The following is a 57671-nucleotide window of genomic DNA, read 5'->3' as shown; positions in this document are numbered from 1 at the left end:
ATCGTTCTTTTCGAAAATCGATTTCGATTTTCGGGCCGATGCTGTGAGCATTTCGGCAACGGTCTTAACCATAATATTCATCTTGCGTTCATAGAAACCCCGGTTCGGATTGACACTTACCCCTTATCTCTCTTAACACTTTATTAAGACTTCAAGGGACGGGTTTGATGATGAATGCATCGCAGGCACGGGCGCTGCTCATGGCAGTGGCGGCCGCACTATTTTCTGCTGCCTCCGTGCAGGCCGAGAACAAGGGCAGCCCGGCCATGGTGACGGGCGGCATTACATCGCAGCCGATCGGCCATTACGAATTTTGCCAGCGATACGCATCCGAGTGCGATATTCGCAGCAAGCTGACACCCGCTCCTCGCGTGACGGATTACGGCTGGACTGTCATCCGCGACATCAACACCGAAGTGAACACGACCATCGTCGCCATGACGGATCAGGAAGTATATGGCAAGGACGAGTATTGGGAATATCCCAAGACCGCAGGCGATTGCGAAGACTTCGTGCTTTTGAAGCGCAAGAAGCTGATCGAGAAGGGTTTTGCCGTCTCGGATCTTCTTATCACTGTCGTGCGCAAGCCCGATGGCGAAGGCCATGCGGTGTTGACCGTGCGGACCAATGACGGCGACTTCATCCTCGACAATTTGTCGAACGAGGTGAAGCTGTGGACCGACACCAACTACACCTATCTGAAGCGTCAGGCGTCCTTCAACACAGGTCGCTGGGTCTCCATCGAAGATGGCCGCGATGTTCTGGTTGGCGCGTTGCGCTAAGCATGTCGCATCCGGCGTGAGCCACTTCAGTGTCCAGTTATCAAAGCGCGGACCGCGGCGTCTTTTGTGACGCGTCGCGCTTTAATTTCAGCCGTGGAACGACAGACCAACCCAATGTCGAGCCTGCTGCGGCCATGAGAATGGCGATGACGCCGATGATCTGCAATGGCTGCAGGTGATGGCCGAAGGCAATACGGTCGATGATGATCGCAGCTACCGGATAGATGAAGGACAGGGAGCCGGTGAGGTTCGTCGGTAATTTCTGGATTGCTCCGTAGAGCAGAATATACATCAGCCCGGTGTGAACGACGCCGAGCGTCACCAGAATCATCCATGCTTGCGCCTCGATGCGAGGACCGTCTGCCGAAAACGGCAGGAGCAGAAAAACGCCGGTTACCACCTGAATGAGCGCGATCAGTTGCGGTGGAACGCCTTTCAGTTTTTTGGCGATGATGGCGGCTACCGCATAGAAGAAGGCCGCGGCGAGAGCGAGCGCAATTCCCGCCAGATAGTTTTCACCGGAATATCCGGCACCGGGCTTCGCATAGATAATGGCCAGCGTGCCGAGAAATGAAATGGCGAGCCACAGGATCTTATTGAGCGTCAGCCGCTCCGACAAAAAAAGCGCGCCCATGGCGACCAACATAAAGGGTTGGGTATTGTAGACCGCAGTTGCGATCGAAATCGAAGCGCGTGGATAGGCGGCGAATAAGAGCAGCCAGTTCGTGACGATCGCCATGCCGCCGAGAACTGCGAAACCGAACTGTTTGCGCGAAATAATACCAAGCCGGAAAAATCCCATCGCGGCACAAATCGGCAGCAGGATCGCCGCACCGAAAACGCAGCGCCAGAACACAACACTCGTCACGGGCTGACCGGACAAGACAACAAACATACCGATGGTGCCGGAAATCACCATCGCGCTTGCCATTTCGATTACGCCGCGCATCTTTTCAGTCATCGTTAGGCTCCCCTTCATCGTGAGGAAATCTTAACGGATCACGGTGCCGATTAACTTGATCATTCAAAGGCTGTAAGGTAGTTTTGCTTACGTAATGAAGGCTGAAAACGGCGTATACTTAACAGGAGGCGCCCATGCTCGATGATATCGATAAACGCATCCTACAGCTTCTGTCCAATGACGGCAGAATGTCTGTGAAGGACCTTGCACAGCAGGTGGGTCTGTCGGCGCCGAGCACGTCCGAGCGGATCAAGCGGCTGGAAGAGCGAGGTGTCATCCGCGGATTTACCGTGGAAATCGACCCGGCGAGTATCGGATTCACTCTCCAGGCCATCATTCGTGTTCGTCCATTGCCCGGCAAGCTGCATGTCGTTCAACAGCTTATCGAGGCAATCCCTGAGATTTCAGAATGCGATAAGGTCACGGGAGACGATTGCTTCATCGCCCGTCTGCATGTCCGCTCGATCGAGGAGCTGGACACAATCCTCGACAAGATCGCCGACAAGGCGGAGACCAACACGTCCATCGTGAAGTTGCAGCCGATCAAACGCCGGCTGCTTCCTCTGTCCTGATACTCATCCGTGACCGATGATGATACCGGCCGCCAGAACCAGCGAGCCGCCAAGAACCACCTGAAACACGGCGCGCAAGAACGGCGTTTCCATGAACCTGTTCTGGATGAAGGCAATCGCCCACAACTCGATGAACACCACGACGGCTGCAATCACGGTCGCCGTCCAGAAGTGCGGAATGAGGTAGGGAAGCGCGTGACCAAGACCGCCGACAGCGGTCATGATACCCGACGCCAGGCCGCGCTTCAGCGGCGATCCACGTCCTGAAAGCTTGCCGTCATCGTGAGCGGCTTCGGTAAAGCCCATGGAAATGCCCGCGCCGACAGAGGCGGAAAGACCGATCAGAAAGGTCTGCCACGTATCCTGGGTGGCGAAGGCTGCGGCGAAGATCGGTGCAAGCGTGGAAACCGAGCCGTCCATCAGGCCTGCAAGACCCGGCTGCACATAGGTCAGCAGGAACTGTCGCTTGGAGGTCTCATCCTCTTCCGAGCGTGCATCTTCGGGAAGGTGCTTGTCGCTGAGCATGCCGGCAATGTCTTCATGCCCCCGTTCCGCTTCGGCCAGATCCCCGAGGAGCTTCCGCGTTTCCGCATCGGTCACGTGGCGAATTGCCTCGTCATAGAAGCGGATCGCCTGCTGCTCCATCTCCTCTGCCTGCTCGCGTATATGCTCCAACGATAGGGTATGGATCAGCCAATCCGGCTTGCGCTCGTAAAAGCCACGCACATGCTCGCGCCGAATGAGTGGAATGACATCGCCAAAGCGACGCTTGTGCATGTCGATCAGGACATTGCGATGGGCGTGCTCTACTTCTGCCATGTCATCGAAAATCTTAGCGGATTGCGGGTATTGCGCGCGCAAATGATCTGCATAGGACCGGTAGATCCGTGAATCGTCCTCTTCCGACGATATGGCCAGGGCAAGGATTTCCTGCTCCTTGAGCGAGGAAAAGGGACGTTTGGATGAGGAGAAGAGACTGCGGAACATAGGACCACCTTTTTAGAATGATTCTAATTAACTCACCAAAGCACGCTTCGCAAGATATTTAGAATGGTTCTAAGAAGGTTTTTTCTCTAGAAAGCCAAGGACGTTTCCGGACAACACGCCATGCTGCGATGTAAGGTCAAAGCCTACAGGCGAGCAAAACGGGCACAACCAACAACGTGAATATCGGTTGAGCTCGACCGCCGTCGACGCCTCCGTCCTTCCCGTTTTTTGCGCAGACTGTGAGACTGACGGCTGGTTACGACAAGCCCGGGATGGACCACGACATACCTGATCCGGAACATTGCTGACGGTCCTGCATTTCTCATTTGCAATGCCGCATCCGGCTGTGTTGCTCCCCCAATCCAGCGAGTTTCGAGAGCACAATGCCATCTCCAGAAAAGAAAATCCGTTACGCCGTCGTCGCCGGAGGCCAGATCTCACAGCAGGCCTTCATGCCCGGCATCAAGCAAACCAACAACTCCGAACTGACCGCACTTGTGACCGGTGATCCGGTGAAAGCAGACAAGCTTGCAAAACTTTACGAGATAAAGGCTTGGTCATACGAGCAATATGATGAGCTGCTGAAATCCGGCGAAATCGACGCCGTTTATGTTGCCACTCCAAACTTCCGTCACGCCCCATTTGCCGTTGCCGCTCTCGAAGCTGGCATTCACGTGCTTCTGGAAAAGCCGATGGCGTCAAGTGTCGATGAGGCTGAACAGATCCTGGCAGCACAGAAGAAAAGCGGCGCCAAGCTGATGATCGCATACCGTCTTCATCATGAGCCCGGCAATGTCGAGCTTTTTACGCGCGCCCGTAATGGCGACTTTGGTGATCTCCGCAGCTTCTCCTCAACGTTTGCCCAGAATGTCGCAGAAGAAAACTCTCGTGGTCATAACGGCTATTGGGGTGGGCCGGTACCCGACATGGGTGCCTATCCGCTCAATGCTGTGCGCAATCTCTTTGGCAGCGAACCCATCGCGGTCCACGCGGTAGGAACCAAGACCAGGGATCGCGGCTTCAACTTTCACGACACGGTCGCAGTCACTTTGCTATTTCCAGAAGAGCGGACGGCTCAGTTTACCGTGAGTTACGCGACAGCATCGGCCGAAAACTTTACGCTGGTCGGAACGAAATCAACCATCGAAGCATCGCCCTGCTACATGTTCGGACCTTCTGTCGGGATCGCTTACCGCGAAATTACCGATGACAGGGAGAAGGAGCACGTCTTCGAGCCGGTCGACCAATTCGGCAACGAAACGCAGTATTTCTCCGACTGCATTCTAAACGACCGTGATCCTGAAGCCGATGGCGAAGAGGGTCTGATGGACATGCGCGTCCTCGCCGCGGTTGAGCGGTCGCTTGAGACCGGGGAGGCCGTGACGTTACCCGCTGCTTCACGATCTCGCAGGGTCGAAGCCGACCAGGCGCTTCACTTGGATCCCGCCGACCAGCCATCAGAAGACGAGATGATCAGCATCATTCCCCAGTCGAAGTAAATCAGTCCACGCGCCTCCATGCATCACAAGCAGTCCGCGACACGGGAACAAGCCTCTCGTGTCGCGGTTACGAGATGATGTTCATTTTGGAGGAGAAGACAGTGGCTTTGAAAGCGATCGCGCTCAACGCAACCCTGAAGGCATCTGGCGGCGAGCCATCATCGACCGACCGCATGCTGGCACTCATCGCGTCAGCCCTGTCGAAAGATGGCGTAGAGACCGAAACCATCCGCCTTGCCGACTTCAATATAAAGCCGGGCGTCACCTCTGATGAGGGAGAAGGAGACGAATGGCCCGCGATCCGTCAAAAGATTCTCGACTCAGATATCCTCATCCTCGGCACACCGATATGGCTTGGACAGCCCAGCAGCGCTTCGAAGCGGGCGCTGGAACGAATGGACGCATTTCTTGAAGAAACCGATGATGCTGGCAGAATGGTATCTTACGGGCGGGTGGCTGCCGTAGCCGTTGTCGGCAATGAAGACGGTGCCCATCACGTGTCCGCCGAACTCTATCAGGCCCTGAACGATGTCGGCTTTACGATCGCCCCGAACGCGGTGGCGTATTGGGTGGGCGAAGCGATGGGCAGCACAAACTTTTCCGATCTGGAGCGCATTCCCGAAACAGTGACGAAGGCCGTCGACATGCTGGCTCGCAACACCGCGCACTTGGCAAAGCTGACGAGAGGCAATCCTTATCCAGACCAAGCATGATAACGGGTTTCCACATCTTCGTTGAAGAGATCGAACGGCACTTGCGATATCAGTCGAAACCATTAATTAGTCGGCTAATAAAATTGCAATGGCGGGTCATTTAAAAGCTTGGTGGCGTGCAGGCACTGATGACTTCGCAGGGCACCGGGCCAACGCAGCGAAAAATATGGGGACGCCTGCTTTCGAAATAGTACGCGTCACCCGGCCCGAGAATGCGGCGCTCATCATCGACAGTCACCTCCAGACGCCCGGAGAGTACGATGCCGCCCTCTTCCCCATCATGCACCAGTGGCACTCGACCGGTGCTGGCACCGGGTTGATAGCACTCTTTGAGAATCTGCAAACTCCTGCCGAACAGATTGTCTCCGATTTGCCGGTAGGAAATCGGCCCCTTGCCGATCTCCACCAGCTCCTCCGCTGCATAAAAAGCTTTGCGCGGTTTCTCGGGCTCGAAGGCGAAGAATTCCGCAAGGCCGATCGGAATGCCGTCCAGAATCCGTTTCAATGCACCAACAGACGGATTGGCCGAATTGGATTCGATCAGCGAAATCGTCGAGTTTGTCACCCCTGCCCTGCGGGCCAACTCGCGTTGCGACAACTTGTGCATCGACCGAAGATGACGCAATCTGTTGCCAATATCGACGCTCATTGAAATCTCCGCGTTTCACATGTTCGGTATAGCGCAAACATACACCCTTCTACTCAGTTAAAACAATAAGTTAGTACTGAAGAGAAAAGGACTTGTTTAGAGCGATAAAGTCGCGGATGGATGCATCATCCAAGTCAAGGGGACCCTCATGGACCATCAAAGCAAACCCAACATGCCAAACCTCGCCAATTTCTGGATGCCATTCACGGCAAACCGCCAGTTCAAGGCATCACCTCGTCTGCTGGCCAGCGCCGAGGGCATGTACTACACCGATATCGACGGCAACCGGATCCTCGACGGCACGGCAGGCTTGTGGTGCGTAAATGCGGGCCACGGCCGCAAACGGATCTCGACCGCTGTCGAGCGTCAGCTCTCCACCATGGATTTCGCGCCGACATTCCAGATGGGCCATCCCATCGCTTTCGAATTTGCCGAGAAGCTAGCCGCGCACGCACCGGGCGGTGCCGCTGCCGAGCTTGATCGCGTCTTCTTCACCGGTTCCGGCTCTGAGTCTGTCGACACCGCGCTCAAGATCGCCATCGCCTATCAGCGCGCCATCGGTCAGGGTACACGCACCCGTATCATCGGTCGCGAAAAGGGTTATCACGGCGTTGGCTTCGGCGGCATCTCGGTTGGCGGCCTCGTCAACAACCGCCGTGTCTTCCCGCAAATCCCCGCCGACCATATGCGCCACACACTCGATGTTGAGCGCAACGCCTTTAGCAAAGGCCTCCCACAACATGGGCTGGAGCTAGCAGAAGATCTGGAACGTCTTGTTGCCCTTCACGGCGCGGAAACGATTGCTGCGGTGATCGTTGAACCCATGTCCGGCTCAGCCGGTGTGGTTCTGCCGCCAAAAGGATATCTGGAAAGGCTGCGCGCCATCGCCGACAAGCACGGCATCCTCGTGATCTTCGACGAGGTTATCACCGGATTCGGTCGCCTCGGTCAGCCATTCGCGACCGATTATTTCGGCGTTGTTCCGGATCTGGTTACGACCGCCAAGGGTATCACCAACGGATCGATCCCGATGGGTGCCGTATTCGCGAAGAGGTACATTTACGACGCGCTGATGCACGGCCCGGAGAACCAGATCGAACTTTTCCACGGCTATACCTATTCCGGTCATCCCGTCGCCTGCGCTGCCGGCATCGCCACGCTGGAGATTTATGAGGAAGAAAGTCTTCTGACACGTGCGGCATCTCTTGCACAGAAATGGGAAGATGCTCTGCATGGATTGAAGGGTGCACCTCATGTTGTGGACATCCGCAATCTCGGCCTCGTCGGCGCCATCGAGCTCGCCCCGCGCGACGGTGCACCGGGAGCACGGGCTTACGACGTCTTTGTCGATTGCTTTAAGACAGGGCTTCTCGTCCGCGTTACGGGAGACATCATTGCGCTGTCGCCGCCGTTGATCATTGAAGAAGATCAGATCGATACGATCGTCTCCATGATCGGTGACGCTTTGCAGCGGGCCGCTTGATAGCCAAAACGAGGAAAAACGTCCGGGGTGAAGACCCTTCCCGGACGCACATTTGATGGAATTGAGTTAAAATTTAAGAACTTTTATCTCATTGTAATATAATGAGAAAAATCCTCATATCAAAGCAAAGTCAGACTTTGCTTTCTGCACTTCGTATGCACATTTCTGATGGATTTTGATCACTTGGCGATGACTCGTCTCGAATAAGATGCTGGATCTTTTCGGCGACCTTGCGAGTCTGCACGCGGATATCAGGTACAGCAGTAATTTCCCAAAACTGCCCCGCTGTCAAGGCACCTACCGCAAAGAGGTGCGGGTGAGCATGCCCATCAACCGTCAGGACTTGTGACTGCGCGTCGACCTTGATACCCAACCCGAGCGGATCCGTATCGATCATCTTATCCGTGACCATCTGCTGCAGAAGCGGTGAATGCGCGATGCCGGCCCGCTCCATTCCGGTGCAGTTCACCAGCCAGTCGAAAGGTAGAACGACCTCGTCCGTTCCGCCCCGCCTACGGTAGGTCAGCAAAGGCCCCTGCTTCTCTCTCGCGATACTCAGAACAAAACCAGCGTGGACTTCGACCACGCCCTCATTCAGTAAACCCTCGAAAACGTCATGGACCTGCGGCGCGACACGGTGCCGATGAATGTTCCACCAGGCCAAAGCATGTCGCAGGAACCGCGCGCGCTTCGGTTGGTCGAGCGACTGCCAGAGTTTTTGAGTATGGGGACGTAGACCATCCATAACGGCGCGCCACTCTGCTCCCGCCTTCACACGACGCCTGAGAGCAGCAAGGAGTTGACTGATTTCGCTTCGATCCAGGTCAAGCGTCGGGTCTACAGGTGTAACGGGCGATGTACTGTGGCCATGAGGGACAAGACCGCGGCGGGAAACAACGTGGATCTTGCCGTGATGCCCCATATTCCGTAGCGACAGGACTTGATCGATCATCGTCAGGCCGGAGCCTAGGATACAGATGGTGTCATCGGACTGAACCTTGGAGAGCCAGTTGAGACGCCAAGGGTTTCTGACGACGCGGCGCAAAAGAGCAATGTCTGCTTCCCGAGTTAGCCGCGGTAAACTCGCCGTCCCAACGCCGAGACACAGGATGGCCCTTGCAGACTTCAGCGACGTTCCGTCGTTGAGACGGAAGGCGACGCAACCATTTTCAGAGGCAGCACAGGACATCGCTTTGGCCTTGACGAAATCAACCCGAATTCTCTGCCTTTGATCTCTGAGAAGGGCTGCCAGCGTATCGCGCAAATAAAGTCCGTAATCATTGCGGCTCGCGAAACCGGAGCCATCCACATCTCGCTCTCGGCTTTTCAGCCAGTTAAGAAAGTCATCGGGACGATCAGCAAAGGCGCTCATACGCGCCGCTGGAACGTTTAATCGATGAAGATGCAATTCCGTCCTATATGCGGTTCCTCTTCCGAAACCGGCATCGTCACCGACGATAGCAATCGATGTACCCGCCGGAAGCAATTGTAAAAGGTTGGTCACCAGACTGATCGCTGAAAATCCGGATCCCACCACCGCGACGTCATAGATCATATTGGCCTCCTTGGTATTGCCTCAACAACAAAGCTCACGCCGCCTCAAAAAGCAAATGAAAGCATCGACACAAAGCAGGCGCGCAGCAGCAGGGAAGTCAGAACAGACGTGTTAGCCGCGGCTAACACAGAGTACATGCGAGAGCGGGATCTTCGTGACGTCTTTGTCGCGCGCCCGGAAACTCTGTTTCTGATTCAAAATGCGCTCGTATGACGCTGAAAAGATTCATGTTTGGGCCGAGAAATGCCTATTGCGTCGAAAAGAGAATCGGCGCTTATATCCCAGTTGCGGAAAAATCCGATTTCGACGGAAAAAACCGCAATTGATCTAACGAGCGGAAAAGAGAGAAATGACACCTGGTGCCGACCCAAACAATGCTGAAAGAGCGCCCGATCTCACGAGCCTCATCTTACAGCATTCGGCAGCTTTGTCTGCACAGCTTCAGGCGCACAATGCTCACACATTTGCGCCGTTGTCCGAAAAGATCATGCGCACCTTCTCTCCGTCCGAGACGGCTAAGCTGATCGGTATCGGCGAGGCCTATCTGCGCCAGATCGCTGCCGAGATGCCGGACCTCAGCGCGTCCCAAAGTGGCGGCCGCCGCAGCTACTCAGTCGATGACATCCATGCCATCCGCAAGCATCTCGATCAGGGCGCCCGAGGCACCCGGCGCTATCTGCCACATCGCCGTGACGGTGAAGCGCTTCAGGTCGTCGCTGTGATGAATTTCAAGGGCGGTTCGGGCAAAACGACAACCTCAGCGCATCTCGCCCAATATTTGGCCTTGCGCGGCTATCGTGTTCTCGCCATCGACCTTGACCCCCAGGCCAGTCTCTCCGCCCTCTTCGGCCACCAGCCCGAACTGGATGTCGGTCCCAACGAAACACTATACGGTGCTATCCGATACGACGACGAACAGCGTCCTGTTGCTGAAATCGTCAGAGGCACCTACATCCCTGACCTTCACATCATTCCCGGCAATCTGGAATTGATGGAGTTCGAGCACGATACACCGCGTGCGTTGATGCGTCGCGCGCCTGGCGATACGTTGTTCTTCGCGCGCATCGGACAGGCGATCGCGCAGGTGCAGAACTTCTACGATGTCGTGGTCATCGATTGCCCTCCTCAGCTCGGCTATCTGACACTCTCAGCGCTGACTGCTGCGACCTCGGTTCTCGTCACGGTTCACCCTCAAATGCTGGACGTCATGTCCATGAACCAGTTCTTGGCGATGACGGGCGATCTTCTCTCTGAAATCGGCCGTGCCGGTGCGCGCTCCGATTATCATTGGATGCGATATCTCGTGACCCGTTTCGAACCCAGCGACGGACCGCAGAACCAGATGGTCGCATTTCTTCGTTCCATCTTCGGCGAAAACGTTCTGAATCACCCAATGCTCAAGAGCACAGCCATCTCTGATGCTGGTTTGACCAATCAAACCCTCTTCGAAGTCGAGCGGACCCTGTTTACCCGATCGACATACGACCGTGCATTGGAAGCAATGACCAATGTGAATGCCGAAATTGAAGGCCTGATAAAAAAAGCGTGGGGTAGAACCGCATGAGCAGAAAGCAAATCTTCGCCAATCTCGGCGGCAACAATGCCGATAACAACGAAGCCGCTGCGGAACGTCCGCGTCCACGTATTCGTCCTATTCTCGGCTCGCCGGATCTGGTGACCGACACGGTCAACTCGCCCGTTGGAATGATCGGTCAGTCTCTCAACGAGGTTTCTGAACGCAGCAAGCGTGCCGAAGAAATCGAGAAGAAGCTGGCTGAAGGCTTGGCGATCGTCGCTCTTGATCCGGCCGATATCGATCCGTCCTTTATTCCTGACCGCATGCCAGCGTCGCGCGAAGCGGATGTAGGGTTGGTCGAAGCCATTCGTGAACAAGGCCAGCAGGTCCCGATCCTCGTTCGCCCACATCCCGACAGACCCGGTCGCTATCAGGTCGCTTTCGGACATCGTCGTCTACGTGCTGTTGCCGAGATTGGTATTCCTGTCCGCGCTGTCGTCCGTGATCTGACAGATGAGCAGCTTGTCGTCGCACAAGGCCAGGAAAACAACGAACGCCGCGATCTCAGCTATATTGAGAAAGCGCGCTTCGCACAGAAGCTACAGCTCAGATTTTCGCGCGATACCATCATGGCCGCGATGTCTCTCTATAAGAGCGATCTTTCGAACATGCTTTCGGTCGTCGGGCGTATTCCCGATGACATCGTTGATAAGATTGGTCCTGCCCCTGGCGTCGGCCGTCGAAACTGGATGGATCTCGCAGACCAGTTGACGTCATCCAAGGTGAATGATGTTGCACGGTCTTTTCTTGACGATGATCGCATCGAAAGACTTGCGTCGGAAGAGCGTTTCAAGGCTCTGCTGGAATATCTCAAGCCTAAGGTCGAGCCCAAGCGCAGCGGCGTTCTGGCGTTGAAGAGCGGTCAGAAGCTCGCGAAGATCGTCGAGACGGAGCGCAAGGTTGATATCTCCATTGATCGCAAGGAAGCACCTGAGTTTGCTTCTTTCGTTCTGGAGCATCTGCAAACTTTATTCGAGGAGTATCGCTCGAAACAGTAGGACCCGTCTGTCGCTCAAGGTCAGTTGAGGCTTTGAGCTACAAGGAATTCGAAACACGACATTGAAGCGCAAGACAGATTTCCCAGGATTTCGACGTGCTTTAACGAAACCCATAACTGAAACAGAAACAGGAGCATCTGGCCCAAAAGAAAAAAGCCCCCGAACGTTGCCGCGCGGAAGCCTTTCTTTGATTTAAGCACCCGAAGAATCTCATTTCCGCGAATCATAGTCAAGAGTCTTGGCATCGAAATCTTTTCGGTGAGCGATTTTCTTTTGCCTCGTTGAAGGTGAAAGACATGAATAGCGATATTGTAACGACGCCCTTTGGGCGGCGAGGGGTTAGTTATGCCCAACTCGCACACCAATTTGCGTCCCAAAACATCAGTGCGGAACAGTCCATCGACAAATGGAAACTCTTCCGCCGCATCTGCGAGGCAAGAAACGTTCTCGGCGTTTCTGATCGGTCTCTTGCCGTTCTCAATGCCCTTCTTAGCTTCTATCCGAAAACGGAACTATCCGACGAACATGGTTTGGTGGTCTTCCCATCCAACGAACAGTTGTCGCTACGGGCCCATGGAATGTCGGAGCAGACACTACGCCGGCATCTCGCAGCGCTTGTCGATGCGGGCCTCATTCTGCGCAAGGACAGTCCAAACGGCAAACGATATGCCAGAAAAAACCGCGCCGGCAGTATCAGCGATGCTTTCGGATTTTCGCTGTCCCCCCTCATCGCACGTTCTGACGAGATCGAAGCAATTGCGGAAATGCTCTCCGAGGAACGTCTTCAACTCCAGCGTCTGCGTGAAAAAATCAGCCTATGCCGACGTGACATTGTCAAACTCATCGAGCTTCTCGCCGATTGCACCGATCATGAGCGACTGGATGTCTTTCGCGCACGTCAAATCGTGATCACTGCAAAGCTGGATCGCAAAACGAAGGCACCACAGCTAAGCCTCATTCTGGAAGAATTGAGCGAAGTTCGTGAGGATATTGCTAAGCTTTTGGAAAAACAGCTAGAAATCGAAAAAACAAGCGCCAATGCCTATCAAAATGAGCGGCTTATACAGAGTTCAGAATCCGAATCCTATTTTGAAGATGCCGACCTTGTGGAAAACGCAGACGACCCCCAAGCCGATATCTCCACGACGTCTAGACCAGCAATCAGCACAAATCCCTCCAGCCTAGCAGAGGCAACCGTCAACGAAGAGAAATATGATCTTCAGACAGTGCTACGAGCATGCCCTGAAATCTCGCTTTACGGTCCTGGTGGCGTTATCAGAAGCTGGACAGACCTCAAAAGTGCAGCAAATGTGGTAAAATCCATGCTTTCAATCAGTCAATCTGCTTATGACGAGGCGGAGAGACAGGTAGGTCCTCAGGCCACATGCACAATCATAGCGTGTATCTTGGAAAGATCCGAACAGATCAATTCCGCAGGTGGCTATTTGAGAAGCCTCATCAAAAAGAAGCACAACGACAGCTTCACTGTAAAACCCATGCTGATGGCCCTTCTTCGATCTAAGATGGCGAACAATGCGCGCCCCTCTCAACTTCTCTGCTGAACACCTGGACCCTGTGAGACATCCAAAGCCCGGATCATGAGAAAGGATGAAGATTAACAAGACCGCCATAACGAGCTTACCACCGTCGCAATCTGCTTCAGGCTTCCCATATCAGAAGCAAGGAGAGCAAATGACAGGGAGCAGTCCATTGAACGACCAGAGCGTATCACTGAGGCCCATGGGGCCTGTAACGGAAGCTTCAACGGCGAAAGCACTATTGGCGCTTATCCGCAACCCACTCGACGCCCTGCCGCCGGCAGTCTTTACCGAACCACTGGTGTTTTCGAAGACAGCCGGAAGGGTCAGTATCTACATCTCTGATCCTGCGCTAATCCAAGAGGCACTGGTCAAGAATGCAGATGTACTGGGGAAGGGCGATCAGGTTCGCCGCGCGCTGGGGCCAGCACTTGGGTCTGGGTTGTTGACGGCCGACGGAGCACACTGGAAATGGCAACGTCAGTCGGTTGCCAGCGCATTTCGACCATCTTCCCTGACAGAGCTTCAGCCAGCCATGCTCGCCGCTGCGCGACAGACGAGCGACCGATTATTGAAGCAGCAAGGTGAAACAGTTGATATCGGCCATGAGATGATGAAGACGACCTTCGATATCATTGTCGAAACGATGATGTCGGGTGGTCATGGCATTGATGTGAATCGTGTTGAACGTAGCATCACGGATTATCTTCGACCAAGCGGCTGGACATTCGCGCTTGGGGTCGTGGGCGCACCGGACTGGACGCCGTATCCAGGAAGGCGACGGGCGACGAAGGCGGTAGAGTTTCTGCGCTCTAGCCTGTCGAGCGTTCTGGAGGAGTGTCGGCGTAGCCCATCGGATCGTCACGATCTCGTCTCCATGCTGATTGCGGCAACCGACCCGGAAACGGAGCGTAAGATGACTGACGAGGAGATCATCGACAATCTGATGACGTTCATCACCGCTGGCCATGAGACGACAGCCCTTGGTCTCGCCTGGACTTTCGATCTTCTGGCGCGGCACCCCGAATACGAGGCGCGTGTAGCGGCGGAAATTGATGAGGTCACTCAGGGCGGCGAGGTAAGACCGGAGCATATCGCGGAGCTGCACTATACGAGGCAGGTGTTTTCCGAAGCTATGCGGCTTTACCCACCAGCCCCGATCATCACTCGGACAGCACTCAAAGACTTCAAGCTTGGAGATTACCTCGTGCCGGAGGGCACCGTGATGTTCGTTCCGATCTATGCCGTCCATCACCACGCTGCAATCTGGAGCGCGCCGGAAACGTTCGATCCTGACAGATTTCGACCAGACGCAACCAAGGCCCGGCACCGTTATGCCTACATGCCTTTCGGTGCAGGCCCCCGAATATGCATCGGAAACGCTTTTGCTGTGATGGAGGCCGTTGCCGTTCTGGCCGTCATTTTACAGAAGCTTCGCTTGAGAACGGCTGGCAACACACCCGAACCGCTGATGAAGGTAACGCTGAGGCCAAGAACCAGTCTGAAGATGACGGTTGTAGCGGCGTAAAGTAGGGCAGGACCATGTGCAGGTCAGAGAGAAGAATGGCCAGCGCATCATCGCTGGCCGTCGTTGTTTTACATCTCGACCTTGGCGTTTTCGCCCATATCGGGGCGAGTGTTGCTCACGGCTGCGGCCGCCATCTTGATATAGCTGATGACGGTGCCGGGGCTGTCCCAGTATTCTGCGGATGATGGGGTGACCTTCAGGACACGAATGGAAGGGTCTTCCGCACTGTCCCACCACGCCTTCGCTGGCGTCGAAAACAGGTCGCGGATCCGCTCGCGGTCGTTCTGAACCTCCGCGGTGCCGGAGATCGAGACGTATTTTTGGCCCTTGGAATCCGCGAAAGCCAGGCAGACATTTGGATGTCGTGCGATCTCCTCGTCCTTATGACTTGCGACATCGGTCAGAAAATAGAAGGAATTTTCCAACTGCTCGGCGTGAGCAGCCATTGGCCGTGCGCGAAGATCTGAGCCTGTTTGCGTCGTCAGCATGCAAAAGCGGATCTTTTCAGCCAGATCCCAGACCTTTGCGTTGTCATCTTCGATATGTGCCATCTGGCCCTCCTGTAATCGATGCTCCTTGAACGACCTTCGCCGTGACATCGTTCCTCCTGAGGGAACTTCCAAAGCGTACGGCCAGTTTGTCCGCAGGATATAATCGGCAGAAAGAGACAGCACATGCAAAGCAAAGAACTGGGTAGAAGCGATCCCTGGAGCGAGCGAAACTTCATTCTGGTCCTGGACGATGGAGAGGAAGCTTTTGCCGCCATTACCAAGTTTTGTGAAGAGCAAAACATCACCGGAGCCTCATTGACCGCAATCGGTGCCTTCAAACAGGCTAAGCTCGGCTTTTTCGACTTCGCACAGAAAAGCTACATCGACATTCCGGTCGATACCCAGTCTGAAGTTCTAAGCGCCATTGGCGATGTCGCAGTCGATGACGCCGGAAAAGCCAGTCTGCATTTGCATGCTGTTCTCGGTTTTGCCGATGGCTCGACGAAGGGCGGGCATTTCATCAGCGGTATTGTACACCCCACATTGGAGATCATAATCCGAGAAAGTGCTGTTGCTTTGCGTCGACGCAAGAAGCCGGAACTCGGTATTGCGCTGATCGATATCTGAGGGAGCGGCAATGGGCTCATGACGCTTCGTCGAAGTGAATGCTGAGGGAACGTTATCTAGAGGCGGGGATATTAGACTTTAGAGTAAAGCTTAATTAGAGAGACCAAATTTTTTCTTCACTAAATTATTAACTTCGACATGAGAGGATGGCCCAAACCGCTCTTCAGGAACATTGCCCATGGCGCTTCTCTACAATTCCGATGCCGCAAAAATCTTGAACGCACTGGATCTGTCCTTTGCTGTCATCGAGTTTGACGTGGATGGCAACATCCTTAAAGCCAATAAAAACTTCTGTGACCTGATGGGATACTCGTCATCGGAGCTCCGTGGAAAACACCACAGTATTTTCCTGGACGACGATTATGCGCGGTCAGCCGATTACAAGACCTTCTGGAACAAGCTTCGCAGCGGAGACTTCGTCTGCAGCGAGTTTACCCGGCTTGCCAAGGATGGGACGGAAATCTTCATTCGCGGCAACTACAATCCGATCAAGAACAGCGCTGGCAAAGTGCTCAAAATCATCAAATTCGCCAACGACATCACGCAGACCAAGATGCATGGCATCGATACGGGCGCAAAGATCGAGGCGATCTCAAGAGCTCAAGCGGTGGTCGAGTTCAAAACGGATGGCACAATCCTCTGTGCAAATCAGAACTTCCTACAGGCGCTTGGCTACACGGCTTCTGAAGTCGTTGGCAAACACCATAGAATGTTCGTTGATCCCGCTTTTGCGGCGAGCCCGGACTACGCGGAGATGTGGCGGAAACTCAACGCTGGAGAGTTTGTCGCCGGCGAGTTCATGCGGGTGGGCAAAGGCGGGCGCCCCGTCCATATTCAAGCGTCCTACAACCCGGTCTTCGATTTCAAAGGGCGGGTCTTCAAGGTCGTCAAGTTCGCGACGGACGTGACAGATCGCGTCGAAAACGTCGAGAGACTGGCCAATTCTCTTACAAGCCTTGCGCATGGCGACCTGTCGCAAACGATCGATACACCGTTTATTGCAGCACTCGACCGGCTGCGCCGTGACTTCAATGCCGCATCCGCCAAGCTGCGAGATGCTATGTCGACCGTGCGCAGCAATGCTGAGACGATTTCTGCCGGTGCGCATCAAGTCCGCATCTCCGCTGACGATCTCGCAAAGCGGACGGAGCAACAGGCAGCATCGGTGGAAGAGACTGCAGCAGCGCTTGAGGAGATTACCACGACGGTGAAGGATTCAAGCCAACGGGCGGAAGACTCCGGCCAACTGGTGGGACGCGCGAAAGCTCATGCAGACCGCTCTGGCGCGATCGTGAACGAGGCCATGCTGGCGATGGACAGGATCAACCAGTCGTCGAACGAGATCTCCAATATCATTGGTGTGATCGACCAGATTGCTTTCCAGACCAATCTGCTTGCATTGAATGCGGGCGTGGAAGCCGCGCGTGCCGGAGAGGCCGGTAAAGGCTTTGCCGTCGTCGCCCAGGAGGTCAGAGAATTGGCGCAACGGTCAGCCTCCGCGGCAAAGGAGATCAAGGCGCTGATCACTGCTTCCGGCGCTCAGGTCGCCAATGGCGTCACGCTGGTTGGCAAAGCTGGCGAAGCGCTGCAGGAGATCGCCGGCAATGTTCAGGACATCAACAAGGATATCGGCGCAATCATCGAGTCAGCGCGCGAGCAGTCCACCGCTCTCAACGATATCAATCGCGCTATCAATCTCGTAGACCAGGGCACGCAGCAGAATGCGGCCATGGTCGAAGAGCAGACGGCAGCCAGCCATGGCCTTGCAGCAGAAGCAAAGGCGCTCTTTGCCTTGCTGGAGCAGTTCCGCTTCGATGACCGTGCGGCGGTCACGTCGGCACCGTCCAAACCCGTTCAGGCCAAACCGCCAGTCCAGCGCTCAGGCCCGAAATTCGTCTCGCATGGGAGCGCGGCGGTCAAGGCTGAATGGACGGAATTCTAACATCGTCGTCCTCTGCCTTTTGCGCTGGTAGGGCTGCCCGGCCCGCATTTACAGCGGATCGTGGAAACCAAGCCGTGGCTTCTCGAGCGATGCTGCTCTTGAAGCCACGGCTTGACTCTGCGCGAGATAGTCCCACCAATCGTCAACAGAGTTTCGATACGGCGGCTCTCCGTTTCACGGCCTGGATGAACGGCGCATTTAAATTTGACTTTAAAAGGAAAGATTTTTATGTGCAAATGCGCTGACCAAAGCGCAAGTCGATAAACAGGACGACCACAGAATATGAACAGCGTGAGCCCCATCGTAGAGGAAACCCAGATCGAGCCCAGCCGCACGAAGCGCCTGAAAGCGGGGACACGTGACGCTCACAGTGCGCTCGACAGCTTCATCATGGCCGCCAAGCCATTCGAAAATCGGGAAAACTTCGGCAAATTCGTGAAAACGCAGTACCTGTTCCACAAAGATCTCGATGCGCTTTTCTTCAATGCGACCCTAGACGGCCTTCTGCCGGATCTGAAAGGACGCCGCCGCATTGAACTCATTGAACAGGACCTGCAGGATCTGTCTCTCGATGTTCCGGAAAAGCAGAGCGATCGTTTCCAGCGGGGCGATGAAAATTTCGATCTGCCGGAAGCAATGGGTTGGCTCTATGTGGTGGAAGGGTCCAATCTCGGCGCCGCATTCCTGCTGAAGGACGCTGCCAAGCTCGGACTGGGAGAAGCGTTCGGCGCACGCCATCTGGCTGGAGCTCCGGAAGGCAGAGGCTTGCACTGGCGCACATTCACCGCAGCTCTCGATGAGATTGAGTTGACTGACGATGAGGAGCGCCGTGTCGTTTCCGGTGCACAAGACGCCTTTGTCGCAGTTCATAATTACGCTCGTCAGATGATGGCTTGAACGGCTTTATCTCTATAAGACTATCTCCGCACTGCTGAAGATGCGAGCAGGTCTGTGTGAATAAAACTCACAGATCCGGCTTGCCGCGCTAGTTGCCTTTGAAGGTGCTCTATCCTACATCAGACGGGCTTTTGAAAAGGAATTGCGCATGGCGAAGATCAAGAACGTTGCGATCCAGATGGATCATGTCTCGGGCATCAACATTGCCGGAGATTCAACATTCGCCATCAGCCTCGAAGCCCAGGCAAGGGGATATCGCCTTTTCCACTACACGCCGGACCGCCTGTCTATGCGGGATGGGAAGATCTATGCCACCGTCGAGCAGATGGAACTGCGTGACATCAATGGCGACCATTACTCGCTGTCCGAGCCAGAGCGGGTCGATTTATCGACGATGGATGTGATCCATCTGCGCCAGGATCCTCCCTTCGATATGGCGTATATCACCTCGACGCACCTTTTGGAGCGCATTCACCCCAAGACGCTTGTCGTCAACGACCCCGCCTGGGTGAGAAACTCACCTGAAAAGATTTTCGTCACCGAGTTTGCGGATCTGATGCCCGCGACTTTGATCACCAAGGACGTTGCCGAGATTGCCCGCTTCCGTCAGGAAATGGGCGATATCATCCTCAAGCCTCTCTACGGAAACGGTGGGGCAGGGGTGTTCCACTCCACTCGCGACGACCGCAATTTCTCCTCGCTCCTGGAAATGTTCGGCCAGATGTTCCGCGAGCCCTATATCGCCCAGCAATATCTGCCGGACGTGCGAAAAGGCGATAAACGCATTCTTCTGGTGGATGGTGAGCCGGTTGGCGCGATTAACCGTGTGCCGGCTGAGAACGATGCACGTTCCAACATGCATGCTGGTGGACGTCCCGAGCCGACTGAATTGACGGCGCGCGAAAAAGAAATCTGCGAGCGCATCGGTCCAGCCTTGCGTGAACGCGGCTTCCTCTTTGTCGGCATCGACGTTATCGGCACCTATATGACGGAAATCAACGTCACCTCTCCCACCGGCATTCGCGAAGTCAAGAAATTCGGCGGCGCCGATGTCGCCAGCCTTCTTTGGGATGCGATCGAGCGCAAGCGTGACGCTCAGGATTGACACTCCAGTTGTAAACGCCTTCTCCCTCAGACCGTCTCATTCGGTCTGAGGATCTGGTTTCGTTTTAGCGCTTCAGTCCCAGAAAGATCAGCAGAAATGCGGCCGCAAGAGGCAGCCAGAAGTGCATGAGGCCGATCGTGCTCAAGACTGGAAACTCTTCCTTGCAACCTGTCGGGTTCATGCCGCAGCCGAGCGGAACAAAAAAGAAGAACCACACGAACGTCAGGCAGACGAGCAGCGTCCCCGCGATCAGCAAGATTATCTTCACCTCACTCTCCTCCCTGCCTGCCTCGTCCGGCACACTGTCAAGTCCCACGCCTGATGTGCTAAAGCCTTGATAGGCATCATGCAATCACACCAATTTGCCATCGATTGATCGCACCGGTTACGGCAGGCACAACCAATGCAGGCACTGCTCAAAACGTCGTTGCGCCTACATCCGGAGCTTCCGGATGCAGGCGCAAGTATTGGTGTTTCTTAAGGCGACGGCTTTGAGGCTGGAGTGCCCCTCGAAAGTCAACGACGGCTCAAGTGTTTGCCGATCAGACGACTTGTCGGAACTCGTCGTCTGCACCGTCCGGTCCACCCATCGACATGTCGAGTGCGAAGCCATTGGCGCGGGCCTGCTGGGCGTGGACGGAGTGGGTCGGGGCTGCGCGGCGAACGGGAGCAGCAGGCTTTGCAGCAGGACGGTGGGAGACCGACGGAGCTGCGGGGCGAGCCTGTGCCGTGCGACCATTCGTGGTGGCACGCTCGACCTTGAAGAAGGCGATGCTGGCCTGAAGCTCTTCGGCCTGTGCGGCGAGTTCTTCGGAGGTCGCAGACATTTCTTCGGAAGCACCGGAGTTCTGCTGCGTCACCTTGTCGAGTTGCTGGATCGCTTCGTTGATCTGGCTGGCACCGATATCCTGCTCGCGGCATGCGGCAGAGATTTCCGATACGAGTTCTGCCGTCTTGCGGATGTCTGGAACCAGACGGTTCAACATATCGCCCGCTTCGGTCGCGACCTGAACCGTCTCGCCGGAGAGCGAGGAGATTTCGGCTGCTGCTGCCTGGCTGCGCTCTGCAAGCTTGCGGACTTCCGAGGCAACCACCGCAAAGCCCTTGCCATGCTCACCGGCACGTGCGGCTTCGACGGCGGCATTGAGTGCGAGAAGGTCGGTCTGACGCGCGATCTCCTGAACGATAGAGATTTTTTGGGCGATGGTGCGCATGGCGACGACGGCACGGCCAACAGCTTCACCACTGGCTTCGGCGTCCTTGGACGACTGGCGAGCGATCTTCTCGGTCTGGGCAGCATTGTCTGCATTCTGCTTGATGTTGGCAGCCATCTCTTCCATGGAAGCGGATGTTTCTTCTGCAGAGGAGGCCTGTTCTGTGGCACCCTGCGACAGCTGTTCGGAAGAGGAAGATAGCTCCTGGCTGCCGGAGGAGACGTTGTCAGCGGCAGCCAATGCGTCGGCCACCACCCCACGCAAACGCTCCACCATCGATTGAAGCGCAATGCCGAGCGTATCGCGCTCCGACAGAGGTTGTGGCGTGACGGTCAGATCGCCGTTTGAAATCTTGTCTGCGACACTTGCAGTTTCGCGCAGATTGGTCACCATGTCCATCATGGCGTTGCCCAGCGTGTCCTCGTCCGACAGAGGCTTAACGTCCTTGGAGAGATCACCAGCTGCAATCGTGCTGGCTACATTCGCCGTCGCACGTAGATTAGTCGTCATGATGTTGATCTGATTGACAAGATCTTTGATCTCGTCATTCGTCTTGACCTCGACGTTTGCGTTGAGGTCGCCTCTCGCGACTGCTTCAGCCGCGATGATAACCTTGCGCAGTCCGCCATTGATACCCATCGCAATCCAGGTGGCAACGATCACGCTGAACAGGATAGCGACGCCAACGGCAATGATCATGATCAAGCGCACTTGTTCGTACATCACCTGGCTTTCCGTTAGCATCGTGTCGACACGCTCAAGCTGGACCCTGACCAGTTCTTTGGTGTTGGCTCCGATTGTCTTTGACAGATTGCGCATGTGTCCGTTGGAGTAATCCACAGCACCCCTTGCGTTGCCCGACGCGAGCATGTCTAGGAGCTTGGCCGATTCCGTCCTAAAGGTTGAGAATGTCTCGGACACCCCAACCCAATATGGCTTACCCTGTGGAGACGCCTGTGCGAGACCCATTTCAACGAGCTTTGCAGTCTCAGCTGCGAGATCGTCCGACGTCTTCATGTAGCTCGTCGCCTCATCGACACTTGACGCCAACAGCGCGTTTTTCTGCTGCCTGATCACTTCGGAGAGATTGCGGTCGATCTGTAATGCATATTGGAGGCGCTTCTCAGGACCGTTTGCGAGGTCCCCGATCGCCTGATTGACGGTACCTAGGCTAGTGACGGCGTAGGCCGAAATCCCAGCTAAGACGGCAAGGATAAAGGCGAATGCCAAGATCAGTTTCAGTTTAATCGTAAACCGCATGTCAAATGTCCTTTAAGCGCTTTATGACGAAATGTTGCAGATGTGCACCGTGGGGGACGGTGCACCCAGCAGGCGTTTTTCAAAGGGATAGTTTTGATAGACGTCACCACGTTGGACCGGGAGCGGTACTGCTGGATGATATGGCTATCGAGGCATCATCGAACGAGCTTCAATTTTGAACGCAATGCTTTTGATGAAATTGGCGGCATTTGTAACCCTCAGGCATCGGAGCGTATCACTGGCTCTAGACCACCGCGGACAGAGTTGTATCATCATAGACAACGTACTACTCTCTTTAGGAGGGCTCAGGAGCTTGCTAATACAAAACATTTCCGAGGTAGGACGCTTTGAGGATCAAACAAAATTTTTAGTGAAACTCGCGCGCATCATGCGATCGAGATAAGCAGACACAGCCAAGGGGTTGTGCGGCAGCAGCGTGTATAATAAAAAAACTAGCTCTATATAGTTAAGGAGCCGTTACGAATAAGCATTCGAAACGGTTATTGTGGTAAATCATTTTAAAAAGGAATCGGTCGCGTATGATCCTGAAAGACTAACGTAGCGTTAGTTCGGTTGGAAAACTGCTCTAATTTCTAAAGCCCGACCTCAACGCTGGCATTTGTTATGTTTAGACAGAGAGTGCATCTGCGCAACATTCCCCTAGCTTCAACGAAACCTTGCTGCAGATTACAGCCAGCCCCAGCAATCTATGTTAGTCTCGTGATGAGGACCTCACGCGTGGACGACATTCAACACTCTCGCGCTTACCGCCCTGGTAAGTTAGCACCGATTATGGAGCGATCATGTGCATGATCGCCTCGCAGTCATCGTCACGGCGTCTGCGCGCCGGTGGTAGCAAGATAGACCGAGTAGAGCGATTTGGTCGCGGTGATGAACAGGCGGTTTTTCTTCGGGCCGCCAAAGGTGAGGTTGGCCACCGTCTGCGGCACCTTGATCTTCCCGAGAAGCGTGCCTTCCGGTGAAAAGCAATGAACGCCATCGCCCGCGCTGGTCCAAAGGTTTCCTGCCGTGTCAAGGCGGAAGCCGTCGGGCAGGCCACTATCCAGGTTGCAGAACTCTCGGCCATTCGTCAGCGTCTTTCCATCCACCACGTCAAAGACCCTGATGTGGCGCGGGCGTGAGACATCGTGGCTGTAGGAGCTGTCGGCAACATAGAGGTTCGTTTCGTCGGGGGAAAACGCCAGCCCGTTTGGCTGAACAAAGTCGTCGACGGCGATCTCGACCTGGCCTGAGACAGGATCGATCCTATAGACGTTGCGGGTCTTCTGTTCCGGCTCGGATTTATAGCCTTCATAGTCGGAGAGAATGCCGTAGGTCGGGTCGGTGAACCAGATACTGCCATCGGATTTGACGACGACATCGTTGGGCGAGTTCAACCGCTTGCCATTATAGCTGTCCGCCAGCACCGTGATCGAGCCGTCGATTTCGGTTCGCGTCACGCGACGACCGCCATGCTCGCAAGAGATCAAGCGGCCCTGACGGTCGCGCGTGTTGCCATTGGCGAAGTTGGACGGCTGGCGGAAAACGGAAACGCCGCCATCCGGCACCCAGCGAAGAATGCGCTGGTTGGGAATGTCGCTGAAAAGCAGGCAGTTGAGATCCGCAAACCAGACAGGGCCTTCACTCCACCGGCAGCCGGAATAGAGTTCTTCCAGTTCGGCATTGCCGACGATCAGGTGACGGAAGCGGTCGTCGCGAATATCATAAACGGAGCTTTGATCTTTGGTCATGAGCATCAATCGGCTTGAAAGTGTTGCGTTGGTTCAGCGGGTGGCCTTGGGGCCGCTCGCCAGAAAAATCACGGAAATGATAATGAGACCAGTGAGGATAAGGCGCGCACCGGCGCCGAAGCCGTAGGTGTTCAGCATCGAAACCACAAGGAACATGAAGAGCGATGCGCCCCAGATGCCAGGCACGTTGGAATCGCCACCAGCGACCGCTGTGCCGCCGATCACCACGACGGCAATCGACATCAGGAGATATTCCGACCCCATGTTGAGCGCTGCACCACCTGAAAAGCTTGCCAGAAGATATCCGGCGATGGCTGCCAGAACGGAGCAGACAACGTAGGTTATGAAGCGCGCACCATCGACGGGAATGCCGGTCATGCGGGCCGCAAAGGTGCTCTGGCCTATGGCCGAAATCCAGCGCCCGTAGAAGGACCGGTCAAGCAGCACCCAGGCGATGACGGAGAGAAAAAGTGCAACGAGCGCGACATTCGGTATGTTGAACGTGCTGGAGATGGCGAAGTTGGCCAGTGTTTCAGGTGGCCTGATACGCAGCCCGCGATTGGACCAGATCGCAATCGACTGGACGATGAAGCTCATCGACAGTGTCGCGATGATTGGCGGGATGCGCAGCAGCTTGATCAGCGTGTAATTGCCGATGCCGATCGCAATTCCGATCAGGATGGCGACGAGAAGGCCCGGCAGGATGAGATGGTCCGAGACGTCCATGAACTTCAGCGCCAGCGTGCCGGACAGCGTCATGGTGGCAGGGACGCAGAGATCGATATTGCCTGGCCCAAGCGTGATAACGAACATCTGGCCGATGCCGACGATGACCGAGAAGGCCGCGAATGTCAGCGCCGCGTGGGAAAGCCCGAACGAGCTTGCGCCTCCGGTGAACATCACGGTGATGACCCAGACCGCAACCGTCGCGGCAAAGGACCAGATCCACGGTTTTCTAGTGAAAGCAGCGATGCGGCTCATTGGTTTTTCTCCCGCTTTTCAAGACGGTTGAGCAGAATGCGCAAGGCAAGCACGATGATGAGGATCGCGCCCTGCGCGCCGATTTGCCAGTCCGGCGAAATGCGCATGAAGGACAGGAAAGAGCCCGCGAGCGTCAGCGTTAAAGCGCCGATCACCGCGCCGATCGGGGAAACACGCCCGCCGACGAATTCACCGCCGCCAAGGATGACGCCGGCTATCGATAGAAGCGTGTAGCGCAAGGCGATATTGGCATCGGCTGACGTTGTCAGTCCCACGAGTGCGATCCCGGAGAGCACGGCGAAGAAACCTGCCAGTGCAAAGGTTGCGGCGCGAATGCCGACCACCGACCAGCCGGACCGCTCGACCGAGCGCAGATTGCCGCCGACGCCGCGCATCAGAACGCCGAAAGAAGAGCGCATGACGATGTAGTGAGCGACAACCGCAATCACGACACTGGCGATGATGGCAATCGGGACGAATGGCGGCTTTGCCGTCATCAAGGCACGCACGAAGGCAGGCGCCTGTCCGCCCGGTGAGGGCAGGATCAGCACGGCGAGACCACCCCAGACGAAGCTCATGCCGAGCGTCACGACGATGGAGGGCAGGGCACGCAGGTGAATGACGGCGCCGAGTACCGCATAGACGGCGATGGCGGCGGCAAAAATACCGATGCCGAGAACTGGGGAATTCTGCAGAAACGTTGCGGTCACGCAGGCGCAGAAACTGACGAAGGTGCCCATCGACAGGTCAAGGTCGTTGACGGACATGATCAGCATCTGGGCGATGGTCGCAAGCGCGATCGGCACTGCCAGATTGAACAGCAGGTTCATGCCCGTGTAGCTCATGGCTCTCGGCTGCATGTAGAACACCGCAATCAGCAGGAAGGCGAGCGAGGCGGCGGGAATGACAAGGCGAAGTGTGTTGGCAGAGATCTTCACGCGTGGGCCTCCCCAGAGAAGGATGCAGCCAGCACATTCTGCTCGGTGATGTTTTCGCCGATGAGTTCTGCCTGGATGGTGCCGTCGCGGAAAACATAGACGCGGTCACACAAGCGAATTTCGTCCATTTCCGTCGAGTACCAGATGAAGGTCCGGCCGTGCGCGGCTTCCGTTCTCAAGATGTCGTAGACCTCCTGTTTCGTGCCGATATCGACGCCGCGCATCGGGTCGTCCATCAGCACGGTGCTGGCGGTTGTCGCCAGCGCGCGGGCAAAGAGTACCTTCTGCTGGTTGCCGCCAGACAGCGAGAGAATCTTGTTGCCCATATCGGGTGTGCGAATCTCGATCCGTTTCTTCCACTCCGCGCCAAGGTCGCCCTCGCGCGATTTGTTCACAAGCCCACCGGACGAGATATCTCGAAGCGATGCGATCGACAGATTTTTGAGAATACTCCAGAGCGAGAAGGTGCCATTCAGGCTTCTGTCTCCGGCGACGAAGGCCAGGTCTGCCTTGCGGCTTGGTAGCCAACTGCTGTTCTTCGCGAGATAAAGATCGAGCAACGCTTCCGTCTGGCCGTGGCCACCGAGTCCGGCAAGGCCAATGATTTCGCCACGATAGGCTTCAAAGGCAATCTCGGAGCCGTGACGCGGCGCCATGGAAAGAACTTTCTCGCTGGAGCGAAGACGGGCGATCTTCTGCCTGTCCTGATCCTTAACCACGCTGCCCATGGCTTCGACCAGCGTGCGTGTCGTGAATTCGCTGGCGACCCGGTTGGCCACGACGCGGCCGTCCTTCATCACGACAATGCGGGTTGCGGTCGACAGGATTTCCCCGAGAATATGCGAGATTAACAGGACCGAGCCGCCTTCGCGCACGAAACGGCGCACATAGGCCATGAGTTGCTCTGCAAGACCTGCATCGAGCGAAGAGGTCGGTTCGTCGAGGATAACGAGCCTTGGTGCGTCCGGCGTGCGGCAAAAGTTGATCGCGATTTCCACCATCTGGCGTTCGGCGATCGATAGATCGGAAATCGTCGCTTCGCAATCGATGCCGTGGCCGGGAAAAATCTCGTCGATGGTGCGGCGTATCGCGGAAAGTGCGCGGCCGCGCCAGTTCCGACCGCTCATGCCGGGATGCATGATCCGGACATTCTCGCTGATCGTCAGGTTCGGGCAGAGAGACAATTCCTGGAACACGCAGCGCACACCGCCAGTGCGTGCTGCCGAAATGCCCTGTCTCCCAGGTGCTCCGCCGTAAGAAATCGTGCCCTCATGCGGCGTCAGTCCGCCGTTGATGACATTGACGATGGTGGATTTGCCGGCGCCATTATGGCCGACAAGGCCAAGGCATTCGCCTGCGCGGATGATGAGATCGGCGCCATCCAGCGCCTTGACGGCGCCGAAGACCACCTTGACGCCGCGGGCGGCGACGACTTCTTGCGTCTCGATGATGGTATTCATGAGCAAAACGCCAATGATCTGAAATGGTGAATGAAGGGGATGGCCGCTGCGGCGACGATTGGGCCGCAGCGGATAGGAGGCAATGCTTGGCCTTACTTGGCCTTACTTGGCCGCGATCACCTTCTGCGCATCAGCCTGGGAGTAATCCACATTGGCAACGCCACCCTTCTGGGTGTTCTTCAGGTTCTCCTCGAGATCGTCCTGATCGATGCGGAGGAAGGGAACGGTGAGGTCCTTCTTCACGTCCTTGCCGTCGAGAATCTGCTGGGCAACCCAGAAGGCGAGCGTCGAGACGCCGGGCGCGATCGAGACCGACATGGTCTTGTAGCCGCTGGCATCCTTCTGCTGCTTCCACCATTGCAGCTCATCTTCACGGTTGCCCATGATGATGGTGGGTGTCGGGCGCTTGGCAGCTGCAAAAGCCTGGGCAGCACCGTAACCATCACCGCCCTGGGTTACCACAGCCGCAACTTCCGGCAGGCTCGGCAGAATGCCGGCGACGGCGCGCTGCGCAACGTCCTGCGCCCAGTCGCCATTGACGGAACCGACGATCTTGAACTGCGGGTTCTTGGCAACGCCCGCGGCAATACCCGCATGGATTTCGTCATCGACGGAGACGCCCGCGAGACCACGGATTTCAAGCAGGTTTCCGCCCTTCGGCATGGCCTTTGCGAGGTAGTCTATCTGGCTTTCGCCCATTGCCTTGAAGTCGACGGCGATGCGCCACGCACACGGTTCCGTGACGATACCATCGAAAGACACGACGATGATGCCAGCATCACAGGCTTCCTTCACCGCACCGTTCAGTGCAGTCGGAGAGGCGGCGTTGATGACGATCGCATCGTAGCCTTGAAGAATGAGGTTCTGAATCTGCGCGGCCTGTTCCGTCGCCTGGTTTTCTGCAGTGGTAAAGGCGTCAGCAGCTGCGACTTGCTTGTCGGCAACCGCCTGCTTTGTGATCTTGTCCCAGCTTGTCAGCATCGCCTGACGCCAGGAGTTACCGGCATAATTGTTGGAGAGCGCGATTTTCTTCGCAGATGTATCGGCGTGCGCGGTGATCGGCATCGCGGCGCATAGCACCGCTGCCGATGCGAGAAGCATCTTTCTAAAAGCCATTGATTTTCCTCCCTGTGGCTTGCTCTTTCGGAGCATGGAAAATGTTTCGCCGCAAACCTTCCCCACGGCGGAAACGCAATTCCGTTGCACTGGAGCTCCTTTCCCCAGTAAGAACCAAAATGAACAAGAAGGGCTGGCTTGTATAGGCGCATCACGGCAATCTTCGTGCGGATTTACGCATAAAGCTTGCGGGTTCCCGCAAGACGAAGAGCGTTGCCGGGCGCAGAATACTGGGTAGGCGCTTTCGACAGGTCGCCGCCCGTCAGGGAAGATGCTTGGGAGGGCATCGGCACATGCTGGATAAACCAAGTAGCACGCTGTTTCATCACTATATGGGCATCTCGCGTCTGCTTGCCGGGCAGCTCGAGTTCAACGCCATCATTCAGGCGGTGGCAACCGAAATCAGCCATATCATTCCGCATGACCATATGGATGTCTGCATCAAGCAACTCGATGATAAATATCACATTGCTTACGAAAGCGGTCTAGCCAGCGCCTGGAGCCGCCAGCCGCCCGCGCTTTTGACAGGCAGCCCCATCCGCTCGGTCCTGTCCGGAGAGGTCGATTATCTCTTGAGCGGAGACGCCTGCGCCGATCCGCGCTTTCATTTCGATGGTGCGTTCTCCAGCCCGATCCATGAGCTCGATTTGCACAGCCGTCTGCACGTGCCGATGAAGGTGCATGGCGATATCATCGGGGCACTCAGCTGCTCGTGCCACCAGTCCAATGCCTATACGACGGAGGATGTCGCCAATGCGCGCGCCGTTGCCGACCTTCTGGCACCCTATTTCTATGCGATCCGCGCGGCGGAACAAGCCAAGCGCTCGGCCATCGAGGAAGCCCAGGCCAACGCCCGTGAAGAGGGTTTGCGCTTGGGGGCGCTGCAATTGACCGAAGCGCTGGAGGCCGAGCGTCAGCGGATCGGCATGGATTTGCACGATCAGACGTTGGCGGATTTGACGCGGCTTGTTCGTCGCATCGAGCGCATGAGCCGTTCAACGGAAGTGTCCGGAGAAATGCTCGAGCCGGTCATGCGCAGCCTCCAGCAATGCATGCAGGACCTCCGCGGCATCATCGAAGAGGCAAAGCCCTCCATCCTTCAGCTTTTCGGTCTGGTGCAGGCCATCGAAACCTATCTCGACCGCTCGGTCCGCGACAGTGGACTCGCCATCGACTGGTCCGTCTCCGATATGACGACCGGCCTTGTCGATGCGCTTGATAAGTCGGTGGCGGTCTCGCTGCTTCGTATCGTGCAGGAAGCCGTCAACAATGCCATCCGCCACGCGCAGCCAACGATGATCGAGGTCGTGCTATCGGAGGCTCACGGCGAACTTCTGGTCATGGTGTCTGATGATGGTTGCGGTTGCGGCGAGGAGACATCCGGCGGGGGCCTCGGCATCGGCAATATGAAGACGCGCGCAAGGCTGATCTCCGCCCGATTTCATCTCGGTCCCAATCCGCAAGGTGCTGGCACCTGCGTCACGCTGACCCTACCGACCGGGCTCAGCGACAAGCCGGAGGAGGCATGACATGGATGTTTTGATCATCGAAGACGACGTTCTACATCGCGCCTATCTCAACGAAGCGGTGAGAGCGGCTCTGCCGGAATGCGGCACGGTGCTGGAGGCGGAGAATGGTCGTGCGGGTGAAAAGCTGGCACGGGAAAATCGCACCGCTCACATCGTCATGGACCTGCAGATGAATGAGCGAAACGGCATCGAAGCGGCCCGCACCATCTGGAAGGAAAGGCCTGATACCCGCATTCTCTTCTGGTCCAATTATTCGGATGAGGCCTATGTGCGTGGCGTCTCCCGCATCGTGCCAGAAGGCGCCGCTTATGGTTACGTGCTGAAATCCGCTTCAGACGACCGCCTGAGGCTGGCCTTGCGCAGCATCATTTATCGAGGCGCAATGCGTGATCGACCGAGAAGTCCGCGGCCTGCAGGAAAAGAGCCTCGGAAAGGCGCATGGGTTCTCCGACACGGAATATGAAATTCTGATCGATATGGCGCTGGGGTTGACGGACAAGGCCATTGCGCGGCGCCGGAACCTCTCGCTGCGCAGTGTGCAGAACCGCTTGCAGAGCCTTTATGAGAAGCTGAACGTGCATCAGTCTACGGGCGAGGACGATGCGGAAGGGCGATATAATCTGCGCACCCGCGCCATCACCATCGCCTATCTGCGTAAGCTTCTGAATTACAGCGCGTTGGAGAGAGCCGAACGCGAGTTGGCTGAGTGGCAGGGCGGAAAATGAAACAGGCCCGGTTTGATCCGGGCCTGCTGGTCGTTAAGCGATAAGATCAGTTCATCTGGCTGACGAAGCGGGTTTCGAGATACGCTTCGACTGCTTCCGAACCGCCTTCCGTGCCGTAACCGGAATCCTTGACGCCGCCGAAAGGTACTTCCGGAATGGCAAGGCCATTGTGGTTGATCGTCAGCATGCCGGCTTCGACCCGCTGGCCGAGCGCATGGGCTGTCTTCACCGAGCCGGTAAAGGCATAGGATGCGAGACCAAACGGCAGACGGTTTGCCTCTTCGATGGCATCTTCCATGGTGGAGAAGCGATTGACGATCGCCACCGGTCCGAAGGGCTCTTCGTTCATGATCTTGGCGCTCGTCGGCACGTCTGTCAGAACCGTCGGCTCGAAGAAGTTGCCCTTGTTGCCAATACGCTTGCCGCCGGTTTTCAGCGTTGCACCGTGAGACACCGCGTCCTGGATCAGGGCTTCCATCGCCGGAATGCGGCGTTCGTTGGCCAGAGGTCCCATGCCGGTGTCGGCATCCAGACCGTTGCCGATCTTCAGACCTTCGGCATATTTCACGATACCATCGACGAATCTGTCGGCGACGCTGTCCTGAATGAGGAAGCGTGTCGGTGCGACACAGACCTGCCCGGCGTTGCGGAATTTTGCCGCAGCCGAGACTTCGATCGCCTTGGCGAGATCGGCATCCTCGAACACCAGCACAGGCGCGTGGCCGCCGAGTTCCATCGTGGCGCGCTTCATGTGCTTACCCGCGAGCGCTGCAAGATGCTTGCCGACAGGGGTAGAGCCAGTGAAGGAGATCTTGCGGATGACCGGATGCGGAATGAGATATTCCGAAATCTCGGCGGGAACGCCATAGACGAGATTGACGACGCCAGCCGGCACACCTGCATCGGCGAAGGCACGAATAAGCTCTGCGGGCGAGGCCGGTGTTTCTTCCGGTGCCTTTACGATGATCGAACAGCCGGTTGCGACTGCAGCCGAAAGCTTGCGCACCACTTGGTTGATCGGGAAGTTCCAGGGTGTGAAGGCCGCGACGGGGCCGACGGGGAACTTGATGGCCAGGTTGGAGACACCGCCAAAGCGAGCCGGGATGACTTGGCCGTAGGTGCGGCGAGCTTCTTCGGCAAACCAGTCGATTGTGTCGGCGCCGTTGTTGATCTCAGCCTTGGACTGCGCGATCGGCTTGCCCTGTTCGCGGGTCATCAGCCAGGCGATGTAATCGATACGCTCACGCAGAAGATCGGCAGCCTTGCGCATGATTTTGGAGCGCTCGAAGGCGGATGTGTCGCGCCAGACCTTGAAGCCCTTGTCGGCGGCGGAAAGTGCGAGATCCAGATCTTCCTTTTCCGCATGGGCGATGGAGCCAATGATCTCATCGGTCGCGGGGTCGGAAACGGCGATTGTTTTGCCCGAGAGCGCGTCGCGCCACTCGCCATTGATGAAGAGTTTAACGTCGGGATAGCTGTGCATGTAAAGACCTTCGCGATTTTACCGACCGGCAGGGCGCCGGTGCATTTTGTTCAATCAGCAAATCGATTGCCGCGTGGGGCGGAATGGGATGTCCTCGGCAAAACCGAAGACGGCGGTGCGCTTCTTATATTATTTCGCATGCTCCCAGTTTCAACCGGTAACTTTTAAAAGTATGATTTATTTCGCAGTGCGAAAGACCCGGTTTGAAAGCCGGGTCCTTACGATAGTCTTGTCGCTTAAAAGAATGCCTGAAGACCCGTCTGGGCTCGCCCGAGGATCAGCGCGTGAACGTCATGCGTCCCCTCATAGGTGTTGACGGTCTCCAGATTCTGCGCGTGGCGCATGACGTGATACTCGATCTGGATGCCATTGCCGCCATGCATGTCGCGGGCCTGCCGCGCGATATCGAGAGCCTTGCCGCAATTGTTGCGCTTGATGATCGAGATCATTTCCGGCGCCATGCGATGTTCGTCGAACACGCGGCCGACGCGAAGCGACGCTTGAAGGCCAAGCGCGATTTCCGTCTGCATGTCGGCGAGCTTCTTTTGGTAGAGCTGCATGCCGGCCAGCGGCTTGCCGAACTGCTTGCGATCCAGCCCGTATTGCAGCGCGCGGAACCAGCAATCTTCCGCGGCACCCATCACGCCCCAAGAAATACCGTAGCGGGCGCGGTTGAGGCAGCCGAACGGACCCTTGAGCCCGGAGACGTTTGGCAGCAGCGCGTCTTCGCCCACTTCCACGCCATCCATGACGATTTCGCCGGTTATGGAGGCGCGCAACGACAGCTTACCGCCGATCTTCGGCGCGGAGAGACCCTTCATGCCCTTCTCCAGCACGAAGCCGCGGATCTCGTTGTTATGCGCTTCGGACTTCGCCCAAACGACAAAGACATCGGCGATCGGCGCGTTGGAAATCCACATCTTCGAACCGCGCAGGCGGTACCCGCCCTCAATCTTCTCGGCGCGCGTCTTCATGCCGCCCGGATCGGAACCAGCATCTGGCTCGGTCAGGCCGAAGCAGCCGATGAGTTCGCCCGACACCAGACCCGGGAGATACTTGTCCTTCTGCTCTTCCGAGCCATAGGCAAAGATCGGGTAGATGACGAGCGATGATTGGACGCTCATCATAGAACGGTAGCCGCTATCGATGCGCTCCACTTCCCGCGCTACCAGACCGTAGGAGACGTAGCTGGCATCGGCCGCGCCGTATTTCTCTGGCAGCGTCACGCCGAGCAGACCGGCCTGGCCCATCAGGCGGAAGAGGTCCGGTTCAGACGTTTCGGACAGATAGGCTTCCTGAACGCGCGGGAGAAGTTCGGCCTTGGCGAAAGCGGCGGCGGAGTCGCGGATCATCCGCTCGTCGTCGTTCAGTTGATCCTCAAGCAGAAACGGGTCCTGCCAGTTGAATGATGCACGTTCGCTCACGATGAAGTCTCCACTCTTGTTGCCGCGATTATTGGCAATCGGCCATCGCCGGGCAAGCCATGTTTACTCATCCAGCTATTACCGATAGGAATGCGCCATGACTTCACTCAGCCGCAAACTCCTACCCTCCACCAGCGCGCTCGCTGCCTTCGATTCCGTGGCGCGGCTCGGCAGTTTTTCGCTGGCAGCCGACGAGCTTTCGCTGACGCAAGGGGCGATCAGCCGGCAGGTCATGTCGCTGGAAGAGCAACTTGGGGTCAGGCTTTTCGAACGCGGGGCGCGCGGCGTCTCGCTGACGCGAGAGGGCGAAACCTATGCGAAAGCGATCGGTATAGCGCTTGGCGATATCCGGTCCGCATCGCTTCAGGTCATGACGAAAACGCATGCCAATACGCTCAATCTTGCCATGCTGCCCACCTTTGGCACGCGGTGGCTTCTACCGCGCATTCCCAAATTCGTTGCGGCCCATCCGGAAATCACGCTCAACTTCGCCACGCGGATCGGTCAGTTCGATTTCGAAAAGGAAGGGCTCGATATGGCAATTCATATCGGTCAGCAGGATTGGCCCGCGGCAGAAAGCGTCTTTCTGATGGACGAGATGGTCGCGCCTGTCTGCAGCCCGGCTTTTCTTCTCAGCCATCCGATCGCCACAGCTGAGGACATCGCCGGTCTTCCGTTGCTGCACATGGCCTCCAGGCCAGGCGCGTGGGATCACTGGTTCAAAAGCGTCGGCATCGTTGCGCATCAGGCGCCGGCCATGCGCTTCGAGCAGTTTTCCAGTGTCGCCCAAGCCTGCATCGCAGGTCTCGGTGTCGCCCTGATGCCGCTGTTTTTGATCGAAAGCGAGCTGAAGTCGGGGCAACTCGTCCAGGCGTTCGATCATCCGGTCAAGAGCCCCAGCTCCTACTATGCCGTCGCACCGTTGTCGCGCATCAACCATGTCCCCGTCGTTCTCTTCAGGCGTTGGCTGCTCAGCGAAAGTGAAACGTTTCGCGCGCAGACCTCTGGCTAATTCTCGCTCTGTTTGTAGAGTTTCCCCGTGAAGCCGATGCGTGTGGCGAGAATTTCATCCTGCATCAATTTTAAGCTTGCGAAGACCTGGAATATGGTCCTAGATCGCGTGCGACGAGGAATGGTTGAATTGCGGCACGACGCCCGACATCCTTTTCTCGCTCCATCCCATCCGTCGATAAGCCTCTGGTTTAAAACGATAAAGTTTTGCGTCAATCCTGGAATAACTTCAAATGCAATTGGTTTTCGACGGTCATAACGATGTGTTGCTGCGTCTGTGGCACAACGGCAAAAAAGGCGGGGATCCAGTCGCAGAATTCGTCGACGGGACGTCGCAAGGCCATATCGATGCGCCGCGTGCCAAGGCGGGCGGGCTGGCTGGCGGCCTATGCGCCGTTTACATTCCTTCTGGCGATCTGATCTTGCAGGAGCCGGACGAAAACGGTCACTACGTCACGCCGCTCGCCGCGCCTCTTCAGCGGCAGCCCTCTCTCGATATCGCCATGGAAAAGATGGCGATCGCCTATCGCGTGGAGCGCGCAGGCGGCTGGAAGATTTGCCGTTCGACAGCAGATATCCGCAGGGCAATGCACGAGAATATTTTCGCAGCAGTCCTTCATATGGAAGGGTGCGAGGCGATCGATGAAGATCTGGATGCTCTGGAAGTGTTCTATGCCGCCGGTCTTCGTTCGCTTGGACCTGTGTGGAGCCGTCATAACGCCTTCGGCCATGGTGTGCCCTTCGCCTTTCCCATGTCTCCGGATACCGCGCCCGGCCTGACCGATGCTGGTTTCGAACTCGTCAAGCGCTGCAACCAACTCGGCATTCTGATCGATTTGGCTCACATCACCGAAAAAGGTTTCTGGGACGTGGCGAAGACAAGCGATCAGCCGCTGATCGCCAGCCATTCCAACGCGCATGCTCTGACCGGTGTCGCCCGCAATCTCACCGATGCCCAGATGGATGCGATCAAGGAAAGAAACGGGCTGGTCGGTCTGAATTACGCCGTGACCATGCTGCGCCCAGATGCACGCGACGATGCGAACACATCACTCTCCGACATGGTTCGTCACATCGATTATATGGTCGAGCGCATGGGCATCGATTGCGTGGCACTCGGTTCCGATTTCGACGGTGCCACCGTACCGGCGGAAATCGCCGATGCTGCAGGCAATCAGAATCTGGTTGCCGCTCTCAAGGCTGCTGGCTACTCTGAAGTAGAGCTTGCTAAAATTTGCCGGGAAAACTGGCTGCGTGTTCTGGCTCAAGCCTGGCATGAGCCGACCTGATCAAGAGTAATACCAACCTATAAAGGGGAGAACAATGACGAAGTCGCTCAACAAAATGGCCCGCATTCTGGCAACCAGCGCCGCGCTGTCGCTGATTGCGCTGTCCGCGCCGCAGGCTTTCGCCGCCACGCCCGCCGATACGCTGGTGGAAGGTTTCGCCATCGATGACATCATCACGCTCGATCCGGGTGAGGCATTCGAACTGTCGACCGCGGAAGTCACCGGCAACACCTACTCCAAGCTGGTCTCGATCGACCTCAATGACACGTCCAAGGTTGTCGGCGATCTGGCCGAAAGCTGGACGACATCGGAAGACGGTCTGACCTACACCTTCAAGCTGAAGCCCGGCCTCAAATTCGCGTCCGGTAATCCGGTAACGGCTGAAGACGTGGCGTTTTCCTTCGAGCGCGCCGTCAAGCTCGACAAGTCGCCCGCCTTCCTTCTCACGCAGTTCGGCCTGAAGGGCGACAATGTCAACGAAAAGGCCAAGGCGACTGCGCCCGATACCTTCACGCTGACGGTGGACAAGCCCTATGCGCCGAGCTTTGTCCTGAACGTTCTGACCGCGACCGTCGCCTCGGTCGTCGATAAGAAGCTCGTCATGGAAAAGGCAAAAGCCGTCACGCCGACAGCCGACTACAAATACGAGACCGACTTCGGCAATGAATTCCTGAAGACCGGCTATGCCGGTTCCGGTCCCTACAAAATTCTTGGCTGGAAGGCCAATGAGGCCGTCATCCTTGAAGCCAATCCCAATTATTATGGCGAAAAGCCGAAGCTGAAGCGCGTCGTCTATCGCCACATGAAGGAAAGCTCCGGTCAGCGTCTGGCACTTGAAAACGGCGATATCGATGTGGCCCGCAATCTTGAGCCTGGAGATATGGAGGCCGTTGCCAAGAAGCAGGGACTTGCTGTCACTTCCGCGCCAAAGGGCACCGTCTACTATTTCAGCCTTAACCAGAAGAACGAGTATCTGAAGAAGCCGGAAGTCGTCGAGGCGATAAAGTATCTCGTCGATTACGACGCGATCGGCGCGACCTTGATCAAGGGCATCGGCGAAATCCACCAGACCTTCCTGCCGAAGGGCCAGTTGGGTGCGCTTGATGAAAACCCCTACAAGCTCGACGTTGCAAAGGCGAAGGAACTGCTTGCCAAGGCCGGCCTGAAGGATGGCTTCACCGTCACCATGGATGTGCGTAACACCCAGCCCGTGACGGGCATTGCCGAAAGCGTTCAGCAGACCATGGCGCAGGCCGGTATCAAGCTTGAAATCATTCCGGGCGATGGCAAGCAGACGCTTACCAAATACCGTGCCCGTACGCATGAAATATATATCGGCCAATGGGGATCGGACTATTTCGACCCGAACTCGAATGCTGAAACCTTCACCATTAATTACGACAATGCCGACGACGCGAAGAATAAGACGCTCGCCTGGCGCAATGCCTGGGACGTTCCGGAGCTGACAAAGGAAACGCAGTCCGCACTTCTGGAAAGAGACAGCGCCAAGCGTGCGAAGATCTATGAGGATCTACAGAAAAAGGTTCTCGAAACCGGACCCTTCGTCATCATCTTCCAGCAGACCGAAGTGGCCGGTTACACGACGAAGCTCAAGGGTCTAAAGCTCGGTCCGAGCTTCGACACCAACTATGTCTACAACATCTCCAAGGAATGATCCGGCAGGATCGGTTCATTGAGTATCGTTGAAACTTCCGCAAGGGCGAGGCACGGCAAACGCCGTGCCAACCGGCGCCTTATGGCCGTTCTCGGCTTCATCATTACCGTTGTCACCACCTTTTTAGGCTTGCTGGCGGTAACCTTTTTCATTGGCCGCGTCATTCCTATCGATCCGGCGCTGGCGATCGTCGGCGACCGCGCACCCGCCCATGTGGTGGAGCGGGTTCGGGAAGAGCTCGGCTTGAACCTGCCGCTCTGGCAGCAGTTTTTCATCTATCTGAAGCAGGCGCTCACCGGCAATTTCGGGACGTCGGTGCTGACGACCAATCCCGTAATGGACGACATCAAGCGCGTTTTCCCGGCAACCATAGAGCTTGCGACGCTCGGCACATTGATTGGTGCCATCTTCGGCGTCCCGCTCGGCGTATTGGCAGCGGTCAAGCGGGGCAGCATCATCGACCAGATCGTGCGCGTCATTGGGCTTGTTGGCTATTCGGTGCCGATTTTCTGGCTCGGCCTTTTGGCGCTTCTGGTGTTTTACGCCAAGCTGCACTGGGTGGCCTATCCCGGCCGTATCGATATCGTCTACGAATTCACCTTCACGCCGACGACCGGATTTTATCTGTTCGATGCGTTGTGGCAGGGCCAGTGGGATGTGTTTTGGGATCTCTTCCGTCACATCATTCTGCCCGCAGGATTGCTCGGCTACTTCTCACTCGCCTATATCAGCCGCATGACGCGCTCCTTCATGCTGAACGAACTGGCGCAGGAATATATCGTCGCCGCACGCGCCAAGGGCCTGTCGGAAACGCGCATCATCTGGTTCCATGCTTTGCGTAACGCCGCAGTCCCTCTGCTAACGGTCATCGTTCTCTCCTATGCCGGTCTGTTGGAAGGCTCGGTTCTGACGGAAACGATCTTCTCGTGGCCGGGCCTTGGCCTCTACATCACCAATTCCCTCCAGAATGCGGATATGAATGCCGTTCTCGGCGGCACCATCGTGATCGGCGCCGTCTTCATCGGCATCAATCTCCTGTCCGATCTGCTTTACCGGACGCTCGATCCAAGGACGCGCAGCCGATGACGGATGCTCTATTGAAACCCTATAGCCGCGAGTGGCTGCTCTCCGACCGCCCGACCTCGCGCAAGCAGGCACGGCTTGGCCGCGCCTATGTCATCTGGCGGCGGTTTTCGGAAAACCGTCTGGCGCTTGCCGGGCTCGGCATCATCCTGGCGCTCGTGTTCGTCGCGATCTTCGCCAATGTCCTGGCGCCGCATTCCCCTGTTCAGGGCGATCTCCGCAATGCCCGCTTGTTGCCTCCGGGGACAGATGGATATTGGCTCGGCACCGACGATCAGGGACGGGATATTCTATCGCGCCTGATCTACGGTTCGCGCCTCACGCTCTTCGTCGTCGTGCTGGTGGCGATCATTGCCGCCCCAATCGGCCTCATCGTCGGCACCGTTGCAGGCTATGCCGGGGGATGGATCGATGCTGTGCTGATGCGTATCACCGATATCTTTCTTGCGTTCCCCAAGCTTGTTCTGGCGCTTGCGCTCGTTGCAGCCTTGGGTCCCGGTATCGAGAACGCGGTACTGGCTATCGCGGTCACTTCCTGGCCGCCTTATGCGCGTATTGCACGCGCCGAAACCATGACGTTTCGAAATTCCGACTTCATCGCCGCGGTGAAGCTGATGGGGGCATCTCCCTGGCGTATCGTGCTCAAACACGTGATTCCCCTCTGTTTCTCCTCGCTCATCGTGCGTGTGACGCTGGATATGGCTGGCATCATTCTCACCGCCGCCGGTCTCGGCTTTCTGGGTCTCGGCGCGCAGCCCCCGCTTCCCGAATGGGGTGCGATGATTGCCTCTGGCCGCCGCTTCATCCTCGACCAGTGGTGGGTTGCTGCCATGCCGGGTGCCGCCATCCTCATCGTCAGCCTTGGCTTCAACCTCTTGGGTGACGGGCTTCGCGATGCGCTCGATCCGAAGGAGGCTGGCCAATGACCCCATCTTTGACCACACCTCTTCTGACGGTCGACAATCTGCGCGTCAGCTTTCCAACGAGAACCGGCCTTGTCGAAGCCGTGCGGGGCGTGTCCTTTGCGCTCGGCAAGGAACGTCTCGGTATCGTCGGCGAGTCCGGCTCCGGCAAATCGCAGACCGGTCGCGCCATCATGGGCCTGACGCCTGGCCACGCAAAGATCGAGGCTGACGCACTTCGCTTTGGCGATATCGATCTTCTGACCGCTCCGGCAAAGCAGCGTCGCGCTATTCGCGGCAAGCGGATCGCAATGATCCTGCAGGATCCGAAATATTCGCTGAACCCGGTTATGACCATCGGCCGCCAGATTGTCGAAACGCTGAAGACGCATGAGCGGATTGGCTTTTCTGACGCAAAGAAACGCGCGCTCGACATGCTCGAGGCGGTGCAGATCCGCGATCCGGAACGCGTCTTCAATCTCTATCCGCACGAGGTATCCGGCGGCATGGGGCAGCGCGTCATGATCGCCATGATGCTCGTCTGCGGTCCGGAACTCCTGATTGCCGATGAGCCGACATCTGCACTCGACGTCACGGTGCAGCTGGAAGTGCTGGATATTCTCGACAAGCTGGTGCGCGAGCGCGGCATGGGCCTGATTTTCGTCTCGCATGATCTGCGGCTCGTCTCGTCCTTCTGCGACCGGGTTCTGGTGATGTATGCGGGGCGCGTGGTGGAAGAGCTTCCATCTGCCAATCTGCAAAACGCCAAACATCCCTACACGCAGGGACTTCTGAACTGTCTGCCGAAAATCGGCGAGCACCGGCATCCGCTGCCGGTCCTTCAACGCCAAGCGGAGTGGCGTCTATGACGGTCGTACTATCTGCCAAGGATATCGTCGTGGACTTCGACGGCTATCTGGCACTGGATCGGGTCAGCATCGAGGTGGCGAAGGGCGAATCCTTCGGGCTCGTTGGTGAATCCGGCTCCGGCAAGTCGACGCTTTTGCGTGCGATTGCCGGTCTCAACCATTTCGACGAAGGCTCCCTCATGGTGGACGGGCGGACCTATAGCCGCAAGTCACGCGACAAGAGCTTTTATCGCGATGTCCAGATGGTGTTTCAGGATCCTTACGGTTCGCTGCATCCGCGCCAAACGGTGGATTCCATCTTGTTGGAGCCGCTGGTAATTCACGGGGTGGACAACAAGGAAGCGCGCATCAACCGCGCTCTTGACGAGGTCGGTCTCGGCACCGGTTTCCGCTTCCGCTACTCGCACCAGCTTTCAGGGGGACAGCGCCAGCGTATCGCCATTGCCCGCGCGCTGATCCTGGAGCCGAAGATCCTGCTCCTCGACGAACCGACATCGGCGCTGGACGCCTCGATCCAGGCGGAAATTCTCAACTTGCTTGAGCAGGCGCGCAAGGACAGAAACCTGACTTTCGTCATGGTCAGTCACGATCTGGGCGTTATCAGCCATATGTGCGACCGGCTGGCGGTGATGAAAAGCGGCAAGATTGTCGAGTCGATGGACGTGCATCAACTGGAAACGAGAGAGTTCTCCGCCGATTACACGCGGCAGCTGATGGTGGCGAGCGAAGGCTTCCGGCGCGATTGAGGCTGGCTTACACCTCGTGTATGACCGCAGCGGGTCGAAGGCTTTTGTCTGACTGCGTGCATCGCCGACGTTCGTGGGATGTTGCGCCGCGGACGGAGTGTAGCGTTTCTTGGGCCTATCGACCGGCCATTGATCACATTGGGGATGATCGCTCCATGCAATTGCGCGCATTGATGTATTTCGACGAACTCGTCCGTACCAATTCCATGCGCGCGGCGGCCGAGAACCTGAATGTTGCACCTACCGCGGTCAGTCGTCAGATCGAAAATCTCGAATATTATTTCGGCACGCCGCTGGTCGAGCGCTCCAGCCGTGGCGTGAAGCTGACGGCGGCGGGCGAGCTTCTTGCTGCGCGTGCGGGAAAGACGCTGCGTGAGTTGGACCATGTCAACCAACTCATCGACGATCTGAAGGGCCTGCAACGCGGCCGGGTCACGATCTATGCCAACGGTGCCACGGTGGCCAATCTGCTGGCGCCCGTCCTGGCGCAGTTCAGTCTCAAATATCCAAAGCTTCGTTTTGAGGTCAATATTACCAGTGCGCGTCAGGCCATGGAGGCATTGGGAACCGCAGAAGCCGACCTCGTCGTCAGCCTGTTTGCACCGAAGCTCTCGGGTGTGAAGGTGCGCTCGCGCACCCGCATCAGCTACGACGCCATCTTTCCGGCGGGGCATGCACTTGCAGGCCAGCCGGAAGTGACTTTGAAGGAACTTGCCGCGCTTCCGCTTGCCCTGCCGGATAAAACCTTTGCCGCCCGTCAAGCCTTCGACGCCCTCTTCGCGGAGGCCGGTATCGAACTCGATCCGGTCTTCATCACCAGCTCGCTGGAAATGCTCAAAGAATTGGTCCTGGGAAATGCGGCTGCCACGTTGTTGCCGGCCCTGTCGGTGGCGCGCGAGCTGCGCAGCGGCCAGATGGTTGCAGTGCCTCTAGCCGGGAAGAAAGGCATCCATACGCAGATCGATCTCTGCGTCGCACCGGATCGGCAATTGTCCTTTGCGGCGTCCAAACTCGCCGATTTCATCGAACGTTTCATGCGTGAGGCAGCGGTATAAAAAACTGCGATTTTGTTTCTGCCATGAAGGGTAAAGCAGCGTGAGACCAGGATGCCCAGGGAGCGCGAAGGAAGACCGGAGTAGAACATTTCGGTTTGCTCTCTCTATCACCTCTCGTCGTCTCACAGGTTGATTTTGATCCCAAATACCGTGTAGCGTTTTCGGCTACGCGGAGCACACAAAAATGCAGATTGTGTGTGCGCCGTCACCATGCCACTCTTTTTGCAACAGACGGTCTTTCAAAGGGCAAAAAGCCCGGCCCGTCCGACAGGGGATAATGATGCCACGCAATTATTTTTCACAGGCGGCGACGCTTTCACGCCGCACCGCCCTGACCCTTGCCTTGGGCACTGCACTCTGGCTGCCGTTTTCGGCTGTGGAGGCTGAGGCCGCACCCAAGACGGCGCTGACACTTGGAATGGCGATCGAGCCGACCGGCCTCGACCCGACGATCGCAGCGCCCGTCGCTATCGGTCAGGTGACGTGGCAGAACATCTTCGAAGGACTTGTTACCATTGACAGCAAGGGGCAAGTCAAGCCGCAGCTCGCCGAGAGCTGGCAGATCTCTCCGGACGGCAAGACCTATACGTTCAAGCTGCGCAAGGGCGTGACCTTCCACGATGGTGAAGCCTTTGATTCCTCGGTTGCGAAATTTTCGCTGGATCGAGCCCGAGGCGAAGGCTCCGTCAATCCGCAGAAGCGCTTCTTTGCGTCCATCGACACCATCGAGACGCCGGATGCGGACACCTTGGTTCTGAAACTGAAGCAGCCCGCCGGTAGCCTCATCTACTGGCTTGGCTGGCCCGCTTCCGTCATGGTCTCGCCGAAGACCGCAGAGAACAATCGCACCACGCCGATCGGCACCGGCCCGTTCAAATTTGTCAGCTGGGCAAAAGGTGACAAGGTCGAGCTCGAAAAGAACCCGTCTTACTGGGACAAGAATGTCGCGGTGAAGTTGGAGAAAGCCACCTTCCGCTTCGTTTCCGATGCGCAGGCACAGGCGGCCGCTTTGAAAGCCGGTGATATCGACGCATTCCCGGAATTCGGTGCGCCGGAGCTCATGTCCTCCTTCGATGGCGACGCCCGTCTCGGCACCTTCGTCGGCAATACCGAGTTGAAGGTCGTTGCGGGTATGAACAATGCCCGGAAGCCCTTCGACGACAAGCGCGTGCGCCAGGCGCTGATGATGGCAGTCGATCGTCCGACCGTCATCGAAGGCGCTTGGTCCGGTCTCGGCACCGCCATCGGTAGCCACTATACCCCCAACGACCGCGGCTATATCGATACGACGGGTGTTCACCCTTATGATGTCGAAAAGGCCAAGGCATTGCTGGCGGAAGCGGGTTATCCGAATGGCTTCAGCTTCACCATCAAGGCCCCTCAGATGGCCTATGCGCAGCGCACGTCACAGGTTCTCCAGGCCATGCTCGCCGAAATCGGCGTCACGATGACCATCGAGACCACCGAATTTCCGGCCAAATGGGTTGCGGATGTCTTCAAGGGCGGCAATTACGACATGACGATCGTCGCACATGCGGAGCCGATGGATATCGATATCTATTCCCGCGACCCATACTACTTCAACTACAAGAACCCGGCCTTCAATGAGGTCATTGCCAATGTCGAAAAGACGGCCGACGCCGGTGAGCAGGAAAAGCTCTATGGTGAGGCGCAAAAGATTCTTGCTGAAGATGTTCCGGCGCTCTTTCTCTTCGTCATGCCGAAGCTTGGCGTCTGGGACAAGAAGGTCAAGGGTCTCTGGCAGGATGAACCTATTCCATCGAACGTGCTGACGGACGTTCATTGGGAAGAATGAATCTTATGGAGCGAGGTCTACCCATACTCCCCTCTGTCCTGCCGGACATCTCCCCCTCAAGGGGGGGGATCGATTGGTGGTCACCTCCTCGCTTTTCCCGGATGGTTGAGATAGCGCATGGGCTTGCCTTTTTCCAATCTCTCCCCTTGAGGGGGAGAGGCCGGGCAGGACAGAGGGGAGTGCGCTACTTGCAGCACGTCTCCAGCGATCGCAGATCATGACCATCCTGATCCTCAAACGCATCCTTGGCCTGTTCGTCACGCTCCTGGCCGTCTCGTGCCTGATCTTCTTCGTCATGGGCCTGCTTCCAGGTGACCCGGCAGCCATCATGCTGGGCACCTCTGCCAGCCCCGATACGCTCGCCGCCTTGCAGAAACAGATGGGTCTCGATCTCCCGCTCCCAATTCGCTATATTCACTGGCTCATGGGCGTCCTGCGTGGAGATCTGGGGCAATCCTACACATATGGCGTCCCGGTCGCGGGGCTCATTGCAGAGCGTCTGGTTGTCACCCTTCCACTTGCGCTTCTCGCCGTCTGCCTCTCGGTTGCCATCGCCATTCCCCTTGGTGTTGCAGCGGCGAGGAACCGCAATGGCGCAATAGACTTCGCGGCAGGGCTGTTTTCTCACGTAGGAATTGCCGTGCCCGGCTTCTGGGTCGGCCTGCTGTTGATCATCCTCTTTTCGACGACGCTCGGCTGGATGCCGGCTGGTGGCTTCCCGGGATGGACGCCAAGCTTTACTGCGGGATTGACGGCTCTGGTTCTGCCAGCGGTGGCGCTGGCGCTCTCGCAGGCAGGCGTTCTGACCCGCGTCTGTCGCTCCGCCGTACTTGAGGTGATGAACGAGGATTTCGTTCGGACGGCACGCGCCAAGGGCCTGAGCGACCGCGTCGCGCTGTGGCGGCACGCGGTGCCCAATGCGATGATTCCCGTCGTCACCATGATCGGTTTGCAGTTCACCTTCCTCATTGCTGGCGCGGTCCTGGTAGAGAATGTCTTCAACCTGCCCGGGCTTGGACGGCTCGCTTATCAGGCGCTGACGCAGCGGGATATCGTCGTCATGCAGTCCGTCGTGCTGTTCTTCTCAGCGCTCGTCATCATCATGAATTTTCTCGTCGATATCGCCTATCTCTTCATCGATCCGAGACTGCGGTCAGGTGCGAAATGATGCGCTTCGTCCGTCGCCGCCCAGCCTTCGTGACAGGGATTGTTGTCACGACCTTCCTGATCGCAGTCGCATTGCTTTCCCTCGTCTGGACTCCAGTCTCGCCCACCAAAATGCAGATCGTCCAGAAGCTGAAATCTCCCTTCGTCTATGGCGGCCTCGGCACCGACCACTTCGGTCGTGACGTGCTCTCCATGCTGATGGCAGGTGCATGGAACTCGCTCTCCACGGCAATTGCCGCTGTCGCCATCGGCGCCTTCATCGGCACCCTGATCGGCGTCACCGTCGCAGCCGTCCGAGGATTGACCGAAACCGTGATGATGCGCATCTGCGATATCATCTTCGCTGTGCCGCCCATCTTGTCCGCGATGATGCTGGGCGCCTTTCTCGGTACGGGGCGTTTCACCGCCATCATTGCCATCGCCACCTTCATGGTCCCGGTTTTCGCTCGCCTGACGCTCGGTGCCGCCCTGCAGATATGGGCAAGGGAATACATCACCGCTGCGGCGAGTATCGGTCAGGGCCGTGCGAAGATCACCCTTGTGCACATCGTTCCGAATATCTCCAACCAGATCATCGTGCAGGTGACGATCCAGCTCGGGCTTGCCATTCTCACCGAGGCTGGTTTGTCCTTCCTGGGTCTCGGAATGCCACCGCCTGCCGCAACCTGGGGTCGGATGCTGGCCGATGCCCAGACCTATCTCGGCGTCGCCCCCTGGCTCGCCATCATGCCGGGCCTTGCCATCGCCTTTGCCGTCTTCGGCCTCAATCTTCTGGGCGACGGTCTTCGCGATCTCCTTGATCCGCGCGATACGAGCTGATCGCCCGAAGCCGATATCAACCCTCACATCCTGTTATTTTTGACGAGACGATTCCATGACCGATCTCATAGACCTCAACACGCTCGAAATTCTGGCGCTTTACCGAGACAAGACACTGTCCCCACTGGAATATTGGCAGGCAGTAGAGTCACGCATCGAGGCATTCGAGCCAATTGTGAACGCCCTTTACGCCTATGATCCGGAAGATGCCCGTAGCCAAGCGGAAGCTTCGACGCAGCGCTGGGTGAAGGGAGAAACACTCGGGCCCCTCGATGGCCTCCCGGTATCGCTGAAGGAGCTCATCGCGACGAAGGGCCAGCCCGTGCCGCTCGGCACGAAAGCGGTCGAACTGGTTCCAGCACTTGAGGATGCGCCTGTGGCGGCGCGCTGCCGTGAAGACGGGGCAATCCTTTATGCCAAGACGACCTGCCCGGATTACGGTATGCTTTCGTCGGGCCTTTCCAGCTTTCACAAGCTCAGCCGCAATCCATGGGACCCGACGCAAAACCCCGGAGGCTCCAGCGCCGGTGCGGCATCCGCGGGGGCGGCCGGTTATGGCACGCTGCATATCGGCACGGATATCGGCGGCTCCGTGCGTCTTCCCGCTGGATGGACCGGCCTTTTTGGTTTCAAGCCGAGCCAGGGCCGTATCCCGGTTGATCCCTTCTACACCGGACGTTGCGCCGGACCGATGACCCGCACCGTGACCGATGCCGCTTACGCCATGGCGACGCTATCGCGACCGGACTGGCGCGATGGCACGTCGCTGCCTCCCAACGAAATCGACTGGCTTGACCTCAAGATCGACGTGAAGGGCCTGAAGATCGGCCTGATGCTGGATGCGGGCTGCGGCCTGCCAGTGGATGAGGAGGTGCGCGATGCGGTCCTGTCTGCTGCCAAGCTCTTCGAAGCGGCGGGCGCCATCATTATTCCGGTTGAGCCGGTGCTGACACGCGACATGCTGGATGGGTTGGACGATTTCTGGCGGGCGAAATTCTGGGGCGACATGGTGGCCTTGAGCGACGAGCGCCGAGCGACGATCCTGCCCTACATTCTCGAATGGGCCAGAAAGGGTGCTGAGGTGTCAGGGTCGCGTGCGGTCTTCGGCTTCAACCAGACCATGGAGATGCGCAAGAGCTGCGGGCGGCTGATGCAGACGGTGGATGCCGTCATTTCGCCCACCAATCCGATCGTATCCTATCCGGCGGACTGGGCCTCTCCCACCAATGACCCGCAACTGCCCTTCGAGCACATCGCCTTCACGGTGCCATGGAACATGTCGGAACAGCCGGCATCCTCGATCAATTGCGGCTTCTCGAAGTCCGGCATGCCGATTGGCCTGCAGATCGTCGGCCACCGCTATGAGGATCTCTTCGTCTTGAAGCTGTCCAAGGCTTTTGAGGATTGGAGTGGCGGTGTGAAGCAGTGGCCGCAGCCACCGGCGCGAGGCTGATCACATCCTTCAGGCTATCTTCACTGTCCGCAACTCCGCTGCTGTTGCCAGTCTTCCGTCATCTTGTGACGAACCCAGCCGGCTCATCATGAGCCGACTGGATACCTAAAACAGTCTGTGAGATGTCCTGCCTCAGTTCTTCAGCGCTCTCGGGTCGAGCGCGTCACGTACCGCATCGCCAATATAATTGACGCTCAGCACAGTCAGCGAGATGGCGAGCCCCGGCCATAGAACGCGTGAGGGCGTCAACTGCAGGAAGTTCGCACCATCGAACAGCAATCGTCCCCATGTCGGAAAATCCGATGGGAAGCCGAGTCCCAGGAAGGAGAGGGCCGACTCCGTGATAATGGCCGAGGCGATGCCAAGCGTTGCCGAGACCATGATCGAGCTCAAGACGTTCGGTAGAATATGTTTGATGATGATGCGGTGTTCGCGCATGCCGCTCGACTTCGCCGCCTCGATGAATTCCTGGTTTTTCATCGCCAGAACATCGCCGCGCACGATGCGCGCTGTGTGCATCCAGCTCGTTATCCCGATCACGAAGACGATGAGGATGAAGATGCCGGTCTCCGGGCCGAATGCGGCGCGTAGCGTATCGCGAAACAGCAGCAATATGACGAGCAATAGCGGCAGAAGCGGCAGAGCCAGGAACAGGTCCGTCAGCCGCATCAACGGCCCGTCCAGCCGGCGGAAATAACCTGACAGCACGCCAATCAGCGTGCCGAGAAACAGGGCCAGCAGCATGGCCGTGATGCCGACGGCGAGCGAAATGCGCCCTCCCGCCAAAACCTGCGCCAGCATGTCTTTGCCGAGATTGTCCGTACCGAACGGATGGGCAAGCGAAGGCCACTGATTGCGGGCCTTCACATTGAGAGCGTTAGGAGCAACCGTGTGGATGTAGGGGCCAACATAGACGGCAAGCAGGATGAAGATGAAGACGACAAGTCCCGCGACGCCGCCCTTGTGACGCCGGAACTGTTTCCAGATATCGGCGAGCGCGGATAGCGTCGGGCTTTTAGCAGCCGTAGGCTCGGTCATGGTAGCGTCAGTCATAGCGGATCCTCGGGTCGAGAATGCCGTACAATACGTCGGCGATCAGGTTGAAAAGCACGATGAGCACCGCGAAGATGAAGGTCAGCGTCTGGACCAGCGGAATATCTGCCCCTTGGACAGCGGTAATCAGCAGTTGGCCCAGCCCGTTCACGCGGAATATCTGCTCGGTGATGATGGCGCCGGAAAAGATCGTCGGCACGCCAAGGGCGATGACGGTGACAACCGGGATCAGGCTGTTGCGCAGCACATGGCTCAGCACCACGGTTTTTTCTTTGACGCCTTTGGCGCGGGCGGTCCGCACATAGTCCTGATGCAGATTGTCCAGCATGGAGGCTCGTACGAAGCGGCTGATCTGCGACACGTTATAGAGCGTCAACACCATAACGGGCAGGAACATCTGCTTCACCTGAGCCACGAAGCTCGCCCAGTCGGTGACGCGGAGATTGGTGTCGTAGACGGAAGGAAACCATTGCAGGTTGGAGCTGAAGATGACGACCAGCAGAACGCCGGTGAAGAAGGTCGGGACCGAATAGCCGACCATGGATATGAACGTGCCGATCTGGTCGAAGAGCGAATATTGCTTGTACGCGGAGATCACCCCGATCGGGATCGCAAGCAACGCTCCGAAGAGATAGGCAAGGCCCACAACCCATAGCGTCTGCGGCATGCGCTGGACGACGAGATCGACCACCGGGCTGCGCGTCGCCCAGGACAGAATCCGAACGCGGTTGCCATCGCCGATCTGCCAGCCGGTCAGGGTCTCAATGAGGTTCAGCGGCTCGTTGATGAAGAATTGCTGCAGCCACATGAGATAGCGGACGAAGAAGGGTTCATCCAGACCAAGCGAGGCACGGATCTGTGCTCGCACTTCCGGTGGAATCGTCAGAGGCAGATCACCGGTAGGATCATTGGGCGCGAGATCGAGAAGCGCGAAGATAACGAAGCTGATGACGAGGAGGGTCGGTACGGCGAAGGCAAGCCGTCGGAGTGTAAAGGTAAACATCTGAAACTCTCCAGACGCAGAGCGCGGCATTGCGAAAGTTTGGAGTCTTTACGCCTGACGCGGCAATGTGTCTTCAGATCATGGTCCAGGGGCATGCAAAAGGCCGGCCTGGATGAGGCCGGCCATCTGCGTGTTATTTCTTGCGGGACCAGTCCGCGATATTCCAGAGTTCCGAATCCCAGCCGTTGATCTTGACGCCTTCGAGCGTCAGAGAGTGGGAGGAGACGTTGCCTCGGTGGATGAGCGGGATATGCGCGCCCTCCTCGGTGAGCATGTCGTTCAGCTGTTTGGAGATTTCCTCGCGCTTGGCAGGGTCGGCCGTCTTGGAAAGGACAGCCACCAACTCATCGTATTTCGGGTTGCAGTAGCGGGGAATATTTTGCCCTTGCCAACCATTTGCCGGTGAAGGGACCTTGTCGCATAGCCACTCCGCCAGATATTTTTCCGGGTCGGTGCCGCTGAAATTATTCGTATACATTTCGACATCGGCATAAAATTTCTGGAACGTATCGGGGCTTGCGGGATCGCCGCCGAAGAAGACCGAGGCGCTGATATTGCGCAGTTCAGCGCCAACACCGATCTGCGACCACATGTCTTTCACAAGTTCCTGGACGGCCTGACGAACAGAGTTGGTGGACGTCTGGTACAGGAAGGACAGCTTTACGCCGTTCTTGGCACGAATGCCGTCGGGGCCTTTAACCCAGCCCGCATCGTCCAGGAGCTTGTTGGCACCTTCGATATCCTGCTTCAGGCACCAGCTGTCATTCTTGGTGGAGTTGAAGGCTTCGGGTGCTGGCACGATGTTGCAGGTCGGTTTACCTGCTTCACCGTAACCTGCCTCATCGATGATGTCGCGATCAATGGCAAGCGCGAGTGCGCGGCGCACGGCAGGATCGGACAGCGCCGGGTGCGGACCTGCTTCCTTGGTGGAGCGTTTGTCGCCAAGGGCCGGGTCGGGATTGTACCAGTTGAGAACGATACGCTCCACGTTGGTGCCGAATGCCGTAACCAGCTTACCCTTCCCGGCGGCAACCATAGTCGCCAGAACTTCCGGTTCGACCTGCATGTTCCAGGCATAGTCGAACTCGCCGGTTTCAAGCACTGCGCGTGCAGCGGATGCGGCATCGCCGCCACCCTTCAGCGTGACCGTCGCGAAGGCTGGTTTGGCCGGATCGCGATAATTGGGATTGGCGACGTAGGTGATCACGTCGTTCGGCTTAAAGTCTTTGACCACAAAGGGGCCCGTTCCGACCGGCCCAAAGTTGGCGGATGTGCAGCCGGGAGCGGCGGCGCCGACGCAGTTTTCAAACTGCTTTTTCTGGATGATTGGAGACTTTGCGCCGACGAAGGCAGAATAGGGGTAGGGCTTCGGCTCGGTAAAGGTTATCTTGACCGTGTGCGGGTCGATGGCCTCGACATTTTTCACGCCTTCATACTGGGCTTTCTGCGCGCAGCCGCCATCGGGAGCGGTGCAATATTTCCAGGTGAAAACCACGTCGTCGGCTGTAAACGGCGTACCATCCGACCACTTCACATCGCTCTTCAGCTTCCAGGTCATGCTCAGCAGGTCTTTGGCGACACCGCCATTTTCAAGGGTAGGGATCTCGGTCACCAGCGTCGGGACCAACTCGCCTTTTTCATTGTAACGCGCCAAGGGCTCGATGATCATGGAGGAACTGTATTCCTCCTTTGTGCCGCCTGAGAGATAGGGATTGAGCGTCGATACTGCCTGCCAGAACAGGATTTTCAGTTCGCCGTCACTGCCGCGTTCAGCATGGGCGGCGGAACCTGCCAAGATTGCCGCCGCCATGGTGCCTGCGTAAAGAACACTGCGCTTTATCATCGTTATTTCCCCTTTTTTCGGATTGATTCCGTTTTCGTTTTCCACCGTTTCGTCACGCGAAATTTGCGCGATATATTGCTTAAATATATGATTTATATGGAGAAAACTCGGTTTCAATAGTGATGCTATGGTCTGTCGTTCTGAAAAGCAAGATACTTTCTGTGTTTGATGACCAAAAATTGAGCTAATTTATAACGGGCCTATTTTTCGTTCAGATTATGAAATTCGTGCTTGCAAAAGCGGGAATTCCATCCGCAATATGGCGTCCAATAACCCGGCGGGGAACAAAAACAGGGAATAGAAGAATGCCCATATTAAACCGTGCTGTTGAAATGCAGGATGAAGTCGCGGGCTGGCGGCGATATCTGCACGAACACCCGGAATTGCTCTACGACGTCTTCGAAACATCCGACTTCGTAGCCGAGAAATTGAGGTCATTCGGCTGCGATATCGTTGAAACCGGCATCGGCAAGACGGGCGTCGTTGGCATCATCAAGGGACGGCATGGCGATGGTCCTACCATCGGCTTTCGATCCGATATGGACGCTCTTCCGATTCTTGAGACCAGCGGCAAGTCATGGGCCTCGAAGACGCCCGGCAAGGCCCACTCCTGTGGTCACGATGGACACACGGCCATGCTTCTGGGTGCTGCGCAGTATCTGGCGGAGACCCGCAATTTCAAGGGTTCGGTCGCGGTCATTTTCCAGCCCGCCGAGGAAGGTGGAGCCGGTGCGCTGGCCATGCTGGACGACGGCATGATCGAGAAGTTCGGCATCTCCCAGGTCTATGGCATGCATAACGAACCCGGCATTCCCGTCGGGCAATTTGCCATCCGCAAAGGATCCACCATGGCGGCAGCCGACAGCTTCGAGATCGTCATCACCGGCAAGGGCAGCCATGCTGCCGCGCCCCATCTGTCCGTCGATCCGGTACTGGCATCAGCACATGTCATTATCGCGCTGCAATCCATCGTCTCGCGCGAGACCGATCCGTTGAAATCGCTTGTACTGACTGTGACCACGACCCACGGCGGCACGGCCTACAACGTTATTCCAGACGCGGTTACATTGACCGGAACCGTGCGCACTTTGCTGCCTGAAACTCGCGACTTCGCTGAGAAGCGCCTCAAGGAAGTGGCGGCTGCAACTGCTCTGGCACATGGGGCGACGGTGGAGGTGAATTATCATCGCGGATATCCGGTGACGTTCAACCACGATGCCGAGACGGAGTTCGCAACCGCGGTCGCCAAGGCCGTTGCCGGTGCGACGGCGGTCAACACCAATCCGAACCCGCATATGGGTGCCGAGGACTTTTCCTACATGCTGGAAGCGCGTCCCGGTGCGTTCATCTTCATCGGCAATGGCGATACTGCGAGCCTGCATAACGCCGCCTATGATTTCAATGACGACGCATTGCCCTATGGCATCAGCTATTGGGTTTCGATGGCCGAAACCGCGCTGGCTGCGTGACGACGTGGCGGCCTCTCCGGCCGCTTTCCGCTTTTTTGGAGATCAGCATGCTTTTGGCCGGAACGTCCATGGAAGAGACCGGCGGGTCCGTAAGCCCGGTCCTATCGGTTCAAAATCTCACCACATCCTTCCGCGTCGATGGCGGATGGAAATCCGTGGTGCGAAATATGAGTTTCGAGATCGCGCCACGCGAGACGGTGGCAATCGTTGGCGAAAGTGGCTCTGGCAAGAGTGTTACGTCGCTTTCCATCATGCGGCTTCTCGATAGGAAGATGAGCCGTATCGAAGGCGAGGTCATGCTCGGCGGGCGCAATCTTTTGAGCTTGCCGGAAGAGGAGATGCGAAAGGTTCGCGGCAAGGAAATCTCGATGATTTTCCAGGAGCCGATGACGAGCCTCAATCCAATCTTTCCGATCGGCAAGCAAATCGCCGAAGCGCTGACCGTGCATCAGAATATCTCCTCATCGTCCGCCAAAGCAGAGGTCATCCGCCTTCTGGAAAAGGTGCGCATTCCGAATGCGACGAGCCGCTTCGACGATTATCCGCACCAGTTTTCCGGCGGCATGCGCCAGCGTGTGATGATCGCCATGGCGCTTGCCTCCAGGCCGAAACTCTTGATCGCCGACGAGCCGACGACGGCGCTCGATGTGACGATCCAGGGCCAGATCCTCGACCTTATCAAGCAATTGCAGGAAGAGGAGGGCATGTCGGTCCTCTTCATTACCCATGATATGGGTGTCGTGGCCGAAGTGTCGGACCGCACCATCGTGATGTTTCGCGGCGATGTGGTGGAGACCGGGGCCACGGACGATATCTTTCATCGTGGCCAGCACCCCTATACGCGCGCGCTCCTTTCGGCCGTCCCCAAACTCGGTTCGATGAAGGATCGTGTGCTTCCCGCCCGCTTCCCGATCGTCGACATCAAGACAGGGGAAAGCCAGCCTGCCTCGGAGGTTCACAACACGGTGTCCGGCGGTAAGACGCCCATCCTTTCGGTCAAGGACCTGACAACGCGTTTCGATATTCGCTCGGGTCTCTTTGCTCGTAAATCCGGTGCGGTGCATGCGGTTGAGAAGGTGTCCTTCGATCTCGCCGAAGGGGAGACGCTCTCGCTCGTCGGCGAATCAGGGTGCGGTAAATCCACCACCGGTCGCTCGATCACGCGGCTGATCGAGCCGACATCCGGCAATGTGATGCTCGACGGCTACGAGGTGATGAAACTCGATAAGGTGACGTTGCGCGCCATGCGGCGCAGCGTACAGATGATTTTCCAGGATCCTTTCGCCAGTCTCGACCCACGCATGAGCGTGGGGGCCGCGATCATGGAACCCTTCCTCGAGCATCGTCTCGGCAACAAGCAGCAGGCGCGTGAAAAAGCTGCGGACCTGCTGGAGAAAGTGGGCCTCACCGCAGATATGATGCGGCGTTTCCCACATGAATTTTCCGGCGGTCAGCGTCAGCGTGTTGCGATTGCCCGTTCCTTGATGCTCGATCCCAAGGTGATCGTCGCCGACGAAGCGGTATCGGCGCTCGATGTCTCGATCAAGGCGCAGGTGTGCAATCTGCTGCTCGACCTGCAACAGAGCCTCAATCTGGCCTTCCTCTTCATATCGCATGATATGGCGGTGGTGGAGCGGGTCAGTCATCGCGTCGCGGTGATGTATCTCGGAGAAATCGTCGAGATCGGGCCGCGCGCTGCCGTGTTCGACAATCCGCAACATCCCTATACAAAAAAGCTCATGTCTGCCGTTCCAGTGCCGGACCCTTCGCGACGACACGTTCGGCGCAACATGGCGACAGACGAGATCAAAAGCCCAATCCGTCCGGCAGGTTACGTGCCGCCGCCGCGCCATTATAGGGAAGTTTCCGCCGGGCATCTCGTGCAGGAAACAGCCTGACGGGCGGCACGACCACCGATCAAGAGCCATCTGCCGTGTCTCGTAATTTGACATTTTGCCGTAAAAAATGCCAGCACTTGGGGAGCAGACAAGTTAGGGCAGAGAGATGGCGAGGCGATCCGATAGCGGTGGACGGTTAGACGACGCGGCACGCGCCGGCTGGCTCTATTATGTGGCTGGCCGCACGCAGGACGAGATCGCTGCTGCCATGGGTATTTCGCGCCAGTCGGCGCAGCGTCTTGTCTCGCTGGCCGTTGCAGAGCGTCTGATCAAGGTCCGGCTCGACCATCCGATTGCTGCCTGTCTGGAAAAGGCAGAGGCGCTGCGCGAACGCTTTTCGCTCAAGCATGTCGAGGTCGTTCCGAGCGATCCGGCAGGAACCTCCTCCACTGTGGGAATTGCCGAGGCGGGTGCTGCGGAAATCGAGCGATGGCTGCGGCAGCCCGAGCCGATCGTGCTGGCTGTGGGAACGGGGCGAACGCTGAAAGCCGCCGTGGATCAACTCCCGCCGATGGATTGTCCGCAGCATCGCATCGTCTCACTCACCGGAAATATCGGCCCGGATGGCTCGGCGGCCTATTACAACGTCATCTTCTCCATGGCAGACGCCATCAAGGCCAGGCACTTTCCGATGCCGCTTCCGGTTCTTTGCTCGTCGTCTGAAGAGCGCGTCTTGCTGCATGATCAGCCCATGGTCCGCTCCACGCTGGCTTTGGGGGCTGCCGCGAACGTGACCTTTGTCGGCGTTGGCGAATTGGGAGAAAACGCGCCGCTCTGTCTAGACGGGTTCCTGGCCGTGGACGAGATGAAGCGGCTGATCGCCGAGGGTGCCGCAGGTGAAATCTGCGGCTGGTTCTTCGATGGGGATGGGCAGATCATGAACAATCCCATCAATGATCGCGTCGCCTCCGTTCCCGTGCCGCCGAGGGAGACTTGTACCGTGGTCGGTATCGCTCAGGGACGAAGGAAATCGCCCGCCATTTTGGCCGCTTTGCGCGGAGGACTGCTTAATGGCGTCATCACCGACGAGCACTCGGCTGAATATATGCTCACGCACTGAGCAAAAATATCCTATTTGAATCAGTATATTAGCTTTTTCTTTTGCGTTGCAGCGCAGGAGGATGCTTGACTTTGCACATCGAAAAGTGAGTAATTGCCCTCGAGCAAAGCGAATGCTCATTTTTCTTCTGGGAGGAAGATCATGACATTGAAGACACTTCTGCTGGGCGCATGCTCGGCTCTCGCCTTTTCCGGCCTCGCGTCTGCAGAAACATTGACCATTGCCACCGTCAACAACGGTGACATGATCCGCATGCAGGGACTGACGAAGGAATTCACCGACAAGAACCCCGATATTCAGATCGAGTGGGTCACGCTGGAAGAAAACGTCCTGCGCGAACGCGTCACGACGGATATCGCCACCAATGGCGGCCAGTACGACATCATGACCATCGGCAACTACGAAGTTCCGATCTGGGCCAAGCAAGGCTGGCTACTGCCGCTGGAAAAGCTTGGCGACAAGTATGATGTCAACGACATGCTGCCCTCCATCCGCGGCGGCCTGACGGTTGAGGGCAAGCTCTATGCGGCGCCTTTCTATGGCGAATCCGCCATGATCATGTACCGCAAGGACCTGTTTGAAAAAGCCGGTCTGAAGATGCCTGAAAACCCGACCTGGGAATTCATTGGCGATGCGGCACGCAAGATCACCGATCGCAACGCCGACATCAACGGCATCTGCCTGCGCGGCAAGGCGGGTTGGGGCGAAAACATGGCCTTCATCACCGCGCTCACCAACTCTTTCGGTGGCCGCTGGTTCGATGAAAACTGGAAGCCGCAATTCGATCAGCCGGAGTGGAAGAACTCCCTGCAGTTCTACGTCGATCTGATGAAGGACGCTGGCCCATCGGGCGCTGCTTCCAACGGCTTCAACGAAAATCTGACGCTCTTCCAGCAAGGCAAGTGCGGCATGTGGATCGATGCGACCGTTGCTGCGTCTTTCGTGTCGAACCCGAAGGACTCGAAGGTTGCGGATAAGGTTGGCTACGCGCTCTTCCCGACGCATGGCGAATTGAAGAACCATGGCAACTGGCTGTGGTCCTGGAACCTTGCGATCCCGAAGAGCTCGCAGAAGGCTGAATCCGCCGAGAAGTTCATCGCGTGGGCAACCAGCAAGGACTATTCCGATCTCGTCGCTTCCAAGGAAGGCTGGGCAAACGTTCCTCCGGGCACGCGCACCTCGCTCTACAACAATGCGGAATACGAGAAGGCTGCACCATTCGCCAAGACGACACTTGCGGCGATGAACGCGGCTGACATTACCAAGCCGACGGTCAAGCCCGTGCCCTACACCGGCGGTCAGTTCGTGGCGATCCCGGAGTTCCAGTCGCTCGGTACAACGGTTGGCCAGCTCTTCTCCGCAGTTGTTGCAGGTCAGTCCTCGGTGGACGATGCGCTTGCAGGCGCCCAGTCGACTGCAGCACGCGAGATGACCCGCGCCGGTTACATCAAGTAATCCTCCCGAAGCCCGTCGTCCGGCAAAAGCCGGGCGGCGGACATTCTCGATCGTCTTCATAATCAAAAGAATGAACCGCCTGCGGCCTTGATGCCGCGCGCGATACTGGGAGGGCAGCGAATGGCAACGCAGAACACCAGGAACCTGGCGCGCGTGATGATGGCGCCTTCCGTTTTCCTGCTTCTCATCTGGATGATCGTGCCACTGGCGATGACGCTGTG

The 57671-nt window shown here is 57.2% G+C and carries 48 protein-coding genes and 1 pseudogene (1 of these 49 only partly in view); 32 read left to right on the top strand and 17 right to left on the bottom strand.

All coding sequences use genetic code 11. The annotated features are described in order from the left end of the window. Positions 1 to 167 precede the first annotated feature (167 nt). Positions 168 to 782 (top strand): transglutaminase-like cysteine peptidase, encoded by a 615-nt coding sequence (locus QE435_RS04565; RefSeq protein WP_306929035.1) that lies wholly within the window; start codon positions 168 to 170, stop codon positions 780 to 782. A gap of 40 nt (positions 783 to 822) precedes the next feature. On the opposite strand, the gene QE435_RS04560 is transcribed toward QE435_RS04565, so the two are convergent. Further along, positions 823 to 1743: a DMT family transporter gene (locus tag QE435_RS04560; protein WP_349040410.1), complete on the bottom strand. Its 921-nt coding sequence runs from the start codon at positions 1741 to 1743 to the stop codon at positions 823 to 825. A gap of 134 nt (positions 1744 to 1877) precedes the next feature. Here QE435_RS04560 and QE435_RS04555 point away from each other — a divergent pair, with 134 nt between their 5' ends. Continuing rightward, complete coding sequence (locus tag QE435_RS04555) at positions 1878 to 2315, top strand: Lrp/AsnC family transcriptional regulator (protein ID WP_349040409.1); 438 nt, start codon at positions 1878 to 1880, stop codon at positions 2313 to 2315. Positions 2316 to 2318: 3 nt separating this feature from the next. On the opposite strand, the gene mbfA is transcribed toward QE435_RS04555, so the two are convergent. Next, entirely contained in the window at positions 2319 to 3302 is a 984-nt protein-coding gene (mbfA, locus tag QE435_RS04550; RefSeq protein WP_349040408.1) for an iron exporter MbfA, read from the bottom strand. 383 nt (positions 3303 to 3685) lie between these two features. Here mbfA and QE435_RS04545 point away from each other — a divergent pair, with 383 nt between their 5' ends. Both QE435_RS04545 and QE435_RS04540 read left to right on the top strand, forming a co-directional pair. Continuing rightward, positions 3686 to 4801 (top strand): Gfo/Idh/MocA family oxidoreductase, encoded by a 1116-nt coding sequence (locus QE435_RS04545; RefSeq protein ID WP_349040407.1) that lies wholly within the window; start codon positions 3686 to 3688, stop codon positions 4799 to 4801. A gap of 101 nt (positions 4802 to 4902) precedes the next feature. Continuing rightward, positions 4903 to 5514, top strand: coding sequence for a flavodoxin family protein (locus QE435_RS04540; RefSeq protein WP_349040406.1), 612 nt, complete (start codon positions 4903 to 4905; stop codon positions 5512 to 5514). Positions 5515 to 5614: 100 nt separating this feature from the next. Here the strand turns inward: QE435_RS04540 and QE435_RS04535 are convergent, their stop codons facing one another. Next, positions 5615 to 6163, bottom strand: a complete 549-nt coding sequence (locus QE435_RS04535) for a cupin domain-containing protein (protein WP_306929024.1) — start codon at positions 6161 to 6163, stop codon at positions 5615 to 5617. 148 nt (positions 6164 to 6311) lie between these two features. Between QE435_RS04535 and QE435_RS04530 the strand changes: the two genes are divergently transcribed. After that, a complete protein-coding gene (locus tag QE435_RS04530) occupies positions 6312 to 7646 on the top strand; it encodes an aspartate aminotransferase family protein (protein WP_349040405.1) in 1335 nt (444 codons plus the stop codon). Positions 7647 to 7776: 130 nt separating this feature from the next. Here the strand turns inward: QE435_RS04530 and QE435_RS04525 are convergent, their stop codons facing one another. Continuing rightward, positions 7777 to 9201 carry an FAD/NAD(P)-binding protein gene (locus tag QE435_RS04525; protein ID WP_349040404.1) on the bottom strand — a complete coding sequence of 475 codons (1425 nt, stop codon included), beginning with the start codon at positions 9199 to 9201 and terminating at the stop codon, positions 7777 to 7779. A 349-nt stretch (positions 9202 to 9550) separates the two neighbouring features. On the opposite strand from QE435_RS04525, the gene repA reads away from it, so the two are divergent. The 4 genes from repA (at position 9551) to QE435_RS04505 (ending at position 14841) form a co-directional block, all read left to right on the top strand. Next, positions 9551 to 10765, top strand: a complete 1215-nt coding sequence (gene repA / locus QE435_RS04520) for a plasmid partitioning protein RepA (RefSeq protein ID WP_306929019.1) — start codon at positions 9551 to 9553, stop codon at positions 10763 to 10765. Then, positions 10762 to 11775 carry a plasmid partitioning protein RepB gene (gene repB, locus QE435_RS04515; protein ID WP_309769748.1) on the top strand — a complete coding sequence of 338 codons (1014 nt, stop codon included), beginning with the start codon at positions 10762 to 10764 and terminating at the stop codon, positions 11773 to 11775. Before repA ends, repB begins: the two co-directional genes overlap by 4 nt. Before the next feature lie 296 nt (positions 11776 to 12071). Further along, complete coding sequence (gene repC, locus QE435_RS04510) at positions 12072 to 13337, top strand: plasmid replication protein RepC (protein ID WP_349040403.1); 1266 nt, start codon at positions 12072 to 12074, stop codon at positions 13335 to 13337. 130 nt (positions 13338 to 13467) lie between these two features. Next, positions 13468 to 14841 (top strand): cytochrome P450, encoded by a 1374-nt coding sequence (locus tag QE435_RS04505; protein ID WP_349040402.1) that lies wholly within the window; start codon positions 13468 to 13470, stop codon positions 14839 to 14841. Positions 14842 to 14909: 68 nt separating this feature from the next. On the opposite strand, the gene QE435_RS04500 is transcribed toward QE435_RS04505, so the two are convergent. Further along, entirely contained in the window at positions 14910 to 15392 is a 483-nt protein-coding gene (locus tag QE435_RS04500; protein WP_306929014.1) for a pyridoxamine 5'-phosphate oxidase family protein, read from the bottom strand. Between the two features lie 123 nt (positions 15393 to 15515). Between QE435_RS04500 and QE435_RS04495 the strand changes: the two genes are divergently transcribed. The 4 genes from QE435_RS04495 to gshB all read left to right on the top strand — a co-directional run bounded on the left by QE435_RS04495 (position 15516) and on the right by gshB (position 19903). Beyond that, entirely contained in the window at positions 15516 to 15959 is a 444-nt protein-coding gene (locus QE435_RS04495; protein ID WP_349040401.1) for a PPC domain-containing DNA-binding protein, read from the top strand. Positions 15960 to 16137: 178 nt separating this feature from the next. Further along, a complete protein-coding gene (locus QE435_RS04490) occupies positions 16138 to 17901 on the top strand; it encodes a methyl-accepting chemotaxis protein (RefSeq protein ID WP_349040400.1) in 1764 nt (587 codons plus the stop codon). Between the two features lie 282 nt (positions 17902 to 18183). Further along, positions 18184 to 18798: a biliverdin-producing heme oxygenase gene (locus tag QE435_RS04485; RefSeq protein WP_349040399.1), complete on the top strand. Its 615-nt coding sequence runs from the start codon at positions 18184 to 18186 to the stop codon at positions 18796 to 18798. A gap of 148 nt (positions 18799 to 18946) precedes the next feature. Further along, positions 18947 to 19903: a glutathione synthase gene (gene gshB / locus QE435_RS04480; protein WP_309769742.1), complete on the top strand. Its 957-nt coding sequence runs from the start codon at positions 18947 to 18949 to the stop codon at positions 19901 to 19903. Between the two features lie 64 nt (positions 19904 to 19967). On the opposite strand, the gene QE435_RS04475 is transcribed toward gshB, so the two are convergent. From QE435_RS04475 to QE435_RS04445, 7 genes are all read right to left on the bottom strand, one after another. Then, complete coding sequence (locus tag QE435_RS04475) at positions 19968 to 20171, bottom strand: hypothetical protein (protein WP_306929005.1); 204 nt, start codon at positions 20169 to 20171, stop codon at positions 19968 to 19970. 274 nt (positions 20172 to 20445) lie between these two features. Then, positions 20446 to 22377 (bottom strand): methyl-accepting chemotaxis protein, encoded by a 1932-nt coding sequence (locus QE435_RS04470; RefSeq protein WP_349040398.1) that lies wholly within the window; start codon positions 22375 to 22377, stop codon positions 20446 to 20448. Positions 22378 to 23207: 830 nt separating this feature from the next. Then, positions 23208 to 24128 (bottom strand): SMP-30/gluconolactonase/LRE family protein, encoded by a 921-nt coding sequence (locus QE435_RS04465; protein ID WP_349040397.1) that lies wholly within the window; start codon positions 24126 to 24128, stop codon positions 23208 to 23210. A 33-nt stretch (positions 24129 to 24161) separates the two neighbouring features. Continuing rightward, the gene (locus tag QE435_RS04460) at positions 24162 to 25109 is read right to left on the bottom strand and encodes an ABC transporter permease (RefSeq protein ID WP_349040396.1); all 948 of its coding nucleotides are present in this window, start codon (positions 25107 to 25109) and stop codon (positions 24162 to 24164) included. Beyond that, a complete protein-coding gene (locus QE435_RS04455) occupies positions 25106 to 26047 on the bottom strand; it encodes an ABC transporter permease (RefSeq protein WP_349040395.1) in 942 nt (313 codons plus the stop codon). Before QE435_RS04455 ends, QE435_RS04460 begins: the two co-directional genes overlap by 4 nt. Continuing rightward, on the bottom strand, positions 26044 to 27507 hold the full coding sequence (locus QE435_RS04450) for a sugar ABC transporter ATP-binding protein (RefSeq protein ID WP_349040394.1): 1464 nt from the start codon (positions 27505 to 27507) through the stop codon (positions 26044 to 26046). Before QE435_RS04450 ends, QE435_RS04455 begins: the two co-directional genes overlap by 4 nt. A gap of 102 nt (positions 27508 to 27609) precedes the next feature. After that, positions 27610 to 28623, bottom strand: a complete 1014-nt coding sequence (locus QE435_RS04445) for an ABC transporter substrate-binding protein (RefSeq protein WP_349040393.1) — start codon at positions 28621 to 28623, stop codon at positions 27610 to 27612. Between the two features lie 293 nt (positions 28624 to 28916). Between QE435_RS04445 and QE435_RS04440 the strand changes: the two genes are divergently transcribed. Next, positions 28917 to 30152 (top strand): sensor histidine kinase, encoded by a 1236-nt coding sequence (locus tag QE435_RS04440; protein WP_349040392.1) that lies wholly within the window; start codon positions 28917 to 28919, stop codon positions 30150 to 30152. 1 nt (position 30153) lies between these two features. Further along, positions 30154 to 30877, top strand: a pseudogene (locus tag QE435_RS04435) (response regulator transcription factor). A gap of 46 nt (positions 30878 to 30923) precedes the next feature. On the opposite strand, the gene QE435_RS04430 reads toward QE435_RS04435, so the two are convergent. Next, entirely contained in the window at positions 30924 to 32360 is a 1437-nt protein-coding gene (locus QE435_RS04430; protein WP_349040391.1) for an NAD-dependent succinate-semialdehyde dehydrogenase, read from the bottom strand. 236 nt (positions 32361 to 32596) lie between these two features. Further along, the gene (locus QE435_RS04425) at positions 32597 to 33784 is read right to left on the bottom strand and encodes an acyl-CoA dehydrogenase (RefSeq protein WP_349040390.1); all 1188 of its coding nucleotides are present in this window, start codon (positions 33782 to 33784) and stop codon (positions 32597 to 32599) included. 97 nt (positions 33785 to 33881) lie between these two features. On the opposite strand from QE435_RS04425, the gene QE435_RS04420 reads away from it, so the two are divergent. The 12 genes from QE435_RS04420 to QE435_RS04365 all read left to right on the top strand — a co-directional run bounded on the left by QE435_RS04420 (position 33882) and on the right by QE435_RS04365 (position 47669). Further along, positions 33882 to 34796, top strand: a complete 915-nt coding sequence (locus QE435_RS04420) for a LysR family transcriptional regulator (RefSeq protein WP_349040389.1) — start codon at positions 33882 to 33884, stop codon at positions 34794 to 34796. Between the two features lie 232 nt (positions 34797 to 35028). Next, positions 35029 to 36084 carry a dipeptidase gene (locus QE435_RS04415; RefSeq protein WP_349040388.1) on the top strand — a complete coding sequence of 352 codons (1056 nt, stop codon included), beginning with the start codon at positions 35029 to 35031 and terminating at the stop codon, positions 36082 to 36084. A gap of 34 nt (positions 36085 to 36118) precedes the next feature. After that, positions 36119 to 37759: an ABC transporter substrate-binding protein gene (locus QE435_RS04410; protein WP_349040387.1), complete on the top strand. Its 1641-nt coding sequence runs from the start codon at positions 36119 to 36121 to the stop codon at positions 37757 to 37759. A gap of 18 nt (positions 37760 to 37777) precedes the next feature. After that, complete coding sequence (locus QE435_RS04405) at positions 37778 to 38845, top strand: ABC transporter permease (protein ID WP_349040386.1); 1068 nt, start codon at positions 37778 to 37780, stop codon at positions 38843 to 38845. Continuing rightward, positions 38842 to 39768, top strand: a complete 927-nt coding sequence (nikC, locus tag QE435_RS04400; RefSeq protein WP_309769727.1) for a nickel transporter permease — start codon at positions 38842 to 38844, stop codon at positions 39766 to 39768. The genes QE435_RS04405 and nikC overlap by 4 nt, the downstream gene beginning before the upstream one ends. An 8-nt stretch (positions 39769 to 39776) precedes the next feature. After that, entirely contained in the window at positions 39777 to 40613 is an 837-nt protein-coding gene (locus QE435_RS04395; RefSeq protein WP_349041129.1) for an ABC transporter ATP-binding protein, read from the top strand. After that, complete coding sequence (locus tag QE435_RS04390; protein WP_306928980.1) at positions 40610 to 41359, top strand: ABC transporter ATP-binding protein; 750 nt, start codon at positions 40610 to 40612, stop codon at positions 41357 to 41359. Before QE435_RS04395 ends, QE435_RS04390 begins: the two co-directional genes overlap by 4 nt. Positions 41360 to 41514: 155 nt before the next feature. Next, positions 41515 to 42414, top strand: coding sequence for a LysR family transcriptional regulator (locus QE435_RS04385; protein ID WP_309769726.1), 900 nt, complete (start codon positions 41515 to 41517; stop codon positions 42412 to 42414). A 280-nt stretch (positions 42415 to 42694) separates the two neighbouring features. After that, on the top strand, positions 42695 to 44230 hold the full coding sequence (locus QE435_RS04380; RefSeq protein ID WP_349040385.1) for an ABC transporter substrate-binding protein: 1536 nt from the start codon (positions 42695 to 42697) through the stop codon (positions 44228 to 44230). 217 nt (positions 44231 to 44447) lie between these two features. Beyond that, positions 44448 to 45398 carry an ABC transporter permease gene (locus QE435_RS04375; RefSeq protein WP_349040384.1) on the top strand — a complete coding sequence of 317 codons (951 nt, stop codon included), beginning with the start codon at positions 44448 to 44450 and terminating at the stop codon, positions 45396 to 45398. Then, positions 45395 to 46216 carry an ABC transporter permease gene (locus QE435_RS04370; RefSeq protein WP_349040383.1) on the top strand — a complete coding sequence of 274 codons (822 nt, stop codon included), beginning with the start codon at positions 45395 to 45397 and terminating at the stop codon, positions 46214 to 46216. Before QE435_RS04375 ends, QE435_RS04370 begins: the two co-directional genes overlap by 4 nt. A 55-nt stretch (positions 46217 to 46271) precedes the next feature. Beyond that, positions 46272 to 47669, top strand: coding sequence for an amidase (locus QE435_RS04365; protein ID WP_349040382.1), 1398 nt, complete (start codon positions 46272 to 46274; stop codon positions 47667 to 47669). A gap of 132 nt (positions 47670 to 47801) precedes the next feature. Here QE435_RS04365 and QE435_RS04360 read toward each other — a convergent pair whose 3' ends face one another. From QE435_RS04360 to QE435_RS04350, 3 genes are all read right to left on the bottom strand, one after another. Continuing rightward, positions 47802 to 48722, bottom strand: a complete 921-nt coding sequence (locus tag QE435_RS04360; RefSeq protein ID WP_309769722.1) for an ABC transporter permease — start codon at positions 48720 to 48722, stop codon at positions 47802 to 47804. Next, entirely contained in the window at positions 48715 to 49725 is a 1011-nt protein-coding gene (locus tag QE435_RS04355; protein WP_349040381.1) for an ABC transporter permease, read from the bottom strand. The genes QE435_RS04360 and QE435_RS04355 overlap by 8 nt, the downstream gene beginning before the upstream one ends. 133 nt (positions 49726 to 49858) lie before the next feature. Further along, positions 49859 to 51568 carry a peptide ABC transporter substrate-binding protein gene (locus QE435_RS04350; RefSeq protein ID WP_349040380.1) on the bottom strand — a complete coding sequence of 570 codons (1710 nt, stop codon included), beginning with the start codon at positions 51566 to 51568 and terminating at the stop codon, positions 49859 to 49861. Between the two features lie 305 nt (positions 51569 to 51873). Here QE435_RS04350 and QE435_RS04345 point away from each other — a divergent pair, with 305 nt between their 5' ends. The 5 genes from QE435_RS04345 to QE435_RS04325 form a co-directional block, all read left to right on the top strand. Next, a complete protein-coding gene (locus QE435_RS04345; RefSeq protein WP_349040379.1) occupies positions 51874 to 53037 on the top strand; it encodes a M20 aminoacylase family protein in 1164 nt (387 codons plus the stop codon). Between the two features lie 47 nt (positions 53038 to 53084). Continuing rightward, a complete protein-coding gene (locus QE435_RS04340) occupies positions 53085 to 54935 on the top strand; it encodes an ABC transporter ATP-binding protein (protein WP_349040378.1) in 1851 nt (616 codons plus the stop codon). A 106-nt stretch (positions 54936 to 55041) separates the two neighbouring features. After that, positions 55042 to 55995 carry a sugar-binding transcriptional regulator gene (locus QE435_RS04335; RefSeq protein WP_349040377.1) on the top strand — a complete coding sequence of 318 codons (954 nt, stop codon included), beginning with the start codon at positions 55042 to 55044 and terminating at the stop codon, positions 55993 to 55995. 141 nt (positions 55996 to 56136) lie between these two features. Next, the gene (locus tag QE435_RS04330; protein WP_349040376.1) at positions 56137 to 57450 is read left to right on the top strand and encodes a sugar ABC transporter substrate-binding protein; all 1314 of its coding nucleotides are present in this window, start codon (positions 56137 to 56139) and stop codon (positions 57448 to 57450) included. A gap of 120 nt (positions 57451 to 57570) precedes the next feature. Next, positions 57571 to 57671: the beginning of a sugar ABC transporter permease gene (locus tag QE435_RS04325; RefSeq protein ID WP_309769715.1), read on the top strand. The gene runs 772 nt beyond the window's last position; the window shows 101 of its 873 coding nt (coding positions 1–101); it begins with the start codon at positions 57571 to 57573; its stop codon lies beyond the right edge, outside the window.

It is taken from the genome of Agrobacterium sp. SORGH_AS 787, from assembly GCF_030819035.1.
Taxonomy (GTDB): domain Bacteria; phylum Pseudomonadota; class Alphaproteobacteria; order Rhizobiales; family Rhizobiaceae; genus Agrobacterium; species Agrobacterium larrymoorei_B.
This window is presented reverse-complemented; position numbering and strand designations above follow the sequence as displayed.

What these genes read in the sequence shown, in the direction of transcription:
- QE435_RS04365 (WP_349040382.1), top strand. Translation starts at nt 46,272, where the DNA reads ATGACCGATCTCATAGACCTCAACACGCTCGAAATTCTGGCGCTTTAC.
- QE435_RS04390 (WP_306928980.1), top strand. Translation starts at nt 40,610, where the DNA reads ATGACGGTCGTACTATCTGCCAAGGATATCGTCGTGGACTTCGACGGC.
- QE435_RS04335 (WP_349040377.1), top strand. Translation starts at nt 55,042, where the DNA reads ATGGCGAGGCGATCCGATAGCGGTGGACGGTTAGACGACGCGGCACGC.
- QE435_RS04470 (WP_349040398.1), bottom strand. Translation starts at nt 22,377, where the DNA reads ATGCGGTTTACGATTAAACTGAAACTGATCTTGGCATTCGCCTTTATC.
- QE435_RS04340 (WP_349040378.1), top strand. Translation starts at nt 53,085, where the DNA reads ATGCTTTTGGCCGGAACGTCCATGGAAGAGACCGGCGGGTCCGTAAGC.
- QE435_RS04460 (WP_349040396.1), bottom strand. Translation starts at nt 25,109, where the DNA reads ATGAGCCGCATCGCTGCTTTCACTAGAAAACCGTGGATCTGGTCCTTT.
- QE435_RS04440 (WP_349040392.1), top strand. Translation starts at nt 28,917, where the DNA reads ATGCTGGATAAACCAAGTAGCACGCTGTTTCATCACTATATGGGCATC.
- QE435_RS04355 (WP_349040381.1), bottom strand. Translation starts at nt 49,725, where the DNA reads ATGTTTACCTTTACACTCCGACGGCTTGCCTTCGCCGTACCGACCCTC.
- repB (WP_309769748.1), top strand. Translation starts at nt 10,762, where the DNA reads ATGAGCAGAAAGCAAATCTTCGCCAATCTCGGCGGCAACAATGCCGAT.
- QE435_RS04560 (WP_349040410.1), bottom strand. Translation starts at nt 1,743, where the DNA reads ATGACTGAAAAGATGCGCGGCGTAATCGAAATGGCAAGCGCGATGGTG.
- QE435_RS04420 (WP_349040389.1), top strand. Translation starts at nt 33,882, where the DNA reads ATGACTTCACTCAGCCGCAAACTCCTACCCTCCACCAGCGCGCTCGCT.
- QE435_RS04565 (WP_306929035.1), top strand. Translation starts at nt 168, where the DNA reads ATGATGAATGCATCGCAGGCACGGGCGCTGCTCATGGCAGTGGCGGCC.
- QE435_RS04505 (WP_349040402.1), top strand. Translation starts at nt 13,468, where the DNA reads ATGACAGGGAGCAGTCCATTGAACGACCAGAGCGTATCACTGAGGCCC.
- gshB (WP_309769742.1), top strand. Translation starts at nt 18,947, where the DNA reads ATGGCGAAGATCAAGAACGTTGCGATCCAGATGGATCATGTCTCGGGC.
- QE435_RS04525 (WP_349040404.1), bottom strand. Translation starts at nt 9,201, where the DNA reads ATGATCTATGACGTCGCGGTGGTGGGATCCGGATTTTCAGCGATCAGT.
- QE435_RS04375 (WP_349040384.1), top strand. Translation starts at nt 44,448, where the DNA reads ATGACCATCCTGATCCTCAAACGCATCCTTGGCCTGTTCGTCACGCTC.
- QE435_RS04430 (WP_349040391.1), bottom strand. Translation starts at nt 32,360, where the DNA reads ATGCACAGCTATCCCGACGTTAAACTCTTCATCAATGGCGAGTGGCGC.
- QE435_RS04495 (WP_349040401.1), top strand. Translation starts at nt 15,516, where the DNA reads ATGCAAAGCAAAGAACTGGGTAGAAGCGATCCCTGGAGCGAGCGAAAC.
- QE435_RS04380 (WP_349040385.1), top strand. Translation starts at nt 42,695, where the DNA reads ATGCCACGCAATTATTTTTCACAGGCGGCGACGCTTTCACGCCGCACC.
- repA (WP_306929019.1), top strand. Translation starts at nt 9,551, where the DNA reads ATGACACCTGGTGCCGACCCAAACAATGCTGAAAGAGCGCCCGATCTC.
- QE435_RS04500 (WP_306929014.1), bottom strand. Translation starts at nt 15,392, where the DNA reads ATGGCACATATCGAAGATGACAACGCAAAGGTCTGGGATCTGGCTGAA.
- QE435_RS04485 (WP_349040399.1), top strand. Translation starts at nt 18,184, where the DNA reads ATGAACAGCGTGAGCCCCATCGTAGAGGAAACCCAGATCGAGCCCAGC.
- QE435_RS04415 (WP_349040388.1), top strand. Translation starts at nt 35,029, where the DNA reads ATGCAATTGGTTTTCGACGGTCATAACGATGTGTTGCTGCGTCTGTGG.
- QE435_RS04445 (WP_349040393.1), bottom strand. Translation starts at nt 28,623, where the DNA reads ATGGCTTTTAGAAAGATGCTTCTCGCATCGGCAGCGGTGCTATGCGCC.
- QE435_RS04465 (WP_349040397.1), bottom strand. Translation starts at nt 24,128, where the DNA reads ATGACCAAAGATCAAAGCTCCGTTTATGATATTCGCGACGACCGCTTC.
- QE435_RS04545 (WP_349040407.1), top strand. Translation starts at nt 3,686, where the DNA reads ATGCCATCTCCAGAAAAGAAAATCCGTTACGCCGTCGTCGCCGGAGGC.
- QE435_RS04555 (WP_349040409.1), top strand. Translation starts at nt 1,878, where the DNA reads ATGCTCGATGATATCGATAAACGCATCCTACAGCTTCTGTCCAATGAC.
- QE435_RS04490 (WP_349040400.1), top strand. Translation starts at nt 16,138, where the DNA reads ATGGCGCTTCTCTACAATTCCGATGCCGCAAAAATCTTGAACGCACTG.
- QE435_RS04530 (WP_349040405.1), top strand. Translation starts at nt 6,312, where the DNA reads ATGGACCATCAAAGCAAACCCAACATGCCAAACCTCGCCAATTTCTGG.
- QE435_RS04385 (WP_309769726.1), top strand. Translation starts at nt 41,515, where the DNA reads ATGCAATTGCGCGCATTGATGTATTTCGACGAACTCGTCCGTACCAAT.
- QE435_RS04410 (WP_349040387.1), top strand. Translation starts at nt 36,119, where the DNA reads ATGACGAAGTCGCTCAACAAAATGGCCCGCATTCTGGCAACCAGCGCC.
- QE435_RS04450 (WP_349040394.1), bottom strand. Translation starts at nt 27,507, where the DNA reads ATGAATACCATCATCGAGACGCAAGAAGTCGTCGCCGCCCGCGGCGTC.
- QE435_RS04370 (WP_349040383.1), top strand. Translation starts at nt 45,395, where the DNA reads ATGATGCGCTTCGTCCGTCGCCGCCCAGCCTTCGTGACAGGGATTGTT.
- QE435_RS04350 (WP_349040380.1), bottom strand. Translation starts at nt 51,568, where the DNA reads ATGATAAAGCGCAGTGTTCTTTACGCAGGCACCATGGCGGCGGCAATC.
- mbfA (WP_349040408.1), bottom strand. Translation starts at nt 3,302, where the DNA reads ATGTTCCGCAGTCTCTTCTCCTCATCCAAACGTCCCTTTTCCTCGCTC.
- nikC (WP_309769727.1), top strand. Translation starts at nt 38,842, where the DNA reads ATGACGGATGCTCTATTGAAACCCTATAGCCGCGAGTGGCTGCTCTCC.
- QE435_RS04330 (WP_349040376.1), top strand. Translation starts at nt 56,137, where the DNA reads ATGACATTGAAGACACTTCTGCTGGGCGCATGCTCGGCTCTCGCCTTT.
- QE435_RS04345 (WP_349040379.1), top strand. Translation starts at nt 51,874, where the DNA reads ATGCCCATATTAAACCGTGCTGTTGAAATGCAGGATGAAGTCGCGGGC.
- QE435_RS04535 (WP_306929024.1), bottom strand. Translation starts at nt 6,163, where the DNA reads ATGAGCGTCGATATTGGCAACAGATTGCGTCATCTTCGGTCGATGCAC.
- QE435_RS04360 (WP_309769722.1), bottom strand. Translation starts at nt 48,722, where the DNA reads ATGACTGACGCTACCATGACCGAGCCTACGGCTGCTAAAAGCCCGACG.
- repC (WP_349040403.1), top strand. Translation starts at nt 12,072, where the DNA reads ATGAATAGCGATATTGTAACGACGCCCTTTGGGCGGCGAGGGGTTAGT.